Below are 52,131 nucleotides of genomic sequence, written 5' to 3' on the forward strand. Positions count from 1 at the left end.
ATGGTGGCGCGGAAGTTGGAGTGCAGCCGCGGCAGATCACGGATGATCAGGCCGGCGGCGAACACCGCACGCGACTCGGCATCTTCCGGGTTCACGCCGTAGTTGCCGATATGCGGATAGGTCAGCGTAACGAGCTGGCGGTTGTAGGAAGGATCGGTCAGGATTTCCTGATAACCGGTGAGCGAGGTGTTGAAGACCACCTCACCGATCGTTTCGCCATCGGCGCCGATCGAAATACCGTGAAACAGGGTGCCGTCGGCAAGCGCTAAAAGGGCGGGTTGGGACACTGGCGGCTCCTGGGCATTGCGCCCATCAATGCAAATTCCGGGGGGTACACGTAGAAAAACGGGACTGGTCTCCCCGGTCCCGTTCGCTGTGCAAAATTGCCGGGATGTTACCGCAAAACGCCTTTTCTTTCAACGCCAGCGGCAATGCATCGTGCCGCGCCGCGCCGGTCAGCCCAGCAGTTTTTCCACCGCGCCCACCAGCTCCTGCGGCTTGGTGGTCGGCGCGTAACGCTCGACCACGCTGCCTTCGCGGTCGACCAGGAACTTGGTGAAGTTCCATTTGATGCCTTCGGTGCCGAGAATGCCCGGCTCGGCCTTCTTCAGGTGCTGGTACAGCGGATCGGCAGCATCACCATTGACATCCACCTTGGAAAACAGCGGAAAGGTCACGTCATAATGGGTCGAGCAGAACGAGCGGATTTCCTCCTCGTTGCCCGGCTCCTGGCTGCCGAACTGGTTGCACGGGAAACCGAGCACCACCAAGCCACGATCCTTGTACTGACGATACAGCGACTCCAGGCCCTCGTACTGCGGCGTGAAGCCGCACTGGCTCGCCACATTGACAACAAGCAGCACCTGGCCGCGGTAGCGCGACAGCGGCACCTCGTCGCCGAAAATGTCTTTGGCCGAGAAATCGTAAACGGTGGTCATGGTGCATGCTCCTGTGCAATTGGTCAGGGCGGCTCGTAAGCGACGGCCGGCTGGGCGATAATTCGTGCACGATCATCCTCGCCCCATCCATGCTGTTCAACCCTACCCGCGACGAAGCCCGCCGCTTTTTCATCGATGCCTGGCAGAAGCACACGCAACAGGCACCGCTCACCGATCTGGAACGCATCACCGTCGGCGTGCTGTTGCGGCACCCGGAATACCAGCGCTTCCTCACGCCGGATTACCTGGATCGCGACTGGCCGCCCGAGATCGGCGAGACCAACCCTTTCCTGCATATCTCCATGCATCTGGCGATCGAGGAGCAGCTGTCGATCGACCAGCCGGCCGGCGTGCGAGCGCTCTATCAGCAGCTGTGCGCGCACTACGGCGATGAACACGCCGCGCTGCACCTGATGCTCGATGGCCTGGGCGAAATGATCTGGCACGCCCAGCGCCACGGCGTGCCGCCCGATCCGAATCTGTATCTGGATATCCTGCGCACGCGGCTCGGCCAGGCGACCAGCCGGGACTGAACCTCAGCGCGGCCGCGTCTGCCCAGCAACCAGCAGATGGCCGTGCAGTGGGCAATAGCATTCGTCGTGCCAACCGTAGTGCGGGTCGCTGCAGATCGCATGCTCGACCTGCGGTGGCAAAGTGCTACGGCAAGCTAGCTCCTGCTCCAGTGCAGCGAACACGCTGCCCGGCTGCGGCCAATCGGTCACGGCAGGCGGGCTTGCCAAACGGTTGCCGCGCGGCAGTTCACTATCCAGCACCCGCTGCAATTCCGCGCACAGCGCGCCTCGTTTACTACGGCGCGCCACGGCCTGCTCCGTGCCGCATACCGCCCCAAGCCGCAACGCTCATCGCTTGTCCGGCTTGGCGATGGCGTCCTGCAGCTCGCGCAGCCGCGCATCGATCGCGGACAGCAGATAGAAATCGTTGCCGGGCTGGCGCTGGGCGATCTGCAGTTGCTCGATGGCAGCACCGTATTCCAGCAGCAGGATGTAGTACTCGGCCTGCGCCTTGTGCTGGCGCTGCGCCTCGCCCTTGGCCTCGTAGATGCGTGCTTCGCGCTGGTAGAGCTCGGCATCGGACGGATACAGCTCTTGCGAACTCAACGTGAGCTTGAGCGCCGGATCGAGCTGGCGCGCCGCGATCAACGCGTCGATTTCGCCATAGACGAGGCCACGGCTGCCGGTGAAGCGCTGTGCCGCCGCGCGCAACTGGTTGGCGGCCTCCACCGGCTTGCCCTGCGCCAGCAGCAACTGGCCGTTCAGGTATTCGAGCGCTGCATGCGGCCGGCCCAGCGCAGTGCGGGCTTCCGCCAAGCTGCGGCCCGCGCTATCCAGCTCGTTCACCCTCAGCTGCGCCAGCGCGTAGCCATACAGGTGCGCTGCACGGTTGATGAAGCGCCCCTCGGTGAGCGCCTTGGCATAGTAATTGACCATGGCGCGGGCGTCGCCCTGCAGCACCCGTGCCTTCTCACGCATGAACAGGAATTCGGCGCTGTCCGGCACTTGGCGGTAAGGCATGTCCTTGAGGCGCGCCTGCGCGTCGGCGATCCGCTTGTAGGTCACCGGGTGGGTGCGCAGGAATTCAGGTGCGTTGTTCTCGATCAGCCGGTTGTGCTTTTGCAGCCGCTCGAAGAAGGCCGGCATCGCCGAGGGATCGAAGCCGGCACGCGTCAACGTCTGCATCCCGACCCGATCCGCCTCCTGCTCGAAGGCATAGGTGAAATCGAGCTGGCGCTGCACCGCGAGTGCCGGGCCGGCGGCGGCCGCAGCGGCAGCCGCATCGCCCGCACCGGCGTGGGCGGCGAGGATGGCGAGCCCGATCGCAGCCAACGTCATCCACGGCGTGATGCGCTGGCTCTCCACCAGCCGCGCCAGATGGTGCTGCGAAACGTGCGCCACTTCGTGTGCCAGCACGCTGGCGAGTTCGGATTCGTGTTGCGCGGTGACGATCAGCCCGCTGTGCACGCCGATCACGCCGCCGGGCACGGCAAAGGCGTTGACCGAAGCATCGCGCAGCGGCAGGAAGGTGAACGAGGTCTGGGTATAACCACTGGCGTCGACCAGCCGGCCACCGAGCTGATTCAGGTAGGCCACCAGCTCGGGATCGTCGAGCAAGGCGCCGCTGCGGCGCAACTCGCGCATCGCCGCGGCGCCGATCTGGCGCTCGTCGCTGGCGGACAACGACGCGCTGGAGGTATCGCCAAGGTCCGGCAGATCGTTGTCGAGCGCCAGCACCGGCTGCGCCAGGTGCATGGCCATCGTCGCGGCGATCAGGAAGCGGCGCAGCAGGCTGGGCAGCATGGTTGAGCGTTTTCTCGTGTTGGATGGGGCGTCAGCCCAGCGCCTCGACCGAGGCAATCACGGCAAGATAACGCAGCAGCTTGCCCCCCACCAGCGCTGGCCATACCCGGCGCCAGGGCCAGCGCAGCCAGCCGGCCGCCACGCAGAGCGCGTCGCCAAGCAGTGGCACCCAGGACAGGCACAATACCCAGGCACCATGGCGCTCCAGCCAGGCCGCGCGCGCCGGCATTTCCTTGCGTGGCAGCCGTCGGCCCAGCCAGACGCTGATCGCACCGCCCAGGCTGTTGCCCGCGGTGGCGAGCAGCAGACCAAGCCATGGCGAGCCGGCCGGGGTGAGCAGGTAGGCCACCAGCACCGCCTCGGAGTTCCCCGGCAGCAGCGTGGCCGAGAGCAGTGCCGAGCCGAACAGCGTCAGCGGCCAGCCCCAATCCGCCGCAATCAGAACGCGAACTCCTCGCCGGCATGCAGCGCAATCGCCTGTGCGAGATCGGTATAGAACTCGCCCTCGCCACGAGTATTGCGCCAGCCGCCATCGCCATGGCGATAGTGGTAGCCACCGCTCTTGGCAGCGATCCACAGCTCCTGGTTGGCGGCATGGCGATTGACGATGACCTTGGAGCCGTCGTCGAACTCGATCTCGAGCACATTGCCGGCGCGGAGCGTGTCGACGTCGAGGCCCGCAGCATCGAGCGCGGATTCAATGCGGGCGAATACGGCGTCGGTCAGCGTCAGGAATTCGGATTCGGTCATGGGAGCGACTAGGGTGCGTGATAACATCGCGATTTTGCCACCAACGGCCTGACTGATGCGCGCCACCCTGATGCTGTTCGCCGCCCTGACGCTCGCCGCCTGCGGTTTCAAGGGCAACCTCTACCTGCCCGATGGCGTGCAGTCCGGTCCCGCCATCCGCACCACGCCGGTCACCGTCACCCCGGTTGCCGGAGCCGTTACTCCGCCACCGGCACTGACCGCATCCAGCCTGTAGTCCTTCAGTGCCCGGCGCGCTGGCGTTGCCGGTACTGCCAGGGCGGTAGCGGCTGCCTGCCCTGCCATAAACCCAGTCCCTGGCTGCGCGCATTGCGCTCGGCAGCGGCGTAGTGATCAAAATCCTCGCCTGGCTGTTTGTCCTCGGCATAGCGCGTGTAGTGCCAAGCCAGCCCCCGCCGCAACAGCGCGAGATTCACATCCTCGGCTCCGCGCCAGACTCGCGCCACGCCGCGACCGTAGCGATCGACATCGACCACCTCGGCCCGCACCTCGCGGCCATAGACCTCGGCCGATAGCTGCCACTTGGCGGCACTGCCGTAGGCCTGTGCCTTCTCCGGAGCATCGACGAAAGCCAGCCGCAATCGGTGCTCGACGAGCTGCGCATCGAGCAACGTCAGCGTATCGCCATCGGCCACGCCGATCACCCGGCCCTGCAACAACTCGCCGCGGCTGGGTTCGCTGCGCGGGAAGTCGACATCGAGGCAGCCCGCCAGCAGCAAGCAGGTCAGGCACAACCAGCGCAGCATCAGCGCTTCCTGAGCGCACGCCATAGCAGGCGCGGCCAGTCACTGGCGCCCAGCGTGGGCCGGTGACGGAACATGTCGTACTGCGCCTGCTGCAGCTTGGTAAGGATGGCATCGCCGCCGAGCACCGTCAGCCGTAGCTCCAGCCCGATCCGCCCCGGCAGTTGCATGGCGAGCGGCGCACCAGCCTGCAGCATGCGGCGGGTACGGTCGACCTGGAAGGCCATCAGTTGGCGCCACGCGCCGTCGGCCTTGCCGGCAGCGATCTGTTGATCGGTCACCCCATAGCGCGCCATCTCATCCTGCGGCAGGTAGACCCTATCCTTTTGCCAGTCGATGGCGACGTCCTGCCAGAAATTGATCAACTGCAGCGCAGTACAGATGCCATCGGACATCGCCAGCTTACGTTCATCGCGCTCGCCGAAGAAATGCAACAGGATGCGCCCGACCGGATTGGCCGAGCGCCGACAGTACTGCACCAGCTCGCCAAAATCGGCATAGCGCGTCTTGACCACATCCTGCTCAAAGGCCGAAATCAGATCGTGGCACAGCGCCACCGGCACTTGATACTGCGTCAGCACGGGCGCCAAAGCTCGGTAACGCGCGGTCTGCGGCGCTTCGCCAGCCTCGATGCGCGTGAGTTCGGCATGGCATTCGGCCAGTGCCGCCAGCCGTTGCTCCGGCGCGGCGTCGCCTTCATCCGCCAGATCGTCGGCATGTCGCGCAAAGTGATAGACCGCTGCCACCGCCTTGCGGTAGCGCCTCGGCATCAGAATGGAGGCGACCGGGAAGTTCTCGTAATGCTCGACCGACGATTGCGCGCTGATTCCAGCCATAAGCAAACCTGACGAACGGCGATAGCAAATCACACTTTGACGGCTAAAGTCAGATAGCGAGACATGCTCTCGTCATTTAACAAAGGAGGGAGTAAAGATGAAGCAATGGCTGGCCGCGCTGCTGTGCAGCGCATTCCTGACCACCACCGCCTGGGGCGCGGTGGATATTAACACCGCAACCGCCGCCCAGCTTGAAGCGCTGCCGGGTATCGGCGCCTCCAAGGCCCAGGCCATCGTCGACTACCGCAGCAAGAACGGGCCGTTCAAGTCGACCGACGATCTCAAGAACGTACCCGGCATCAAGGAAGGCACCTACGCCAAGATCAAGGGCGAGGTGTCGGTCGGCAAGGGTGCCCCCGCCAAACCGGCGGCGGCCAAACCAACCGCCGCACCCAAACCCGCAAAATAAACGCTGCGATATCAGGGCGTGCCACTCGCGCCCTGATCAACCCTGCGGTGCAGTGATCTCGGCAAGCGGCACATCCTTCAGCAATGCAGCCAGTTCCACCGCCGAACGCACGCGCAGCTTGGTGTAGATGCGGGCGCGGTGCACTTCCACCGTCTTGATGCTGATGTCGAGCGCATCGGCGATCTGCTTGTTCAGTTTCCCCGCCAGCAACTCGCGCAGCACCTCACGCTCGCGCGGTGTCAGCTCGGACAGGCGCACATTCAGGTTCTGCCGGGCTTCCCAATCGCCGCGGTTGGCCGCGTCGTCCAACAAGGCTGCCTCGACCTTGGCAACCAAGGTGCGGTGATCGCACGGTTTTTCCAGGAAATCGGTCGCGCCCTCCTTCACCGCCGACACCGCCATCGGCACGTCACCATGGCCGGTGAGAAAGATCACCGGTGGCAGGTAGGGCTGGGCCTTGAGCCGGTCGAACAGCTCGAGCCCACTGATGCCGGTCATGCGCACATCGATCACCAGACAGCCATAGGCCGGCGGATGGGCGCGCGCCAGGAAGTCCTCCGCGCTCTCGAAGGCTTCAGCCTCCCAATCGCGTGTTTCGAACAGCAGGGTCAGCGCGTCCCGCACGGCGACATCGTCGTCGATGATGGCGATGGTTCTCATGTTTCCTCACTGGTAGCGAGCTCGCTTGCCAGCGGCAAGCGGCAGATGAAACGGGTGCCGCCGCCCGGATTGGGCTCGACACGCAAGTGGCCACGGTGCTGCTCCAGCACCGAGCGGCAGATATTGAGGCCCACGCCCAGCCCTTCGGCCTTGGTACTGAAAAAGGGCTGAAAGGTCTGGCTGGCCTGTGGCATGCCAGGCCCCGTGTCGGCAATGCTCACTTCGAGCGCATCGTCGAGCAATTCGGCCCCGATGTGGATGTCGCGCGGGTGGCCAGTCGGCATGGTCGCCATCGCCTCCAGCCCGTTCTTCAGCAGATTGAACAGCACCTGTTCCAGCATCACCGCGTCGCCGGGGAAGGGTGGCAAGGGTTTGGGCAACACGACCGAGATCCGGGCGCGGGTCTGGCGGGTGAGTGGTTCAAGCAATTGCAGCGGGACCGCCAGCACCGCGTCGAGTCGACACGGCTCGGTGCGCGGCGCCCGCTTGGCGACGAAATCGCGGATGCCGCGGATGATCTGGCCGGCACGGCGCGCCTGCTCGCCCATCTTCACCATCACCTCGCGGGCACGCTCGACGCGCGGTTTTTCCAGCGCCAGAAGCTCCTCACCGGCCGCGGCATAGCTACCGATGGCCGCCAAGGGCTGGTTGAGCTCGTGCGCGAGGCTCGACGCAAGCTCGCCCATGCTGACAAGCCGCGCGGTGTGTTGCAGCTTCTCGCTCTGCAGCCGCACCACCTCGGCAGCGCTGCGCTGCTCGGTGATGTCGGAGGCGATGTCCAGCCATACCCGGCGACCATCGACCCAGTCGATCGCACGACGCTGCACGTGATACCAACGTCCGGAGACGGTATCGACGCAATCGGCGCCAAGCGAACCGTTGGGCAACAGCGGCACCAGGCAATAGTCGCCTTCCTCGAACAGTGCGAAGGTATCGGCATGATGGCGGTTGCGGTAGAGGCCGCGGCCGGTGGCCGCATCGGTCACCGACACCGCCGCCTCCAGTCCTTCCAGCACGGTGAGCAGCTGGGTGCGCGATGCGGCCAGCGCTTCGCGCTCACGCTTGATCTCGGTCACGTCGTACAGCGAGGCCATCCAGCCGCGCGACTCGCCGCGGCCATCCACCAGCCGGCTGGAATACAACCGCACGTCGAAGCGCTCGCCATTGCGGCGCATGAAGCGCAGCTGAAAGCCATTGGCCGGTGCCTGCCCTTCGAGGATGCCGCGGTATGCCGCCGCGCACTCCTCCAGCGCTTCCGGCGCCCAGTACGGCATCGGCGGCACATGGCCGAGCAGCTCCTCGGCCTGCCAGCCCACCATGCGACAGAAACCGGGGTTCACGTAGATGATGCGGCCGTCCTTGTCCATGGCGCGCAAGCCGGTGACCAGCGAATCCTCCATTGCCGCACGAAAGCGCATCTCGTCCTGCAACGCGGCTTCAGCCTGCTGCCGTTCCTGCATGCGCTGGCGCAACAGCAGCAACATCCACCACAGCAGTGCCAGCAATACGATCACCGAAGCGAGCAGCCACACATGCCGCACCGAGGTGGGCGCCTCGCGAATGCCGGCCACCAGCTTGAGGCCATGGCCCGGAGGCTCGAAACCGACCTCCTGCGTGGTTGCTTCCGGCTTCAGCTCCACGCCGGTTGGCGCCAGCACGCCGCCACGCCCATCGATCAACTGCAGATCGTAGCGCTGCACCATCCACCAGGGAATGCGCTGCTGCAGCAGTTGCGACAGTGAATAGGTGGCCAGCACCGCACCGGTGTACACAGTGCCGGTGAAATAGGGCACTACCAGCACCACCATGGGCTCGTTACGCTGGATCACATTGGAATAGACCGCGTGCCCCAGCGCCGCCGCACCGTCGACCGCTTCCTGCAGCTGATCATCCTCCAGCGGCACCAGGCTGTTGGGCCGGCCGCTGTAGACCGGCAGGCCACCGACGCGGACGTTGCGCGCATCCAGATATTCGACCGACAACAGCTCGGGGTTCACCTTCATCAGCGCATCGGCCCGGGCATTGAAGTCGCGAATGCTCAGCGCCTCGGCGGCGAGGCCATAGGCCAGGTTCTCCAGCACGTTCTGGTTGGTCTGCAGATGCAGGCGGATGCCCTGTTGTTGCCACAGCAGATCCTGCGCCAGCGTGGACTCCTGCGCTTTGTGCGTCTGGCGGTAATCCATCCAGGCATAGCCCAGCAACACCAGCATCACGAGGCCGATGGCCGTGTGGGCCAGCAACCAGGGCAGTCGGCCCTGCCAGTGCAAGGGGGAGTGATGGGAAGGCATGCGGCTAGGATAGTCGCAGCCGCCCGGATACTGCCATGCGGACTAACCCATGGCTGCGGCGGATGCGACAACGCCGCCCGAAGGCGGCGTTGTCAGGACAAACCCAATTGCCAACCGATCAGTCGCGGCTGTTGCCCGAGAAGGCCGACAGCAGGCTGAGCAGGCTGGTGAACAAATTGTAGATGTCGAGGTAAAGCGCCAGCGTGGCGGTCACGTAGTTGGTCTCGCCACCGTTCACGATCTGGCTCACGTCATACAGGATGTAGGCCGAGAACAGCAGCACGCACACCGCCGAGATCGTCAGCGACAGTGCCGGGATCTGCAGGAACAGGTTGGCGACGACTGCCAGCAGCACCACGACAAGGCCGATGAACAGAAACTTGCCCATGAAGGAGAAATCCTTCTTGGTCACGGTCGCGATGGTCGCCAGCGTGAAGAAGATCGCGCCGGTACCCACAGCGGCCATGCCGATCAGCTCGGCGCCGTTGGCGAACGTCAGCACGCGCTGCAGCATCTGCGACAGCCACAAGCCCATGAAACCGGTCCAGGCCAGCAGAATGACCACGCCCAGCGGGCTGTTCTTGGTGCGCTCGATCGCGTAGAACGCGCCGAAGCTCACGCCCATGAACAGCAGCAGGCCCCACATCAGGCTCATGTGGAACTGCAGCGCGATACCGGCCATCGCGCCGATCGCAGTCGGGATCATCGTCAGCGACAGCAGGTAGTAGGTGTTGCGCAGAACCCGGTTGCGCTCAACAGCGAGCGAGGCGCCGCCCCACTGGTTGGCGGTATTGGATTGCATGGTCATCGTCTCCGATTGTTGGATCGCAGCATGTGCTGCTCAGGGCATAAGATGGCGGGAAAGTCTGAAAAGTTCAAGTCAGCGATGACAACGTCACTCGCCCAGCCATGCCGCGAGCTCCACCGGCGCGGTGCCATGCAAGGCTCGGGGCTGCCAATGCGGCAAGCCGTCGCGGTTGATCAGCTTGGCGCGAATGCCTTCTTGGAAGTCGCCGTAGCGCAGCGCATGGTGCGCGATGCGTGTCTCCAGCGCCCAGAGCGCATCGTCGTCCAGTTCCCGCGCAGCGTGCTCCAGCAGGTGGATCAACCAGGCCGAGCTGGGTGAACCGGCATAGAACCGGCCGGCGCCCTCGCCGAATTCGGGGGTATCGAGTACATCGCGCAAGCGGTCGGCGATCTCGGGCAGGCTGCCGTGGCACAGCGTATCGATCCGTGCTGCCAGCGGTGCCCAACGCGCCGCCGGCAATGGGCACGGGTGCGCCGCCGCCCATGCCGACAAGGCCTCGCGCAGCAGGATGGCATCGAGATCCGGCTGCCCTTGCCACGGCAGCGCCTGCAGCCAGGGCTTGAGCTGTGGCCGCAGTGCATCGGGCAACGCCACATGCGCCGCGCCGGACCACAGCGCGTCGGCCGCGTTCAGCTCGCTCGCGGTCAACGCCAGCCAGCGCCCCAGCCTTCCCGGCAATTCGTGCAGCCAGCGGCTGGCGCCGACGTCGGGGAACAATCCGATACTGATCTCGGGCATCGCCAGCCGCGTCGACTCGGTGACGATGCGGTGATGCGCGGCGGCGAAGAGCCCCCAGCCGCCGCCCATCACGATGCCCTGGCCCCAGGCCAGCACCGGTCGAGGGTAGGTGCGCAGGTCGCGGCACAGGCCGTACTCCTCGGCGAAGAAGGCATCGCCGTCCGCCAAAGCACCGGGCGCCGTCATTGCGTGATGCAGCGCCTTGAGATCGCCGCCGGCGCAGAAGCCGCGCGCACCGGTACCGACGAGCATGATGGCGACCACCGATGCGTCGTCCTGCCAGCGCAGCAACGCCTCATCCATGCTGCGCACCATGGCCAGCGTCTGCGCATTGAGCCGCGCCGCACTATCGAGTTGCAGCACGCCCAACTGGAAGCCGTTGTCGGTGGGAATCAGGTCACAGTGGATCATGAAGGGAAAGTCGGACGGTGAAACGACAACGGCAGCCTAGCGCCGCCGTTGTCGTTTGCGCATCGGGGATGTTCCGCAGCGCGCCGTTTGAATCAGCAGACGATTAGCCGGTGCCACCCACGGTGAGGCCACCATCGATGCGCATCGTCGGCTGGCCGACGCCCACCGGCACGCTCTGCCCTTCCTTGCCACAGGTCCCCACGCCCGGATCGAGCGCCAGATCGTTGCCGATCATGGTGACCCGGGTCAGCACGTCCGGGCCGTTGCCGATCAGCGTTGCGCCCTTCACCGGGTATTGCAGCTTGCCATCCTCGACCCACCACGCCTCAGCGGCGGAGAACACGAACTTGCCGCTGGTGATGTCGACCTGGCCACCACCAAAATTGACCGCATAGAGGCCCTTCTTCACCGAGCCGATGATCTCCTGCGGATCGGCATCGCCCGCCAGCATGATGGTGTTGGTCATGCGTGGCATCGGCAGATGAGCGTAGCTCTCGCGCCGGCCATTGCCGGTCAGCGGCATGTTCATCAGCCGCGCGTTCAGCGCATCCTGAATGTATCCCTTGAGGATGCCGTCCTCGATCAGCACGGTGCGCTGCGTGGGATTGCCTTCGTCGTCGATGTTGAGCGAGCCGCGGCGATCGGCGATGGTGCCGTCGTCGACCACGGTCACGCCCGGCGCAGCCACCCGCTGGCCGATCTTGCCGGAGAACGCACTGGACCCTTTGCGGTTGAAATCACCTTCCAGGCCATGGCCGATCGCCTCGTGCAACAGGATGCCGGGCCAGCCATTGCCAAGCACCACCGTCATTTCACCGGCGGGCGCCGGCCTTGCCGACAGGTTCAGCAACGCCTGGTCCACCGCCTGCTTGGCATAGCGCTCGACGATCTCATCATTGAAATAACCGTAGTCGAAGCGACCACCACCGCCGGCGCCGCCCTGCTCGCGCCGACCGGCCTCCTCGACGATGACCTGTACCGACAGGCGTACCAGCGGGCGTACGTCGGCCGCACGATGGCCGTCGTGGCGGGCAACGAACACCACCTCGTATTCCGAGGCCAGGCTGGCCATCACCTGCACCACACGGGGATCGAGTGCACGCGCTGCCCGCTCGAGCTTTTCCAGCAGCGCCACCTTGGCCGCTTCATCAAGGCTGGCAAGCGGATCGATAGGCCGATACAGCGTGTGGCCAGTGTCGGGCCGGGCGATCACCGCAGTACCATTGCCACCTTGGCGACCGATGGCGCGGGTGGCGCGGGCCGCCTCCAGCAAGGGATTGAGGCGGATGTCGTCGGAGTAGGCAAAGGCGGTCTTCTCGCCGGATACCGCGCGCACGCCCACGCCCTGGTCAATGTTGAAGCTGCCGGATTTGACGATGCCCTCGTCCAGGCTCCAGGCCTCGGAGCGGCTGTACTGGAAATACAGGTCGGCGTAGTCGAGATCATGCCGCGCCAACTCGCCGAACACGCGCTCGAGCGCGGCATCGTTCAGGTCGAACGGGGCAAGCAGGGTCTGATCGGCGATCGCGAGGGCGTTCATTGCATCTCTCTGGAAAAACGTTGGATGACCGACAGTGCCAGCGCCACGCGGCATTGGCAAGCACGCGTGGGCAGATGCGGCACCCGCCGGGGTGGTCTCACAATCGGCGGTGCTGCAGCGCCGGCAGCGTCTTGCGCACGCGCTCCAGCTGGCTGGCCTTGAGTTCGGCCTGGACCACGCCTTCGCCTTGCGGCAGCACATCGAGCAACTGACCCCAAGGGTCGGCGATCAGGCTATGGCCAAAGGTCTCACGCCCGGTTGGATGCACGCCGCCCTGGCCGGACGCGACCACGTAGCACTGGTTTTCGATGGCACGGGCGCGCAGCAGCACTTCCCAGTGCGCCCGGCCGGTGGTGGCAGTGAATGCGGCCGGCAGCGCCCAGATGTCGAGCTGCTCGCGGCGAAACAGCTCGGGAAAACGCAGGTCGTAGCACACTGCCAGCCCAACGCGACCGAACGGGGTATCAAAAGCCACCGGCTCGGCGCCCGGCACAATGGTGTCGGCCTCGGCATAGCGTTCGCTGCCGTTATCGAAGCCGAACAGATGAATCTTGTCGTAGCGCGCGACGCAAGCGCCAAACGGATCGAAAGCGAGGCAACTGTTCCTCACACGGCCCGCATCGTCACTCGCCAATGGGATTGTGCCGCCGACCAGCCAGATGCCATACCGTGCCGCTTCGCCCGCCAGGAAATCCTGCAGCCGGCCGTTGCCATAGGTCTCCTGCACGGCCAGCTTGTCGGTATCGCGCGCACCCATGATGGCAAAGTACTCCGGCAACACCACCAACTGCGCACCACGCCCGGCCGCCTCGGCAATCAGCCGGGCAGCGGTAGCCAGGTTGTCCGCCACCTCCGGCGTGGAAATCATCTGGATGGCGGCGGCGGTGCAGGTCAACATGCTAAGGGCTCCGTTCAGCGCGGTTTGCCGAAATCCGGCACCAGGTTATCGATACTGCGCACGCGCTTCACCTGTGGATCGCGCATGCTGCCGGTAATCTCGTACTCATAGGCAATGAGGTTGCCGATCGGGTCTTTCAAGGCCCGCTGCAGCAGGAAGGCGGCCACACCCGCCAGCGGATTGACCACACCGGCGGCGATCGCCACGGTATCGCCGACCACCGGCACGATGCGTACCCTGAGGTTCTGCGTGCCGGCCACGATATTGGCCTCGCCCTTGAACAGCACCTGCGCGCCAGGCCCGGCGATGGTCAGGTCCTGGGTGCGGGCAATGCCCTTCTCGATGGTGGCCTCGCCCTTGATCTGGTCGAACTCGAAGCCATCGGAGAACACATCGCGAAAATCCAGCTTCACCCGCCGCGCCAGCGACTGCAGGCTGAGCACCGACAACAGCCGCGCCGCGCCCGGATCGATCTTGGCGAACTGGCCCGCGGCGATGTCGAGCTTGAGCGAGCCCTGCATGGTGGCCAGGTCCGGCGGGAACGGCGCCCCCTCCCAGGCCACTTCGCCGGAGAACGAACCCGGCGCGCGCCGCACGGTATCCGGATAGCCTAGACGCCCCAGCAATCGGCCGAAATCGGGGCTCTTGATCTCGAAGCGGCCGGACACACGTGAGCGTGCATCGGCGCGACGCCACAAACCGTTCAACGATAGTTCGCCATCGTCGCTGGTCAACGTCACATCGTTCAACCGCCAGTTGCCGGCCTGCGGCATGGCGGCGATGCTGAGCTGGCCCAGTGGGCGGTTCTCGTATCGGAAATCCTCCACCGCCAGTCGCAGTGAAGGCCATTGTGGCTCGCCCGTGACTGGCGCCGCGCTGGATCCGGCACGCGCGTCGGCAGCACGCTCGCCCTCCTCCCGCGCCAGCGGCAACGACAGCCGGCTCAGCTTCAGATCCAGGAGCGGCGGCACGCCGGCATTGGCCGAGCGCCAGGTGAAGCGACCGTCCGCCTGGTCCGACGCCAGATTGCCCTGCCAGCCCGCATCCTGGCGCTGCAATGCGAAGCGCACATTGCTCAACAACCGCCCGCCTGCCTTCACCTTGTCAAAGACCAGCTGCGCGCCCGCCAGCGACACGCCGCCTTCGCCAGAACCGGCACCGGCACCGGCACTAGCCAGCGCCAACCACGGGTCGAGATCGAGTACGGGCCAGCCACCGACCAGCGCGATGCCCGTCCGGTCCGGTAGTTTGGGCACGATCGATCCCAACCCCACCGTGCCGCGCCAGTCGTTGCCCGCCTTGGCCACCACCAGTTGCAGCAGCTTGCCGTAGCCGAGCTCAAGCTCCTCGCGGCCGCCACTGCCACCGCCGTTGACAACGAGGCGCAGTGGCCGTGCCTCGCCGGGCGGCTTCGCCAGTGGCGACGGTAGATCGAAACGGGCGCCCGTCAGCGGCGTATCGATCTCGAAGCGATAACCCTGATTGCCGGCGACCAGCTTGCCGCGATAGTCGATGGCACCACTGACCCGCTCGGCCAGCGGCAGACCATAGCGCTGCCAGGTATCGCGTACCTTGGCCTGGCCAGCGAGCTGCAAGGTGAAGTCACCGCCCTGCACTGCCCCGGAGAAACGACTGGTGCCGCCCAGCGCCTGCGCCTGCCCATCCTGGATGGCGAGACCTTGTTCGGTGAACACGATCTCGCCGCTGGCGGCGGTCAGCGGCGGTACCGCACCGCCGAATTCCAGCGCGTTGTCGCGAAAGCGGTATTGCCCGGCCACCCGGGCCGCTACGGCGTCGTGCAGGGGAATATCGAGCTTGAGCGCCAACTCCCCCTGCCCCTGGGCTTTGAGCCCATCGACATAGGCCTGGGTGACTGCATGCAGCGGCGACGTGCGCAGGAAGCCGAGGAAGTCGCGCGTCCCCGCCGTACTATTGCCATCGGCCAGCAGGTGCGGCTCGTGTGCGCCCAGATCGGGAATCGCAACGCGGGTATCGTGCAACGGCACCGCACCGATCATGGCGCGGTCAGCGCGGATGTCCATGCGCTGGCCGTGGAAATCGAGCTCGCCAGCGATACCGCTCAGCATCGGCCAGCCCGGTGCGTAGTCGAGCGCCACATCGCGCGTCTTGGCCGTGATGCGGAACTGACCGCCAGCGTCGTTGGGGAAAGGGAACTGCGCCAGCGGGCCCAGCACGCGGATCCTGCCATCGTAGGCCTGGCCCGACTTCAGCGCGCCGGTGAGCCAGGCCAGCGTCTGCTCGCCGATCACCCGCGGCAGGTAGGCATGGACCCGTGCCGCGTCGAGCCGTGCGATGGTGCCGGTCAGGTCGAGCAAACCGGGCCCGTGGCCGTCGTAGCGATAGCGAGCACTGGCACCCAGCGAGACATCGTCGTTGGCGAGCGCCAGCCGCTTCATCTGCACGGTCCAGCCGCCGCTTTCGCGGCGCCAGTTGCCGTCGAGCTCGAACCGGTCCAGCGACAACGGACCGACGAACAGGCGCGGCAGATCGGCCAGCAACTGGCGACTCTGCAGACCGGCCGAGCCACCACGCTCGTCGAAGCGGGTTTCGACATCGACGCCCGCCAGGCGGGTCACAACGTCGCCCCAGCCAAGGCTGGCGCCGGCCAGCCTGATCTCGCCCTTGTAGCGCTTAAGATCATCCTGCCATCGCAACGAAGCCTGCGCCACGCGGCCGCTGGCCGACAACGGCGCCAGCCGCTGCTGCCATGCAGCGGGCAACCACGGCCGGTAACCGAGCATGGGCGCGATATGCCAGCCGGCCAGCTGCAGCTGCTGCTCATGCCCTCGCGCGCTGTAGTGGAGCGTGCATTGCTCGCAGGCCAGGCCACGCTCAGCCACGATGCGATCTGCTGAGAGGCTGAGTTGGCGGCCATCGGCGCTACCCTGCCAGGAAAGTCGGCCATCAAAACGCGGCAATGTCAGACGATGGTCACCCTGCGTCCAGCGCAGTCCTTGCAGCAATACATCGCTATCAGCGGCGTCGATCCGCCCTGCCGCCACATGCACCGACAGCCGCCCATCGAGCCGGCCCGATACGCGCGATACCGGCAACGGCTGACCCGGCCAGCGCGCGACCAATGCTCCAAGGTCCAGCTGCTTCAGCGTCAGCTGCGCATCGCCCTGCCATTCGGCCCAGCGGGCCAAGCCGTCGCCACGCCAGTTGGCGGAGAGCGCCAGTCGCCCTCCCAGCGTGGCGGGCGGTGTCACCCCCAGTTGCAGGCGGTGGCGGCCAAACAGGCGGCTCAGCCGTAATTCGACTTGGCGCAGCGCCAGCGGCTCATTGCCATGCAGCGCATCGATCCACAGCAATTCGCCACCGCGTATTTCCACCTCGCGCTGACTGAGCACCCAGTCGAGGAAACGATGGTCGCCGCCGCCACCCGGCGTCAGGCTGAAACCGGCGACATGCCAGACGCCCGAGGCGTCGCGGGCAACTGCCAGCCGCGGCGTGCTCAATGTCAGCCGGCGAAACTGCACATCTCCGATCACCAGTGCCCACCACGACAAATCTACCTCGACCCCCGGCAGCGTCAACGCTGGCGTGCCATTGGCGGCGTGTACCACTACGCCGTGGATGGCCAGATGCGGCCGGATGCCGCGCCAGCCGCCGGCAAGGCGGGCCAGGGTAATGCGGCTGCCGCTCGCCTCGCTCAGCTTGCGCTCGATCGTCGGCCGGAAGGTCTCCAGCCTGGGGATGAAGTAGAACTGCCAGGTAGCCGCCAGCAGCGCCAGTGCCACTGCGGCGAAGAGCAGCAGTCGGTAGAAGGCGCGCCAGTGCCAGTGCAGCAGTCCTTGCGCCTTGCGCAGCAGGCCCCGCACGGCGTCGCGCGATGGAATCAGGGAAACATGCGACATTGCGGGCCAACGCACGCGCCCTTGCGGCACGCGGCTGTGTTAGGGTTAGTCGGACCGGGCTCGCCACGGCGGGCCGTCGGCGCGAACCGCAATATTCTAACCGCTTTCGATTCCAGTCCCATGAGCGACGTTGTGACTCTTCCCACGCTGGCGCCTGCCCTCGCCCACAGCCGGTATCTGGAGCGCCTGTTCCAGCGTGCGCCTGCACTGGCCGATGCGACCGCCGCCCAGCTCGATACACCATTCCTCGCCGACGAGATGCATGCCTGGCTGGCCCCGCCGGCCGAGGACGAAGCGGGCTTCATGCGCCAGCTGCGCCAGCTGCGGCAGGCTGTGATGGCGCGGCTGATCGCCCGCGAGCTCTCCGGCCGCTCCGACCTGGCCGAAGCGGTCGCCAGCGTCAGCGATCTCGCCGAGGTTACCGTACAGGCGGCACTGGCGTGGTGCGAGGCGCGCGAGACACGCTACGGCCGTCCGATCGGCGCCGACAGCGGCGAGGTACAACAACTGATCGTGGTCGGCATGGGCAAGCTTGGTGGGCGCGAGCTCAATGTGTCGTCCGACATCGATTTGATCTTCGTCTACGACGAGGACGGCGAGACCGACGGCGCGCGCCGCATCAGCAATCAGGAATACTTCGCGCAGATCGGCAAGCGCCTGATCAAGCTCCTGGCCGATGTGACCGAGGACGGTTTCGTGTTTCGCGTCGATATGCGACTGCGGCCGTTCGGCGATGCCGGCGCGCTGGTCTCGAGCTTTGCTGCACTGGAAAACTATCTGCTGACGCAAGGGCGCGAGTGGGAACGCTATGCCTGGATCAAGGGCCGCGCGCTGACCGGCGATGCTGCAGGCTTGGCCGAGCTGATCACGCCCTTCGTCTATCGCAAATACCTCGACTACGGCGCCTACGCGTCGATGCGCGATCTGCACAGCCAGATCCGCCGCGAGGTCGCCCGTCGCGACATGGCCGACAACATCAAGCTCGGCCCGGGGGGCATCCGCGAGATCGAATTCATTGCCCAGGTGTTTCAGCTGATTCGTGGCGGCCGGGTGAAGTCGTTGCAGGAACGCAGCACCCGGACCACGCTCGACGAGCTGGCACGGCTCGGCCTGCTGCCACAGGATGCCGTCGCCGAGCTGCAGGCGGCCTACCAGTACCTGCGCGATCTGGAACACCGGCTGATGTACATCGACGATGCCCAGACACAGAACCTGCCAGGCAATGCCATCGACCAGGCCCGCATCGCCGCCAGCATGGGGCAGGCGGACTGGACCGCCTTCAGCAATGAGCTCGACGCGCACCGCACCGTGGTCACCCGGCATTTCGAACAGGTGTTCGTGCTACCTGAAGGGCAGGACCGCAATCACCCGCATGCCGCGCTGTGGCAGCAGGCCGACCAGTGTGATGGCACGACGCAGGGTCTGGCCGAACTCGGCTATACCGATGCCGCCGACCTGCAGCGCCGGCTCGCCGCCTTCCGCAACGGCAGCCGCTATCAGCAGATGAGCGCCCGCAGCAAGCAGCGGGTCGATGCCATCCTGCCGCCGCTGATCGAGGTCGCCGCCGGCTATCCGAATCCGGATGCCACCTTCACCCGCATTCTCGACCTGCTGGAAGCCATCGGCCGGCGCGAATCCTATCTCGCGCTGCTCGCCGAGCATCCACAGTCGCTGCAGCGGCTGGCCAGCCTCTACAGCGCCAGCCCGTGGGTATCGCAATACCTGACCCGCCACCCCATCCTGCTCGATGAGTTGCTCGATCCACGTCTACTCTATCTCTCGCCGGACTGGGCAGCACTCGGTCGCCAGCTGCGCGAGGAGCTGGCCACGCTGGGCGACGATGTCGAAGCCAAGATGGACGCACTGCGTCACTTCCAACATACGCAGGTGTTCCGCCTGGTGGCGCAGGACATCGCCGGGCACGTGACCCTGGAAACGCTATCCGATCACCTGTCGGACCTGGCGGACCTGATCCTGTCCTGCACTGTCGAGCACGCTTGGCTGGAACTTGCGCGCAAGCATCGGGACGGCGCGCATTTCGCGGTGATCGGCTACGGCAAGCTTGGTGGCAAGGAGCTGGGCTATGCCTCCGACCTCGACCTGGTGTTCGTCTACGACGACGATCACCCCGATGCGGCCGAGACCTACGCGCGGCTCGCCAAGAAGATCGTCAACTGGCTGAACGCGCCGACCTCGGCCGGCATGCTGTACGACATCGACCTGCGCCTGCGCCCCAACGGTACGTCCGGACTGCTGGTGTCGACACTCGATGCTTTCGAGTCCTACCAGTGCGAATCAGCCTGGGTGTGGGAACACCAGGCGCTGACGCGGGCCCGTTTCGTTGCCGGCGACGCCCGCATCGGCCAGAGCTTCGAGGCGGTGCGCTGTGCCATCCTGCGGCGCGAGCGCGACCTGGATGCGCTGCGCATCGAAGTGATCCAGATGCGCAACCGCATGCTGGAAACCCATCCCGCACGCGTTGCCGACGTGAAGTACTGCCGCGGTGGCATCGTCGACGTCGAGTTCATCGTGCAGTACCTCGTGCTCGGCCATGCCCATCGCCACGCCGACCTCACCGCCAATCGGGGCAATATTGCGCTGTTGGCCACCGCCGCCGGTCACGGCCTGATCGATGCGCAGCTCGCCGAGCGGGCTCGGCACGCCTATCGTGAACTGCGCCGCCTGCAGCACCGCAGCCGGCTCTCCGGTAGCGCGCTGCAGCCCGAAGCGCTGATCCCGCTTGCCGACGGGCTCGCCGCAGTCCGCGAACTGTGGCTGCAGCTGTTCGCTGAAACGCTGGAGGATTGAAGGAACACGCACATGTTTGCAGGACGCTCGTGGGACGACTGGATCGCTGAATACGCGCAGAGCCACCGCCATCCGGTGAACCGGCTCTGCCATAGTTTCGGCATTCCGATGATTGCCGCCTCGATCCCGTTGTTCTTGCTGGCGCTCTGGTTCGACGGTTTCTGGATCTGGCCCACCCTGTTGTTCGTGATCGGCTGGATCCTGCAATTCATCGGGCATGTCTTCGAGGGCAAGCCACCCGAATTCTTCAAGGACTGGCATTTCCTGTTCGTCGGCCTGCGCTGGTGGTGGGCCAAGATGCGCGGTCGCGCCTAGAGTCCGTGGCTCCGGAAACGACAAAGGCGCCCGCGGGCGCCTTTGTGTCGGCCAGAACGACGATCAGTTGGGGAACGAGCAGAAATCCACGCTGGCCGCACCACCCGGCAGGTATTCGCCAAGCCAGGACATCTCCATCTTGATGTGATCGACCAGCGACACCACGTGGCGCGGATCGGTGCTGGTGGCAAACCAGAATTCCTTGCGCCACACCTCATCGGCGTCGCCGCGCGCCGTCGCACCGGGGGTGAGCTCGTCGCGCGAGCGACCGCGCTTGGCATAACCCACCGCAGCCAGCAGATCACCCAGTTCATCGGAGCCCTGCGATACCTCGACCACGAATGCGGCCATGCCGGGCGAAAGTTGCTGGAGGTTGACGTAAGCATGGGTTTCCAGTGACTGCTTGCGTGCCATTTCCCGTAGACAGTGGGCGCAGGGGAAGGCTGCGCGGATCAGATACGCTTCGTCCTGTTCGAACAGCGGGCCGTTGCTCAATGGGTGCCCGCAGCGATGCGTCAGTTTGCTGCTGCCAAGTCTGTCCATCACGCATTACCTTCCGTCTGTCTGATGAAATGCATTTTACACAGCAAGACAGGAAAAAGAAAAGGCACCCGAAGGTGCCTTTTCCATTTTCTGCAACAAAATCCGGCGTTTGCTGGATACCGCCTGTCAGCTTGCGGCTTAAGCGGTCGGCTGCGGATTGCGCAGGCGGATGTGCAACTCGCGCAGTTGCTTCTCGTCCACCGCGTTTGGCGCGTTGGTCAGCAGACACTGCGCACGCTGGGTCTTGGGGAAGGCGATCACGTCGCGAATCGACTCGGCGCCAGTCATCAGCGTGACCAGACGGTCGAGGCCGAACGCCAGGCCGCCGTGCGGCGGCGCACCGTACTTCAGGTTGTCGAGCAGGAAGCCGAACTTGTTCTGCGCTTCTTCCTCGCCGATGCCGAGCGCTTCGAACACGGTCGACTGCACCTCGGCCGAGTGGATACGCACCGAGCCGCCGCCCATTTCCCAGCCGTTCAGCACCATGTCGTAGGCGCGCGCCTTGCAGGCACCCGGATTGGTCTGCAACAGTTCCAGATGCTCTGCCTTCGGCGAAGTGAACGGGTGATGGCAAGCATTCCAGCGCTTGCCATCCTCGTCGTACTCGAACATCGGGAAATCGACCACCCACAGCGGCTTCCATTCGCGCTTGAAGTAGCCGCCCGCCTCACCGCGCTCGTGGCCAATCTTGATGCGCAGCGCGCCAATGGCCTCGTCGACGATCTTGCGCTTGTCGGCACCGAAGAAGATCAGGTCGCCGTTCTGCGCGCCGGTGCGCTCGATGATGGCCTTGAGCGCCTCGTTCGACAGGAACTTGACGATCGGCGCCTGCAGGCCGGAGTTGTCCGGATCGTTGCTGATGTTGGCAACGTCGTTGACCTTGATGTAGGCGAGGCCCTTGGCACCATAGATGGCAACGAACTTGGTGTACTCGTCGATCACCGAGCGGCTGAAGTCCGCGCCGCCCGGAATGCGCAGGCCAACCACGCGGCCGCCGTCCATGTCGGCAGCGCCGCGGAACACCTTGAATTCCTCGGTCTTCATCACGTCGGTCAGTTCGGTGAACTTGAGGTCCACCCGCAGATCGGGCTTGTCCGAGCCGTAGTAGAACATCGCGTCGTCGTACTGCATGCGCGGGAATTCGCCGAGGTCGACGCCGATGGCCTCCTGGAACACGTGGCGCGCCATTTCCTCGGTGATGCTCATGATCTCGTCCTCGTTCAGGAACGAGGTCTCGATATCGATCTGGGTGAATTCGGGCTGGCGATCAGCACGCAGATCTTCGTCGCGGAAGCACTTGGTAATCTGGTAGTAGCGATCGAAGCCGGCCACCATCAACAGCTGCTTGAACAGCTGCGGCGACTGCGGCAATGCGAAGAACTGGCCGTCGTGCACGCGGCTTGGCACCAGGTAGTCGCGCGCGCCTTCGGGCGTCGAGCGAGTCAGCATCGGGGTTTCGATATCGATGAAGCCCTTGCTGTCGAGGAAGTTGCGCACCAGCAGCGCCACCTTGTAGCGCAGGCGCAGGTTCTTCTGCATGGCCGGGCGGCGCAGGTCGATCACCCGGTTCTGCAGCCGGGTCATTTCCGACAGGTTCTCATCGTCGATCTGGAACGGCGGCGTAACCGCGGTGTTGAGCACCACGATGTCCTTGGCCAGCAGCTCGATTTCGCCCGAGACCAGGTTCTTGTTGGCGGTGCCAGCGGGGCGGGCACGGACCAGGCCGGTGATCTGCAGCACGTATTCCGAACGCGAGGCGTCGGCGGTCTTGAAAGCGTCGGGGGTATCCGGATCGATCACCACCTGCAGCAGGCCTTCACGGTCGCGCAGGTCGATGAAGATCACGCCGCCATGATCACGGCGACGATGGGCCCAGCCCTGCACGGTCACGGTCTGGCCCAGGTAACGGGTGTCGATCAAACCACAGTAGTCGGTACGCATGTGAATGCTCTTTCGTTTCGGTTTTGAAGGCAGCGCAGGCGCTGCGGGCAAAGCGCTATGGAATGGATTTTGGGGCGGGTTGAACCGGAACTGGCTCAACCCGGCAGATTGGGTTCGGGTGCTTCGAGCAAGGCGGCCGGACGGGCCGCGGGCGTGACCACGCCCATCGAAATCACGTACTTCAGCGCCTCGTCGACACTCATGTCGAGCTCGCGGACATCCTCGGCACGCACCATGATGAAGTAACCCGAGGTGGGGTTGGGCGTGGTCGGCACGTAGACGCTAACGTACTCGCCCTCAAGCTGGGTCGCGACTTCGCCGCCGGGCACGCCGGTGAGGAAGGCGATGGTCCAGCTGCCCTGGTGCGGGAACTGCACCAGCAGCGCCTTGCGAAAGGCCTCGCCGGAATCGGAGAACAGCGTATCCGACACCTGCTTCACGCTGGAATAGATCGAGCGGACGATGGGAATGCGGTTGAGCAGGCGCTCGCCCATGATCAGCAGGCGCCGGCCCAACACGTTCGCCGCCACCACGCCGGTGAGCAGCACCACGAACACGGTCAGCACCACGCCGAATCCGGGGATGGCACGGCGCTGCGACAGCCAGGGCATCGACGGCTCGAGCATGCGCAGCAACCAGTAATCCGGCCGCCAGCTATCGGGCAGGATCGCGCCGATCTGGTCCATGGTGCCGACCACCAGCTGGATCACCCAGATGGTGATGGCGAGCGGCACCCAGATCAGCAGGCCGGTCAGCAGGTAGCGCTTGAACCGGTCCATTGCGGTTTCACGAGGTTCAATGGCAGGCACAGCCACCCGCCGCACATGCCCCGCCGGCAGCCGGCGCAGGAGCGGCTTCGGCCGCCTGGGTGGCAGGCGCGCTGGTACCGCCCGAACCGCCACGGAAATCGGTGGCATACCAGCCGGTGCCGGTCAGCTTGAAGCCCGCCGCGGTCACCTGTTTGGTATAGCTTGCGGCATGGCAGCTGGGGCATTCGGTCAGGGCGGTGTCGCTCATCTTTTGCAGATGCTCGTCCTTGTGGCCGCAACTCGTGCATTGATAGGCGTAGATCGGCATGGCGTAATCCGTGTGTTCCTTTGCAATCCGGCATGTGGCTGAACGTCTGCGCTAAGCCACGGAAAACACGCGATTATACCCGAAGCCCCGCCCGCTTGCGGCAACTGCCGCCCGCGCCGATGGCGCGGCAAAGCCGTTCAGTAGACGTCGCGTCGGTAACGCCCGGCAGCAGCGAGCTCAGCCAGGGTATCGTCGCCGAGCAGCTGCTTCAGCGAGTCGGCCACGCCGCCGGCCATGCCGGCAAGGCTGCCGCAGACCAGGATCGCCGCGCCTTGCGCGATCCAATCACGGACCAGTGCGCCCTGCTGCTGCAGGCGATGCTGCACGTATTCGTGCGCTTCGCCATCACGCGAATAGACAAGGTCCAGCCGCGCCAGCACGCCCGAATGCTGCCAGGCAGCGAGCTCGTCGGCGAACACGGCGTCGTGCGCGGCATTGCGCTCACCAAACAGCAGCCAGACCGGCGCGCCACGCTGCGCGGCACGGGCCTTGAGGTGGGCGCGCAGGCCGGCAATGCCGCTGCCGTTGCCGATCAGGATCAGCGGCACATCAGCGGCCGGGCCATGAAAACCACGGTTTTCACGTACGCGTACGGCAATGGCGCCGCCGATACGCGCATGCTCGGTCAGCCAGCCCGAGCCCATGCCAAGCCGGCCGCCGTTATCGCGTTGTTGGCGCACCACCAGTTCCAGCCTGCCGTCTTCGGGCAAGGATGCGATCGAATACTCGCGATGCGGCAATGGGGGCAAGGCGGCCAGCAAGGCCGCTACATCCATGCCCTGCAGGCCAGCCAGCGACTCAGGCCACTGCCGCCGGGCCAGCGCGCGACGTTGCACCGGGTCGGCCACCACCAGTCCGAGATCGGCCAGCCACGGCGTCAGCGCCGCATCATCATGCGCGGGGCCGATCTCGACCAGATCGCCGGCCTGCCAGCTTGCATCGACCGGCGTCTGCAACGCGACGAGGTAGAGTGGATCACCCGCGCTGCCTGGGTTGAGCAGTTGCCGTTCCAGCAACGGCCACTCCTGATAGTCGGGCGGCGCCCAATCGTCGATCTCGACGTGGCCGGCCACAGCAGCCAGCTGTTGTTGCCAGTGCCGCAGCGCGGCCGGATCGCCGTTGTCGACCTCCACAAGGTCGAACAGGGCATGCGCTCCAGCCTGCTGCAGCCAACGGTCGAGCACATAGCCGAACGCGCAATACTGGCGGTAGCTGCGGTCGCCCAGCGCCAGCACGCCATAGTGCAATTCATCCAGCCGGGGCTGCAGTTGCATGATGCGGGTAACGAAAGCTGCGGCGGTATCCGGTGCATCGCCCTCACCCGTGGTGCTGACGACGAACAACACGCGACGCAGCGCTAGCAGGCGGCCGGCGTCGAGCGTGGCCAGCGGCAACAGGCCACATTGCAGACCAGCGTGTTGCAGGGCTGCCTGGGTTTGTTGCGCCAGCAGTTCCGCATAACCGGTCTGGCTGGCGTGGACTACGGTCCAGTCACCCACCTCCTCGACTTCGGCCGGCCGTTGCCGGGCGCGGTGGCGCCAGGCGATGACGCCACAGAATCCGGCGTAGACCAGCAGCACCAGCAACATGGCCGGCGCGCGCACGGCGGGCGCCAGCGCCGCATGCGCCAACGCCGGCAGGCCGAACAGAACGACGGCGAGCGCACGCATCAGGCCAGCATCTCCATCCAGGCCACCGATTGCGTGACCGTGCCGTCGCGGCCGACCACGCGTGCGGCCAGCCGCTGCTGGTCCGCCAGCGCAATTGCCGTTGCCGGCGGCAGCACCGTCAGCGCAGTGGCCCAGGCATCGGCCAGCATGCACTCCCGGTGCAGTACGGTCACGGCGGCCGGCGCTTCAAGCAGCGGTGCGCCGGTTTTCGGGTCCAGCGTATGGGCGTAGTAGCGCCCCGCATGCTGAAAGCCGCGGTGATAATCCCCGGACGTCGCAACCGACAGGCCGTGCAGCGCCACCATGGCAGGGGCCAGCGCGATACCGTGCGGCGCCTCCAGCTCCACCCACCACGGCTGGCCATCAGGCTTGATGCCGAAGCCGCGCAACTCGCCGCCGACCTCGATCAGATGACTGGGGTAACCAAGCCGCGCCAGCGCTAGCGCCAGCCGGTCCACCGCGTACCCCTTGGCAATGCCGGAAAAATCCAGCGCGAGGCCACCGGGCTGCTGAGCGCGGTGCGTCGCCAGCTCGAGCTGCAGGTGCTGCCAGCCACTGCGTGCCCGGGCGGCGTCTACCTCCGCCTCGCTTGGCGGCGCAGCGCGCGGGCCGGGCGGGCCAAAGCCCCACAGGTCGATCAGCGCACCGAGCGTGGGATCGAACGCGCCATCACTGAGCCGCGCCAAGGCCAGCCCGGTGCTCAGCACCTGCCAGAACGGCTCGGGCAGCACATGCCAGCTCCCAGCAGCGGCATGGTTGAAACGGCACAACAGGCTGTCCGGTTGCCAGTGGCTCATCTGGGCGACGACGAGACCCAGCTCTGCCTGCAGCACCGCCTCGATGCTCGCGAGATCACAACGGGCCGGGCCGCAGAAGCGGACCGACCACGTCGTACCCATGGTCTGGCCGGCGAGCGCGTGCACCGTCCCGGCGAGCGGCTGCGGCACGAAGGCCGCCGGCTCGACCGGGATCAGCAACTGGCGCTCGACGGCGAGACTCACTGCGGCAGCACTTCCAGCGTGGCGGTGTAGGCGAGGCTACGCTGCTTGGCGGCCTTCACGCTGACCTTGTCGTCCTGCACATCCGCATCGAGCCAGTACATGCCGGCCTGCGGGAAGGCAACGGCGAACTTGCCATCCTTGTCAGTGGTGACCTTGATCTCGTCCTGCGCATTGCGATAGCGGCGCTCACCGCGCACCAGCGTGACTTCAACACCCGCAGCCGGCTTGCCATCGACCAGGAACTGGAAGCTGGCCTTTTCGGCGGCGATCAGGTCATTCGGATGGGTGATGGGCTGCAGCTCCAGGCCCTTGCCGCTGACCTTCAACGCCGACGGCGCACCGACCGACACGAAGCTTTCCAGGCGGCTGATGGTTTCCGACACCTGCAGGTCCGGCGCATCGGCCGGCACTTCCTTGGCAAAGGCCTCGGCAGTGCCCATCCAGCGCTTGGGCTTGTCGCCTTCCTTCCAGTTGGCACGGATGCCGGCGCGGACCAGCTCCAGGCGATAGGTACCCTTCTGTTCCAGCTTCACGTCGAAGGTCGAGCGCAGCTCTCCCTTGCTGACGTTCGCGGGCGCCACCTTGCTGCCATCCGGCGCAACGATGACCAGCGGCTCGATGGCGAGCGGGCGATGGTTGAAGTGGAACATGTCGTTCGATACGGCGGCATCGACGGTGATCCACTGCGGCGACGACAGCACGGTGCTGGACGGCACCATCCAGTAGCTGTGCGCCTGGGCTGCGGTGGAAACGGCAAGGGCGGCGGCCAGCGCCAACAGCTTGAATGTACGTTGCATCAGGATTTCCTCCAGGGGAACGATCAGGGCTTGAGTTGCAGCGAAACAGCGCCGAGCTCTTCCTTGCCCTCGGCCTTCAGGGACTGGGCGCCCTTGGGCGGCCAGGTGAACGGCACACGCACCAGCTCGCGGCCGCCCACTTCGCGTGCGGCTTCCACCACCAGCTGGTAGTCACCTGCCGGCAGCTTGGCGAACGGAGCCTTGCCTTCGGTGAAGGACAGGCCATGCTCGCCAGCCGGTTTGGTCGCGCCGGAAACGCCATCGAACGGCATGTTCAACTCACGCCCACCCTTGCGCCACCACTGGCGCAGATCCTTCAACCACTTGGTGCCCTTGCCTTCCGGGCCATCGCTTTGCTGATACCACACCGCCAGATGCGTCGCGGTACTTTGATCCGGGCGCTCCAGCCAGACCGCGACATAGGGGCGGTGGTACTCGGCCACGTTGAGGCGCGGGATCTCGACCTTGACGTCGATGCCGGCGGCGAACGCCTGGCCGCCCCAGGTGGCGCTGATCAGGGCCGGCAAAGTCGCCGGCAACCACTTCTGCATGGGTTAACTCCTCGAAGATCAATGAATGAATGCAATCGCCAGCAACAACGGCACGACCAACCCCAGGGCCACCAGCGGCCAAGTGGTGGGGCGGTTGCCGGCATGCAGGTGCAACAGGAACAAACCGGTAATACAGAACACCAGCGCGGTGCCGGCGAAGATGTCGATGAACCAGGCCCAGGCCCGGCCCGCATTGCGGCCCTTGTGCAGGTCATTGAAGTAGGCGATCCAGCCGCGATCAGTGAGCTCGTAGCTCACGTCGCCGCTGGCACGATCGATGGTCAGCCAAGCGTCGCCGCCAGGGCGCGGCAGCGAGACGTAGACTTCGTCCTCGGACCACTCGCCGATCTTGCCGGCCACATCATCTGCCAGCTGTGCCGACAACCATCCGGCGATCGCCGCCGGCAGCGGCTGCCTGGCCTCCTGCGGCCCCTTCGCCAACTGGGCCAGCAGCGGCGCCGGCAGGCTGGCCGTCCGGTTCACCACTTGGGGTTCGGTCTCGATATCGGCGGCGTGATTCAGCGTGATGCCGGTCGCAACGAACAGCAGCATGCCGATCAGGCAGATGGCCGAGCTGATCCAGTGCCAGCGGTGCAGGTGCTTGAGCCAGAACGAACGCGATTGCCGGTCGGAAACGGATTTCATTGCAGGATGGGATGAGAGCGCAGCGCGCATCAACGCGCGGGCGCTGCGTCAGGTTGACAATAACAAGAACGATTTTTACTTGGCTTTACGCCGGCGTGCCGTCTCACAGCTCCGCCCATTGCCGCAGCAGGTTGTGATAGTGGCTGGTCAGCGCCACCACCTCGGGGTTGTCGCCCAGCTGGCCGCGCAAGCGCTGGATGGTCTGATCGAGCTCGAACAGCATGCCGCGGCGGCCATCGTCACGCACCATGCTCTGCAGCCAGAAGAACGACGCGATGCGTGCGCCGCGGGTGACCGGCGATACGCAATGCAGGCTGGACGACGGATACAGCACCAGATCACCCGCGGGCAACTTCACCTCGTGCTGGCCGTAGGTATCGTTCACGATCAATTCGCCGCCGTCGTATTCGTCCGGCTCGGCGAGGAACAGCGTGCACGACAGGTCGGTGCGTAGCGTGCCACCGCCCGGCAGGCCGCGTACCGAGCCATCGACGTGAAAACCGTAGTGCTCGCCGCCTTCGTAGCGGTTGAACAGCGGCGGCACCGTACGCAAGGGCAGGGCCGCCGAGAAATAGAGCGGCTGCTGCGCCAGCGCCTGCAGGATGACTGTGCCCCAGTGCTGCGCCAGCGGCGAGCCTTCGGCCAGCTGGCGATTCTGCTTGACCCCCGCTCCTTGCGGCCCGACGGTCTGGCGCCCGTCGACCCAATCCGTGGCATCAAGATCGGCGCGAATGGCGCGCACCTGGTCGGCAGTCAGAACCTGGGGAATGTGCAGCAGCATGATGGCTTTCCTTGCCGGCGCCACCAATGCCAACGCCGCCTCGGCAAGAGGCGGCGTGGCAGCGGCGAGCCGAAGCGCTTAGAACGCGAAGTTGGCAGTCAGGCGAGCCGAACGCGGCGTGCCCGGGGTATAGCGATAACCGCTCTTGTTGATCGCAGCGACGTAGTCTTCGTCGAACAGGTTATACAGGTTCAGCTGCAGATCGACGTTCTTGGTTACGGCATACGATGCCATCGCATCCACCACCCAATAGGCTTCCGCGTACTTCGGCGTGCCCACGGCGCCATCCTTGCCGCGCTGCAGCTTACCGACGTAGCGCGCGCCACCGCCCACGGTCAGGCCATGGCCGAAGTTGTAGGAAGTCCAGGAGGTGAAGGCGTTCTTCGGGGTGTAGTTCAAGTCGCGGCTATCCGCATCGTTGCCGACGCTGGCGCCGCTCAACACCTTGGTATCCATCACCGTGAAACCCGCGCTGACGCCCCAGTTCTTGGTGATCTGGCCCACCACGCCCAGCTCGACACCCTGAACGCGCTTCTTGCCAGTCTGGTAGTACTGCAAGTCGACTGGATCCTGCTCGATCTCGTTGCGCACCACCGTGCGGTAGACCGCAGCGGTCAACGACAATTGCTGATCCAGCAGGTCCCACTTGGTGCCAAGTTCAGCGGTCTCCGCCTCTTGTGGCTCGTAGTTCGGGTTGCCAGCGTTGTTCGCGCTGCTCGACAGCGTGAAATTGGAGCCGCCCGGGGGCTGCTGCGAGGTAGCGAAGTTGACGTAGATCGAGCCATTGGGCGCCGGCTTGTACAGCGCGCCGAGCTTCCAGTTGAAGAGATTGTCCGAATCCTTGAGATCCGCAGCCGTCACCAGAGAGCCGGTCAGCGCGCCCCCGCAAGGGATCGCGCTGTTGCCGGTACCACCGCAAGCCGCGATATTCTGGTACGTGGTCTTGTAGTGCTCCAGACGCACGCCACCATTCACCTGCCACTGCTCGTTGATCTTGATGGTATCGAACAGGTAGGCCGCTACGGTGCGGGTTTCGCCGTCAGCATGCCCGCCATTCTTTTCCCAGCGAAGGCCACTGACATTAGGATCCGGGTCATACAGGTTGGCAGCCGGCCAAGCGCCGGTACGCACCACTGAATAATTGGTCTGCTGCTCGCTGGTAAGTTCCAGGCCCGCGCTGATGTCGTGCACCAAGGCGCCGGTTGCCACCGTGGCATTCAGGTTGGTCTGGTTGGTCAGGATCTCGTTGACCTGGTTCTTGTTGGTCGGAGTGCTACGTGCCAGCGTCCAGGTCGAGGGATCGACCGGATTAGGCGTCAACAGGTTGGCTGCCGTGCCCATGAAAGCGGTCAGCAGATAGTCCTGACGGGTCTTGCCCCAACGGGTGGTGTTGCGCACCGTCGCATTCGGCGACAGATCGTGCTCCAGCGTCAGCGTCAGCATGTCGGTACGCACATCGTCGAAATCGGACGTGGTGCCGTAGAAGTTTTCCGGGTTGACCTTGCCAGCGTTGGTGAGGAAAGGACGAGCCGGATCGGGGCTGGTGTAGCCCGGCAGACCGATCGTCGGTACGCCACCATCCGGCATATTGTTCTGTTGCACGTGCAATACGTCGAAATACGCGCGCGTCGACGAACCAAGGCCATAGGCCAGCGAAGCGGCCACGCCCCAGCGATCGTTCTCGACCTCGTCGCGGCCATCCACGCCAGCCTTCTGGCCCATCACATTCACACGCATCGCCGCGCCTTCCACCGCGGTGATGGCACGGTTCAGGTCGGCAGTGGCGCGCAGGTAGTCGTCACCCACAGCCAGCGAGCCGGAACTGGCATCATCCTTGCCCGCGCGCTTGGTCACCAGATTGATGGCGCCGGTCGGCGCGCTACGACCATAGTCGGTACCAGCCGGCCCCTTGGTGACTTCCACCGAGGTGATGTTGAACATATCGCGGGACACCGAGCCCAGATCGCGCACGCCATCCACATAAATGCTGCTCGAGCTGTCGAAGCCACGCATGTAGATTGCATCGCCGGTATTGGTGTTACCGTTCTCGCCGAGGAAGAAGGTGCTCACGCCCGGGCTGTTGCGCAGCGCTTCGGTCAGCGTGGTGGCACCTTGCTCCTTGATCAGTTCTTCCGTGATCACGGAGATGGTCTGGGTGGTATTGATCAGTGGCTCGGTAAACTTGGGCGACGATACGCGGTCCGCCTTGTATTCGGCCTGCTCGGTCGGCGCGCTCACCGTCACTGTGGGCAGCGTGGTTTCAGCGGCAACGACCGCGCCAGGAACGGCGAGTGCAAGCAGCGTGGCGGCAGTGGTGGATTTGAGAACGGGCGCGGCTTGCGCACCGTGTTTGCGGCTACGGATGTAGGCCATGGTGAAGCTCCCTGAACGTGTTATCTCTGAGCGATGACGTTGTAACCACGTCATTCGGAATGCGAATTTTTCGCAATTGTAACAAAGAAGATGAGAATTTTTCTCATTTATTTTTCGTTATGAACAGGAAAGCATTTAGAAAGCAAAAGGGCGCAACCTTGCGCCCTTTTGCTTTCCTTGTGGACTGCGCCGCGATCAGCTGTCGAGCTGGAACCGCACTGGCACGTTCACCGTCGCCTCTACCGCTTCCTTGCCTCGCATCGCCGGCTTGAAACGCCAGCGCTTCACCACATCAAGCGCCGCATTATCCAGCCGGCTAAAACCACTGCTCCTGGCAAGCTCAGTCGATACGGGCAGGCCTGCCTCACTGACGCGTACACGGACCACTACCGTGCCCTCTTCGCGCAACAGCTGGGACTGGCGTGGGTAGGAGGGCTTGGGGTTGTTGAGATAGGCCGCATTGAACACCGGCTCGCTGAGTGGCGTTTCCGCTGCGGGCGCTGGTGCCGGTGCCGGAGCGGGCGCTGGTGCGGGAACAGGGGCTGGCGCCGGGGCCGGCTCAGCGGGCGGCACCACCGGGGAATTCTCCGTCGGCGGCGCCTTGAGCGGTGCGGGTTGCTGCACCTTGGGCGGAGACTTCTTCGGCTGAGGGCGGGGCTGCGGCTTCGGCGGCTCGGGCTGCGCCTTAGGCGCAGGCGGCTCCGGGCGTGGAGGTGCCGGCAATTCGACATAGGTCAGTACCGGCATCACCACTGGTTCCGGCGGCTTCACCAGCCCAGCAGCGTGCAAGGCTGCATAGATCAGGACGACGTGAGCGGCAACGACGCCGCCCACGACCACATAGCGATTCGTAGACATCCCTGCATTCTAAATGATAAGAATTCTCAGCTTCAAATCATTTGCACAGCGCCCGGGTGACCGACCGGGCAAGCTTGGTTACAATGCGGCCCTGCCCCACCCTCGGGGCAGCTCAAGACGGAAGCGTGGCTGAGTGGTTTAAGGCAGCGGTCTTGAAAACCGTCGGGGATTCACGTCCCCCGTGAGTTCGAATCTCACCGCTTCCGCCAACTACCCGCCATCGCCACGGCCGGGTAGAGTGCCTCGGCCAGCTGAGTCAAAAAACTCCGTCCTTCCTCCGATTGTTCCTGCTCGATAGCGACAATTTTCGTTAGAAAATCATAGCTATAGCCGAGTTCTAGCCCGACCTTCACCGTTGCGGCAGGCGTCATTCTTCCGCGCTGCTTCCAGTTCGTAACCGTGTTGTCCTTCACACCGCATAGTTCAGCCACGCCTCTCTGACCGTATTTACTTGCGTATTCGGTAAGCAATTCGACGCTGGTTTTCATTTTTGGTCCTCTAGCGCACGTTGATTTCCCAGGCTGGGAAATGCTTTCATCCACCGCGTAACTTTCCCACTCTGGGAAATCCCGCTGTGTGAACTCATTCGCATCCTAAACCAGCGATTAAGTGGAAAGCCATCATGAGAGCTAGCCGGACTGTTGGTCGCGACGTGCGCACGCCCCCACCGCGCCCCCAATACCGCTGCAAACGCTTCGCCATCTACAAGCGTCACGGCTTCTACCTGACCCTCGCCACCGGCCCGCTCTCGGCCGCCTCCGGTATCTGCCACCAGTACGAAATTCCGTGCATGGGGCGCCGATGAAAACCCACGACCTCAAGATCCGGCCGGTGTGGTTCCGCCTCCAACGGGAAGGCCTCAAACCCTTCGAAGTGCGTCGCGATGACCGTGATTTCCAAGTCGGCGACCGCTTGTTGCTTCGCGAAATCACCGAAGGCCTGATGCCCGAGTACACCGGGCAAACGTTGCTTGTCGAAGTGACGTGCGCCCTCGACGACTCTGTTCCCGGCATCCAGCGCGGCTACGTCCTGCTCGGCACCCGTCATGTCGAGGGTCACCAATCATGAGCACCGAAGCGATGATGGTCGAGCTGTTGCAGCGCGTGCTGATGTGGCTTGTCGTGGGTGCAGCTTCCTCGGTTGCGGCCCTCGCACTCATCGGCCTGGCGTATGTCATCCCCGACCTGCTCTGCTGCCTGGCATCCCGAGTTTTCGGCCGGGGGCGCAAATGAGCCGCCCCATCTCCCTTTTCAACCTGGCATTGCAGCAGCAGCGTGACCACGCCGCTGCACGCGGCGCGTGCGCCGGCGCCGCAGGCGACGGCGGAGCGACGCCCAGCAGCGCGGTGTTGGCTCTCCTTGGCAAGAATGGGAAATCCGCTGACACGGAACCGGGTAAAGCGGCGATCCGGGAGCGCGAGGGCAAATCGGGGAATCTGCTGTCTTCCCGGGGTCGTCGGTACCGGATGCAACGCACCGCCCAGCAACTGCTGCCGGACGAATCCGTCTCGGGCTGCCATCGCTTCATCAGCAACGCCAACTGGTCCGGCGAAGTCCTGGTGGTGCAACGCCCGGAAGGCGGCACCAGCTACCGGGGCGTGCAGACCTGCGGCAGCGTCTGGCATTGCCCGGTGTGCGCCAACAAGATTGCCGAGCAACGCCGCGCCGAGCTGTTCGCCGGCATGGCGACCCACCGCGCCCAGGGTGGTCGCTGCTACATGCTGACCCTGACCTTCCCCCACCGCATCGACCAGGATCTGGCCGAATGCCTGGAAGGCCTGCGCAAGGCGCTCAAGACCTTCAAGGCCTCACGCCAGTGGCGCACGGTCCGCGAGCGCATCGGCTTCAAGGGCACGGTCCGCGCGCTGGAAGTGACCCACGGCGAGAACGGCTGGCATCCGCACACCCATGAGCTGGTCTTTGCCAATGGCGACGAAGAATCGGTGCTGGCCGAGCTGGAGTCACTGCGCGACTACTGGGCCAAGGCGGTGCACAAGGCCGGCCTCGGCCAGATCAGCATTCACGGCTTTCAGGTCGGCGGTGCCGACAAGGCCGCGTCCTACGTCACCAAGTACGGCGACACCGATCCGGCCGACGACAGCCGCTGGGACGCCTCGCGCGAGATGACGCGCCAGCATTCCAAGCTCGGTCGCCGCAAGGGCCGCACCCCGTTCGCCCTGCTGCACGACGCCATGATCGGCGACGGCGAAGCCAAGTTGCTGTTCCAGGAATACGCCCGCGAGTTCAAGGGCGCGCGACAGCTCTATTACACCCCCGGCCTGCGTGCCTATCTCGGCCTCGATGACATCAGCGACGAGCAACTGGCCGCCGCCGACCAGGACGACGCACCGGGCGATGAGCCGCAGCGCGTGCTGTGGCACTGCACCCGTGACGAGTGGAAGTTGCTGCTGCTCACCAACATGCGCGGCGAGTTCCTCGACATCGCCGCCAAGCACGGCACCGACGGGTGCTTCCTGTTCCTCAAGGCGCTCCGCCTTCGGCAAGCGGGGCGTGACGTCACGCCGACCTTTATCAATCCGGAGATTCAACCATGAGCATGGATGCTGTTTACAGCGCCAAGGTCGTCGGCGTCACGTCGGCCAAGGGCAGCTTCAAAGACGATAGCGGCAAGGTGATCGAGTACGACAACACCAAGGTGTTTGTCGAGATCGCCCTGCGCGGTGAAACCGCCCGTGGCATTGCCACCGAGGCGTTCAAGATCGGTCCGTCGAATGCCTACCTGGCGCACCGCTTCGCCACGGTGAAGCTGCCCTTCGACGCCAAGCTGACCGTGCGCAAGACCACCAACGGCCGCGAGACGCGCGAGGAAGTCATCGCCTTCGAAGTCGTTGGCCAAGCCCCGGCCAACCCGCTCGGCCCTGAGTCCAAGGCCGCTGCCTGATGCCCACCTGCGCCCTGGTCAAGCCCTGCGGCACCGGCCCTGCATCCTGCGGGCCGATGGATGCCCCCAGTACCGGCAATACGCTGGTGCTGCAGGACGTCCCACTTGACCAGTGCACCGGCATCGTCCTCATCACGCCGAGTGAATACAAGCTCATTTCGGCAAACCCATTTGCGGCGCTGACTCCCGAGTTTGCGGCGCAGATCGTGGCCCTTTGTGGGCTTATCTGGTTTCTCGCAGCGGGCATGCGAGACGTCATCCGTTTCATCAAATCAAAGGACTCTGACGATGAGTAACAAAATCCAACAAGCCATGTTGCTGCTGACTGCATTCATGGCGATGGCTGGCTCGGCCTATGCCGACATTACCCTCCCTACGGTCAGCACTGCTGATGCGGTTGAAGTCGGTACTTGGGTCATTGGCCTGATGGGCGCCTTCTTCGTGGTGAAGATGGGCCCCAGCCTCGCCGCCTGGGGCTTCAAGAAGCTCATGGGCTTCATTGGTCGCTGATAAGCCATGACGGCCGGTTGCCTTGTTTTGCTGTTCGGACTGCCTGCCTTGTGGTTGATCTGCTCGGCCTGATGGCCAGCGATACACCGGGGCCATGTGCCCCGGTTTTTCTTGGTGCTCTCTATGCGTCGTTTCTTTTTGCTCTTATTGCTGATGATTGCCCCGTCCTATGCATTGGCGGCGGTGCAAGCGTGTGTTGCTCAAATTACTGGGCAAAACAGTTACAACGTGAGCGTCGGCTATTGCGCATCGAAGACGTATGAAACCCAGCCTATGTGGACCGAGGGCTGTAAAGATATTTCTGCCGATATCGGTGCGCCGGTCGCCGATTGGGATGCAGCTGCATGTATTAGTCGAGCTGACCCTTGGGGCAATTATTATTCCGTCTACACGATTCGTTTTCAGGCTGTGACAACTGCCCCGACGCCGACGCCTGGACCAGATGTATGCCGCGACAAGTATGGTCAAAAAATGGATATGGCCGGCCGGTATTTCGAAGGTCGGCTTGGTGAAGTGACGTTGTGCAATAGCGGTTGTGAACTGTATTTGAATTCTGCCAAGTATCAAGCCGGCACAAAGAATGGCGTCTTTCACGGCACCATGATTATGGAAGGTACCGCCCAGTTCACTGGCCAGAAATGTCCAGCCGACTCGCCGAATAGTTCGCCTGGCACTAAGCCTTCTGACGTGAACGTCCCGCCCTCGGGTCCGGGTGACTGCGAGTCGGGTGAGCGCTTCATGCCGAACGCCGTCAACGGCCAGAACGTGTGCGTCAAAGGCGACGGCACGCCGGAAACCGAAAACGACTTCTGCAAGGCCAATCCCAGCGACGCCAAGTGCAAGCCCGGTGGTGATGAGTACTGCAAGGCCAACCCCACCTTGGCCACCTGCCAGAAAGGCTCCGACGAGTTCTGCAAGACCAACCCCGGTAGCGAATCGTGCGTGCCTGGTGGTGACGACTTCTGCAAAGCCAATCCCGGACACGGCTCCTGCACACCGGGTACGGATCAGTTTTGCAGCATGAAGCCCAATGATCCGTCGTGTGCGCAAAAGAACGACGACGCCTGCAAAGCCAATCCGAACTCCGAGCAATGCAAGAAAGCCAAGACCTGCGCCAATAACCCGAATGATCCGACTTGCAAACCGTCTCAAGAGGGCTTTTGCAAAAGCAATCCGAATGACGACAAATGCAAAAACGCCTTCACTGGCTCCTGCGAATCAACATTCACCTGCCAAGGTGATCCGGTGCAATGCGCGATTGCCAAAGAAATGCATAAGCGCAATTGCGAGATGAGTAAAGAGCCGGAGGGCTGGTCCGATCTCACCAAGAAATCCACGACTGAATCCGGCATTGCATGGGAAGGCGCCATCGAAGAAAACGACTTCCGCAGCAAGTTCACCCTGCAAAACCCTGAGCAATACGCCGGCAGCTGCCCCGTCCGAGATCAAAACGTCCGTGTGCCTGGCGTGATGGGCTTCGGTGGCGGCTCGGTCGAATTCAAGCTGTCCATGATCTGCGAACACGGCACCGCAATCCGCATGGTCGTGAACGCACTAACCACGCTCTCCTGCCTCTGGATCATCTGGATGTGGGTCGGCCGGAGATTCTGAGATGCCATTACCCGCCGTCCTGGGCGCCGCGATCTGGACCACGCTGGCCGCCGCACTCCCTACCATCATCGGCCGCATCCTGCTCGCCTTGGGTCTGACCGCTGTCTCCTACACCGGTATCGACGTGTTGTTCGACGACGGCCTGCAATGGGTGATGGGCCTGTTCGGCGATGTCGATCCCGAGGTGTGGGCCATCCTCAAGTTCCTCGGCGTCGAAGGCATGATCAAGGTGCACAGCGCGGTGTTCGTCTCCATCGCCACGCTGATCATGGGCGAGCGCTTCATTCGGATGCTGGCCAAATGAGCAACGCCGTCGCCACGCTCTTCACTGGCCTGCAGGGCAACGGCAAAACGCTCGCCGTTGTCACTCATATCGCCGAACTGGCCGCCAAGCTCACGGCTGATGATCCGCCGATCTACACCCACGGTATCAAGGCACTGAGCATCAACCGGTGCGCCTCGTTGCTCGACCCGAACAAGTGGTATGAGCTCGAAGTGGGCGTCACCGTGGTCATCGACGAAGCGCAAAAGGTCTTTCCCACACGGCCGAACGGCTCGGCCAGACCGGCCAAGGTCGCCGCCTTCGAAGATATGCGCCACAGCGGCAAGCAAGCCATTCTGATCACCCAACATCCCGGCCTGATCGATAGCGACCTGCGCAAGTTGATCAACCGGCACGTCCACCTTGAACGGATCATGGGCCGGCAGATGTCGCAGTGGCTTGAATGGCCGAAAGTGCACACGCCGGAGAACAAGGCCGACCGCAAAAAGGCCGCCTCGCACTTCTGGGCATTCCCGACGAAGAACTACGCGCTTTACAAGTCCGCTGAGGTACACAACCTCAAGCCGGCCATGCCCAAGGCGCTCAAGTACACCATCGGCATCATGCTCGCTGGCGTCCTGCTGGCGATCGCAGCCGGTGTCTTCATCATGATGCAGGCCAAAAACCCCGGCATCGCTTCGGCCGAAGCTTCCAGCCCAGCGTCTGCACCAGCTGGCCAAGCTGCACCGCAACCGGCTGGCCAATTTACCCGCGAAGAAAAGCTCGACTACTTCGCCGCACGTGTCCCGCGGCTGGCTGGGCTACCTCACACCGCCCCGGCCTACGACGACATCACCGCCCCACGCATCGCGCCAAAGCCGGTCGCCTGCGCCGTGATGGGCGACACCTGCAAGTGCTTCACCCAGCAAGCCACCCTGATCCCGCAAATGGATCAAGCCACCTGCAAACGCATCGTGGCCGAAGGCTGGTTCGATGAATCGGCCGACCAGGTCGCGGAATCGCCAGCACGTATCCCCAAGCTCCCCTCGTAAAGGAAACCAAGATGAAAGCCACACTCGCCATGCTCGCCCTGTTTGTTTGCACCTCGGCCTTGGCCGAAGAGCTCAACGCCAAGTACTGCGCTGATCTGCGTGCCGCCAAGGCCAACATCGAGTCACAACAGCGCCAGCGCTCCACGCAATCCCTGCGCGACCAGCACAAGTACGTCAGCGACCAGCTCTACAGCTACAAGTGCAAGTGGTAGTGTGACGGTCACCAAATAACAAAGCCCCCGATCGGGGGGCTTTGCTTTTAACCGTTGCCGACCTCGTTGCCGCCGTCTGCCATCAACTGGACTATCGTCCCGCCCTGGTCGAGCCAGTCGGATACCCACTGCGGTCGCTTCCCTTTCCCTGTCCAGGTCTGCGACGCGTCTTTGGGATTGATGAACAGTTGACCAGGTGTTTTTCTCGATGTCGAAACACCAAGTGTTTTTGCGGCAGTGGGCGTGCTCGATGCTTTTGCGCCTGGCGCTTTACCATCGAGCTTGGCCAGCTGCTCGCGTAGCTCGCAAGCGACGTCCTGCATACGCTGCGCCAGGCCTGCTTGTTCGGTGGCGCGAATCTCGGCCTTGTGGCGTGCCTCGCGCTCAAGCTCTAGTTTTCCGCCAAGGTCTTTGCGTACCTTCTCTATCTCCACGCTGCAATCCAGGGTGTATTGGGCTAGGGTGCGACCCATTGCGATGACTTCGCCCTTGGCTTGTGCGCGTTCCTCATTTGCCTCGTTAAGTGCCTCGGTCAATCGGTCCACCTCGGCTGCCAGGCTATCGCGATCGGCTTGCAGATCTGCGAGCTCGGTCTGCAGCTCCTCAATGGCTGCGGATCTCGCCGCCTCGATCTCGCCTAGGATGGCCTCCACGATCTTCTCTGGCAGCTCAAGTGCTGCGTCCACCTTGTTGGCTGTCTGACGCTTCCCGCTGCCCTGAAAATCAGCCAGGTGGCGCTGGATGGTTGTTAGCGACCCTTCCCCCAGCTCCGCCCTCACCGATCGTAGTGTGATGCGCTCCCCGCGCGCCTGGACACGCTTAGCTGCTGCCTCGACCTGCTCGAAACTCAATCCCGTCCGTGCCATCTCGATATCCCCGAATACGTATCACCCTGATACATACATATCATAGCAACGATACGATACGATATCAATGCGATACGTATTGATATGATATGATATCTGACGAACGGTATGATACGTAAATGCTACGATACGATATGATATTGCCCCGATACGGGCGCACCCCCACCCCGGCTGTTACTGCAAGCCGAGCGGCGTTGGCCCCGCAAAGGTGGATATAGAGCCCATGCTGCCCCCTGCCCTCGGTCTTGGGTTCCGAGGGTAGCCGGGTCAATCCCCGGCTAGGGCATGGGCGACACGCTGCCGCTTGAGTGCCACCCCGCCAAGCTGATAGCTTGCAAACGTTTGCCAGCTGGGGGTGTTATGGGATCGCTACTGTTCGTTGTGCTGTTAATTGTCGTTGTTGGTGTTGGCGTGACGGTTTTGAAGGGCAAGGTAGGCAAAGACGAGGGCGGTGGAACAATAGGTAGCGGCATCTCGCCCTCGAATCTGCAAGCTAAAGCGGTACTGACTGAGCGTGAACAACCCATGTACTGGCGCTTGGTTGAAGCCTTCCCTGAGCACGTCGTCTTGTCTCAGGTGTCGTTCTCACAGCTCGTTTCGGCCAAGGGCGGTAACCGCAGCCAGAACCTCCAGCTTTTCCGGCGTATCAGCCAGAAAACAGCCGATTTCGTCCTGTGCCGCAAAGACTTTTCCGTTATCGCGGTGATCGAATTGGACGACAGTTCGCACAAGGGAAAAGAAACCAAAGACGCTGAGCGCGATGGCTTCTTGAAGCAGGCAGGCATTAAGACGCTGAGGGTCAAGCAGCCCCCGCCAGTGGAGCTGTTGCGGCAAGCCTTCGCGTCTAAGGCATCAGCTGAGCAGGTTGTGAAGCATGAGGCCAAAGCGAGCCCCTAGGCCGTATTCCTTTAAGCTGGCTAAGCTTCGAACAGTTCGGCTTGGGCTGTAGCTTCTGCCCTGCTGATTGCGCGTTTGATGCTGCTGATGTGCACGCCGTAGCGCCTGGCCAACTCGCTCTTGTTGGTTACCATGCCACCGTGCCAAAGGCGTACCGCTTCTGCTTCGTCCTCTGCGGACATTCCCCGTGGCCGGCCGGGCTTAGAGCCTCTGGCTACTGCAGCTTGTATGCCCATGCGGGTGCGCTCTGATATCAACTCGCGCTCGAACTGGGCAAACGCACCGACGACGTGCGTCATCATCCGCCCCATCGGTGTCGAGGTGTCGATGCTCTCAGAGAGGGAACGGAAGTCGGCGCCGCTTTGCTTGATCATCTCGATGATGGTCAGCAGGTCTTTGAGTGATCGGGCCATGCGGTCTAGCTTGAGGATAACGAGCGTATCGCCGGGACCGATTCCAGAGAGGATGCTGTTGAGGACTGGCCGCTTGGAAAGCTCCTTGCCGGAGCGCTTCTCTTGGTGGATCACGTCGCACCCAGCGGCCGCCAGTGCGTCGAGTTGTAGGTGGGTTTCCTGCTCTTTGGTTGAGACTCGGGCGTAACCGATCAGCATGCCTTCTCAGTCGTCGTTGTATGGAATACCCATTGTAGAACCAATTCCGACGAACGGTAGTGTAAGCGACATAGACGTAAAACGATCGAAATCGACCGCTTCCGCCAAACCTATTTTGTAGTGCCCGAACTACAACTCCCAAAATGCGTATCAACGCTATCGCCACAAGCGACACACCAATTGGGCTAGCGCCTGCCTGAATGATTTCCGCGCAACACGAATCCATTGGTTTCTTATCCGCAACGGCAAATTCCTTTCCAGCGGAATCCTCCTAATACGGAATCGCATAGCCATTTGGCAGCGGGACGTAGGACCAGACCGACGCATGCTTCGGTCAATCACCGATCCCGCTAGCCACGCCGTTTCGCGATCATGGCTTCATTCGTTCAACGAAGCGCTAGCTCGCGCAGGAGGTAACCATGCCCTACTCCTCGTTGAAGCAGTTGCCAGATGGCGTACGCGACCATCTGCCCAAGCATGCTCAGGAAATCTACCGCGCGGCATTCAACAGCGCTTGGGATGAGTATCACCACGACGAATCGCGTGCCCATCGCGTTGCGTGGGCAGCGGTAAAGCAAAAGTACGAGAAGAACGAGAAAAGCGGAGCGTGGCACACCAAGTCGGACTGACGGGTGTGCAAACCCAGGAGACCGGTTCAACCGGCATCAACGCCATCGTGGCAATCATCGACACAGCAAAGGAGTTCATCATGCAAAACCAATCCGGCACCTACTCCAACCAGCAGCAAGGCGGCGCCCGTATCGTGGGCAGCCAGGACACCTTTGATACGGCAGCCGGCCCCGGCCCGAACCTGATGCTGGCCGATACGCTGGAAGGCAACGATGTGGTCAATCCGGCTGGCGACGACCTCGGGCACATTAAGGGCATCATGCTGGACGTTCAGCGCGGCCGTATCGCCTATGCTGTGCTGTCGTTCGGTGGCTTCCTCGGCATGGGCAACAAGCTGTTTGCCATTCCTTGGCAGGCGCTGACGCTCGATACCGACGAGAAGCAGTTCGTGCTGAACATCAGCGAAGACAAACTAAAGAATGCCCCTGGCTTCGACAAGGATCATTGGCCGAGCATGGCCGATCCGAGCTGGGCAGACGAAGTGCACCGCTACTACCAGACCGAGCCGTACTGGCACTAAGCAGCCACTGAACGAAAAAAACGGATCTCCGAGGAGATCCGTTTTTATCTTGGTGCCGGCGGCAGGAATCTTCGCATACACCTGCTTTCCCCTGCTCTCGCCGTAAACCCAACGCACACGCCACTTTCAAGCGCATTCTGCGATCGCTTCCCATCGCGTTTACCCCGTTATTGGCGTAAATTCCCGGCTGTCTCTACGCCAAATTTACGCCATGGCCACATACCGTAAGCGCTCGTCCGGCTGGCGCGCCGAAGTTGCCCGCAAGGGGGTTCGTGACTCAGGCACGTTCGATACCAAGGCCGAGGCGGTGGCCTGGGCGACGCAGCGCGAGGCCGAGATACTGGCCGGGGAAAACGGCATTGTCACTGATCGCACGTTAGCCGATGCCTTCGAACGCTATGGCAACGAGGTGAGCCCAGGCAAGCGCGGTGCTCGTTGGGAGCTCACTCGACTGCGCGCATTCCAGCGCCGCAAGCCGGAACCGTTCTTCCCTTTTTTGGACCAGCCGTTGCATTCGATTACCGCGGCCGACTGGGCTGCTTGGCGTGACCGACGCTTAACAGAAGTTGGCCCTGCGACGGTGAACCGCGAGATGAACCTTGTGCATTCGGTGTTGGAAATTGCTCGCCGTGAATGGCAGTGGATCGACTCGCACCAGCTATCTGATGTGCGCCGGCCAAGTAACCCCCCGCCTCGCGACCGACGTATCAGCGACGACGAGATCGAGCGCATGTGCCTAGCGCTCGGCTACATTCGCGGCGAGCGCCCCAAGTCCAAGAGCCAGTATGTTGCCGTGGCTTTCCTGCTAGCGCTTGAAACAGCCATGCGTGCCAGCGAGCTATGCGGGCTGACCTGGGACCGGATCAACCTGTCCGGACGCTACGTCACCTTGCAGCAGACCAAGAACGGGGACCGCCGCAACGTGCCTTTGTCACGGGCGGCAATCGCGCTTTTCCAGCTGCTGGACCGGATGCCCGAACCTGCGTTGCAAGTCACCCCCGCCACGCTTGATGTGTTGTGGCGCAGGGCACGTGAACAGGCTGTGATCGCTGATCTGCACTTTCACGACAGCCGCCACGAGGCGTTGACGCGGCTGGCGAAAAAGCTGGGCGTGCTCGAACTAGCGCGGATGGTCGGGCACCGTGACCTTAAAAGCTTGATGATCTACTACAACGCGACGGCGACCGAGATCGCGGCACAGCTGGATTGAAAAAAAGGGGCGAGAAAATCTCGCCCCTTTCTACTGGTGCTTACGTCTTGGCCCTGGCTTCTTTCTGCCGCTAACTGCTTGGGCTTCGTCATCGTTGCTGGCCACCGGCGAGATGCGCGTCGGGCGCTTGCGCTCGTCGTCGGCCCAGCGCTGAACTTCGCTGGCCAGCCAACGCGGATGCCCGGAACCATTTACCCGCAACGGCTTCGGAAACTCAGGCCGGCAAGCGATCGTTTCCAGCACCTGCCTGCCCGAATAGCAGAGCATCGCCCCTACCCCGTCCGCATCCAGCCAGCGCGATTCATAAGGGATGCTTGCGGCCTTGGTTGCGGCGATCAGTTGGTCGAGCTTTTGAAGCATTGCATCCGTCATGCCGCCTCCAAGAATGCGTCGATCACCTTCGCGGCGCCCTCGGGTGGGATCGCATTGCCCAGCATCTCCATGGCCAAGCGTCGTTGACTCGGCAGCTTGTAGTCCTGCCCAAAGGTCATTGCGTCGCGGGCCTCTGGTACAGATAGCATGCGCATCTGGTCGCCCTTCACGATGGCCCAGCGGTCGCGGGTGGTGATAGTGCCGATCGGTCGATCAATGCTCCGTCCGGTCAGACCAGAGCCGCTGCTGTAGTACGGCATCAGAAACGTGTCGCCGAACTCGGCACGGCCACGCGCTACTCGCCGCAGGGTAGCGTTCGAGCGCCCCGGCTTCTCGATGGGGCTCCATGCGCCTTCATCGAGCCGGAGGAACGACGAGGCTGGCACATGACTGTGCTGTGGCAACCGCAGCTTGATCGGGTGCTTACTGCGAGTCAGTGCGATGAACAGGCGGCGCCGGTGCTGCGGTACGCCCAAGTCGGCCAAGTCGACCACATGAGGCGAGACAGCCAAGCCCAGCGAGTTCATGGCGGCAACCCATGCTGGGTACAAGCGCCATTGCATGAACTCAGGCACGTTCTCGATCAGCGCCCCGAGGCGTGGCCGGCACACCTCAATGGCAGATACCGGTGCCCAAGCCGTCGACCGGCTGGCGTCATGCTGCGGGTTGCCGTTGGCCTTGCCTCTGGCCGGGCTGTGGCCTTGGCAGCAAGGCGCTGCCAAGCATAAGTCATGCGCCGGCACCTCGTGCCAGTTGGCCTGATGAATATCCTGGCATTCGTGCTGCGTTTCGGGATGGTTGGCTTTGTGCGTATCGACGCAGGCCTGTTTGTGGTTTGCTGCCCATACGACATGCACCGACGCACGCTTAGCGCGCCGTGCGCCTTCTGTGAATCCGCCGGCGCCGCACAACAGGTCTATCGCGGAAATGGCGATCATTGGTCCACCTCCAGCCGCTTAAACTCAACCACCCACACCCACGGGTTTGCGGCCCAGCTGTCGGGACCGTTGATGGATTCCCATAGCGAGTGATAACTGCCGATCGGATCGTCGGGGAATACGACGGCTTGCTCTTCGCCCTTCGTATAGCTTTTCCAGCATGGGCAATTGAAGAAGTCGTTAGCGCGCTCAATTCCCTCGGCGACCGCGTCCGCTTCGCTGATCGACTGCAGTCGCTCAACGCGCACTGCCGTGATCTCCAGCAGGAGTCGGCTGTACCGGCGTGGAAGGTGGATGCTCGGTACCGAACGCTCCGGCAGCAGTCCGTCATAGCTGTAGCCGGTCTGCGCGTCCTCGTCGTCAAATAGCGAGCAAAGGTAGACGGTCTGACCATGCTGGCCGCCGGCAGCGTAGAGGTGGCCGTACTCTGAGTCGTACTGCAGGCTCTCGCGTACCCATAACCGGTCGCCGGGCTGTCCATAGGGGCAGCGTTTCGCGAATCCCTCGGTCGTGGTCGTTGCGTGATAGTGCGTGCCCTTTGGCACCTTCACGCCATCCGTACCAACCCAAGGCGCTTTCAGCACATCGTCGTAATGCAGCAATGCCGGCTCGTACTCAGATTGGTAAGGCTGGGGCTTCACTGTCCGCCGTGTCTGCTTCTTGGTGCCGGCCAGGATGGCGAGCACCATCGGCGCGCTCATCAGAATGGGGCGCTCTTTCATGCCATCACCCCCGCCCGCTTGGTCTGGGTGTGCTGCAGCGCGATCAGGATGCGTCCGTGCAGCTCGGGCACGGTGCCGTCGTTGAGGATGATTCGCTCGATCAGGTGTTGCGGTATGGGCTGCTCGGTGATGTGGCTATCGCCCGTGGCCAAGCCTGGGCGGTGGATGTTCCAGACCTCGCCGCCCTGGTGCAGCACGAATTGCGGCTCGACCAACCGGTGCGGCTCGGGATTGCAACGGATATCGGTGATGACCACGTTCCGGCCGGGCATCACATCTAGCCGATCCTGCATGCGGTCGATGAAATAGTGCGGGTTCTGGCTGCGGCGCCAGTCGCCCCACAGCTGCAGGATGCGACGGGCGCTTTGTGGGTTGGCCAGCCATTGCTCGGAACGATCGCGCGAGCGATAGACGTCTGCGCTGGGCAAAGTGCGACTGACGGATTGCACAAAATCGGGAGCGCGGCAGCGGCCGAAAGCCAGCATGGCGTTCGGCTCTTCCTTGCTCGCCCGCGCGGTGAGCATCACGGGCTGGATGCCGAAGGCAAAGCACACTTCTTCGCGCAGTGCGTCGGCGAAGGCCAGCGCGATGAAGCCGTGGTCGAGCAGCGCCATGGCGGAGGTGTCCTTGCCTGCGCCCTTCTGGCCTGTAAGTCCGATCAGGATGCGGGGCATGATCAAGCCCCCATCCAGTAGTCGCGCGTGGCCACGAAGGCCGAAGCAAGGCGGGTGAAGCCCATGGCTCGTGCATGCCCGTAGCGGTAGCTCCATTTGATCCGGGCGGATAGCGGCGCTCGTGCGGCCAGTGAGGTAAGCCAGGCGATCTGAATGAGGTAAATGCATACCAGTACCACCAAGGTGGCAAGGTAGTAAGCCATCGTGGTTGCGAACGCTTCGTTGGCGATGCCGTATTTGATGGTGCCGACAAGCACCATCAGCTGCAGCAGCGTGGTCACGACGGCAATAGCCGCGACCTTGAGGTTGTGGGCGAGCACGTCACCCTTGAGCTTCGGCTTCATCTTGGGGTTGTTCCTGTTTGGTGCGAGGAGTCAGGTGGTAGTCGTCGTATTGCTGGTAGGGCGCAGTCGGCTCGGGTGGGTCCGTGCCGTTCGCGAGCACCTGGTCTGCGAAGTCGGCCACGTGGCGCAGCTGCCTGAGCGCGGCTGCTCGGCCCTCCGCAACTGCCAAGCCGTCTAGACCGAAAGCCAACGTGCGGAGGTATTCGCCGGGGCTGGTGGCCTTGGTCAGCTCGCCGAAGCTGCGCATGAGTCCCAGGCACGGGCGAGCAGCCGGACCCAAGCCGGCGAAAGCTGCTTTCAGCGCGGCTGCGTTAATTGGCTCTGGAGCGGTGGCCAATGCGGCGCAGGCCTGATCGAGCGGGCTCAGTTGCATGGCGCCACCTCGAACTCGGGATCGTTCACCGATGCCGCACGGGTGGCGCGGTACTGGTGGCCCATGCGGTCCAGTGACACGATGCGCCAGCCACGGTCGGCCCACTCGCCCAGGCACTTATCAAAGTCGGCGATGATGCCGTTGTTGGTAAGGACAACATTTAAGAGTTCAGTTGTCATATGAGGATGCCGCCGTGGCAAAAGCGAAGTCAGGACAAGCAATTGCCCCGACCTCCACTTGGAATCGAGCCCGCATGAAATTGGGGTTGTCGCCAAACGGGGATGCTTGATGGAGCGCGACGGGTTGCAATCGGTACGGAACCGGGCTATATCGAAGAATTTTTGGATTTGTGGGCTTGCAGGCAATGTCGCAACAAGTTGAACAAATGTGCTGCAATGTGAGTACATTGACGCTAAAGCAGCATCGCGCCAAGGCGACCCAATTGTCGTTTGGAATAATATTCATAGCTCTTCCTCAAAAATCGTCAAAAAGAAAGCGCTCACTTGGCCGGAGCGCTTCAAAGACAAAAAGCATTTACTAATTCAGTAGCAATCTAGCTTATCAATTTGAATAACAGCCCCCACCAATCACGCCACCCCAATAGGATTCCAGCAATGCGGCTAAATTTACTAGAGCCATTTAAATCATTAAAAACAATCAACACCTCCGACCTTCCCGACTTCATAGTACTGACTGGGAAAAACGGCACTGGCAAAAGTCAGCTTATCGATGCAATAACTAAAAACAAGATCCTGATAAACCAACAGCACATGGTCCATGCTTTGCATGCCAGAGCTTATTCAATACTGCCACCACACCAAGAGAACATTAACGGCAACATAAACAAAACCACCTTAGAGGGCCACTGGTCCAACTATCAATTTTGTGTAGATAACGCAACAAACCAATTGACTCAATTCAATAAGGAAATTTGCGATCTTGGAATCAACACAAAGGTTTACCTCAATTTACCCCAAGAGGATTTTGATTTAAGCATCAATAAACTCGACCTACCTTTAAAAACTAAATTGACGTCGTTACGCGAGGCTTTTTTCGCCCACTTCCGAGCGGGCCTTGCCCCAGACCAGAATATCCAGTTTCAACGCTTGGCAGGAGTTGCAAATCGCGCAGGCAAAGGCCTGTTCGAGCTTGAACTTGAAGACATAGTTAACTACTACCCCCTAGATACCAATCGAAAAACACTTCTTCACCACGACATTGCAACGCTATTTACCAATTATCGCGACGCATTAATTTCCAGAAATTTCTCCGATTTTCTTCATTCAACCCAAAACTATGGAAGGCGGCCTATAAGTTTAGCGGCATTTATAGATCGTCACGGACCATCACCATGGGAAGTGATAAACGACCACCTACGCGATTTTGGTTTGGGTTTCCGATTTTCTCCTCCCCACGAATATGATCGGCTTCCCTACACCACCGCACTTGTCGACATAGCGACAGAAAATACCGTACCGTTCTCTGAGCTTTCGTCAGGAGAATCTCTATTGGTGTCGCTAGCACTTTGTGACTATCATTTGAAATACAAAAAATCGGAAGTCACATTGCCAAGCGTACTATTGCTGGATGAAATTGATGCCCCGCTGCACCCGGCCATGGCGAAGAAGGTAGTCTTGTTCTTATACGAGCAGCTACATATTGAACATGGGCTGCCAATAATCCTCACCACGCACTCTCCAACAACTGTGGCCCTCTCGCCGGAGGATTCGATCTACGTCATGAAGAAAGAAGGTGAGCGGATATTTAAAGCCACCAAGGATGAGGCGCTGCAACTGTTGCTCGACGGTGTACCTACGCTAAGTGTAGATTACGAAAATCGACGTCAAGTCTTTGTTGAAGATGAATCAGACGTTGCCATTCTAGAGGGTCTGTATTCCCGATTACGCGGCAAACTCAACCCCAACATTTCGCTTTCATTCATGTCGGCGGGAAAGGGGGATGGAGGCAAAGACCGGATCAAGCACATCGTTTCCGAGCTAATTGACGGTGGCAATAAGAAAGTTCGAGCGCTCTTAGATAGAGATTCGGACCCTCCTGCCTCGCACCCTTATTATCAACTTGGTGGAAGCGAGCGTTACAACATTGAAAATTTCATTCTCGACCCCCTATTGGTGGGCTTACTGTGGTATCACGATCGAGAAAATGGCTGGGAAGTGCTTGGATTGCCCGAGACGCAGAGTATTTTCAATATTCAGGAAAATCGAGAAATATTGCAAAGTATTGCCAATAAGATTTTGACTATTCTTGCCGAGGATCACCCGCATCTAATAGCCGGAGAAACCTGTGATGTTATGTATGCAAACGGTGTTGTATTAAAGCTTCCGCTAGCATTTTGCAACACAAATGGGCACGACTATTGTTCGTGCGTACTCAATAAATTTCTATGGACGAACAGGTATAAGAATAAATCGGGCGGGGTACCAGTCGCGATTGTTACTCGAGTGCTCAATGATGTGCCCGGCCTAATACCTTCAGGATTCCTGAAAACATTCCAAGAGCTACAAGCTGGCTAGTCGGCTTTAATAAAGCCCGCCGTCTGTGAGCTCGTTTTTCACCGAAGCTGCCTTACGCGAACCAACTGTGAAGTGCTGCCGATCGTGACCGGCAGCGGGTCGCAGGCCTCGTTACGGTGGCCTGCCGACTCGGGGCGGATTGGCGCGCGCCCGCGCGCTGCCCGGCGGCGTGTATTTCCTCTGCGCATGTGGCCAGTGCCATCGCCGACGTTCCGCCCCTGTCGTTGAGCGCGGTCCGTCGGCGCGCATCCATGCAGGGTTCGCCGGGGTTAGTTGTGCTGGTTTGTTAAGGAGCGGTAGTGCGGTGTGAGATAAGATTAGCAACGAGCTACGATTTATACAATAGCACGTTGCTAATTTTATTGTGCAACAAAAAGCCCGCCGAGGTGGCGGGCTGTGTGCGAAGGGGGTATCAGCGGGAAGGCGCTTGTCCTCATCGGACAGTTTCTTCATGGCTGGGGCGAGGTCGGTTTCCCATTCGGCTTGGTCGCCAGGGATGACTGTGGACTGGAGATCGGGGCAGCTGATGAGGGTGCGTACGAGTAAGGCTGCAGCGTACGTTAAGCGATGCGCATAAAAATACCCCTGATGATGTAGTCATGCAGGGGTAAGAATAGCTGACAATCCAAATTCTGACAGTGGAGGCTCACATTGGGAACGAATCCGGGGCTTCTGCTTCGGACATATCCTTAATCCATAACTTTCCGCCAAAATGCGATACACCGCTCGATTCGGCGATCACTTCGAGTACTGTTTCCCCTTCAAGTACTAGATCGTGAATGAAAAAACCACCGGCTAGTTCTTGTGAGGTGTGCTCATCACGAATCACGGCATCAAAGCCTTGTTGGAGATTCGTGGCGTGTACCGTTGCCTTGTAAAGCTCCTCATTGCCCTTTCGAACAATGATTGAACTATCGTCGGTAAAGGGATTGGTGAGCGGTGTGCGAAAATAAAAATTTACGCAAAGTTGACCGATCTTGATCGGGAAGGCAGAAACGTACATGTACGCATTGTAAACACCGACTAACGTTGTTTTGCCGTTTTGCTCATGCCGAATGTCATCGCAAAAAATAGCGTGGAATTGACGATTAAGCTGCATTTTGCGCTCGTTTGTATGTGTTGCCAGCAATGGCGGCGATTACCTCGTATTGCACATTCAGCGAGTCTGCTAATTTGAACATAGTTTCGACAGTTAAATTGCCCTCGCACTTTTCCAGTTTGGCCAAGTACGGTTGTGAGGTGCCGAGGCGTGCCGCCAACTCGCGTTGAGACAGACCTGCCCTCATGCGTAGACGGGCGATTGAATCCGGCTGGCCGGAAAAAAAGCTTTTCTCCACCCATTTGGTGCCTTCGCTAACCGAGGCTGCGACACGTGGGTCAGCCCTGGAAGCCTCATCAAAATAGCTGTCCAGGTCGAGCTCGCCATGGGCATCAATTTTCACAGCCTCATAAACCTGAAGCTGTCGTGTGATCACGGTTGGGCGACTTTTCAACGAGAAGTCGCGCAGCTCGCAAGTATTAGAGCTGATTGTCATAGTCATTTTGAATGCGCTCAGAGAGAGGGTCGTCGAGCTGGTAGTCGTAACTACGCTCCTCGTCGATCTTGGAACGATAAGGTATCGCTAAAATCGCAACTTCCTGTTCTCTTCGGTGCTGTCCTGCAGGGAAAATGCCATAAATGAACCTGAATGGTTCAAGTCGTTCATTGCCGTTTGCATCCGTGGTCCATAATTTTAGCCTCCAGATATTCCTATTGCCATTGTCTCTAAAGACAATAAGCCTGGTGGTGTTGCCAAAAGTGAACTCGTTGATGTCCAAGTCTCCATGAATACAAAAATCTTCAAGGAGGCCCTTCGACAATTTCAGTTCGCGCAAAAGTGCAAACGCGCGGCCATGTGCGTTGATGTCCCGTTGCCGTAAGTTTTCAAGGCACTGTTGCACACTCTTACAGACGAACAGGACCGTCACATCGCACTCCACTTTAAGATAACTTCTAAGTTATCAAGCGTCAACGCGTAGTTTTGACGGAACTCTACCGGTCGGCTGCGATACATGGTTTCACAGCGCTCCACTCACCGCGATCACCCGGCCGATGATCTCCAGCTCGTCCAGGTGGTCGGGGGCGATGTCGATGTCGTCGCGGTTGCGGTTGGTGGAGTAGAGCTGCAGCCCGCCGCCAGAGAGCTTCTTGAGCTGCTTCACGTAGAACTCACCGCGCCAGCATAGCGCGTAAATCTTGTCATGCAGGATGGTCTTCTGGCTGCAGTCCACTACCAGGCTGTCACCTTCGTGGATGCGCTCT

General features: G+C 62.4%; 62 protein-coding genes and 1 tRNA gene (2 of these 63 cut by a window edge). 22 read left to right on the plus strand and 41 right to left on the minus strand.

What is annotated here, in order from left to right:
* Both carA and FLM21_RS17435 read right to left on the minus strand, forming a co-directional pair.
* Window positions 1-287, minus strand: partial view of a glutamine-hydrolyzing carbamoyl-phosphate synthase small subunit gene (gene carA, locus FLM21_RS17430; protein ID WP_148716786.1) — the beginning only. The gene continues 841 nt to the left of window position 1, outside the view; the window shows 287 of its 1,128 coding nt (coding positions 1-287); the start codon lies at window positions 285-287; the stop codon falls past the left edge of the window.
* Window positions 288-455: 168 nt separating this feature from the next.
* Window positions 456-938, minus strand: coding sequence for a glutathione peroxidase (locus FLM21_RS17435; RefSeq protein ID WP_148716787.1), 483 nt, complete (start codon window positions 936-938; stop codon window positions 456-458).
* An 89-nt stretch (window positions 939-1,027) separates the two neighbouring features.
* On the opposite strand from FLM21_RS17435, the gene FLM21_RS17440 reads away from it, so the two are divergent.
* Window positions 1,028-1,471, plus strand: coding sequence for a DUF1841 family protein (locus FLM21_RS17440; protein WP_187359966.1), 444 nt, complete (start codon window positions 1,028-1,030; stop codon window positions 1,469-1,471).
* Window positions 1,472-1,474: 3 nt separating this feature from the next.
* On the opposite strand, the gene FLM21_RS17445 is transcribed toward FLM21_RS17440, so the two are convergent.
* From FLM21_RS17445 to cyaY, 4 genes are all read right to left on the minus strand, one after another.
* Window positions 1,475-1,759 carry a hypothetical protein gene (locus FLM21_RS17445; RefSeq protein ID WP_148716788.1) on the minus strand — a complete coding sequence of 95 codons (285 nt, stop codon included), beginning with the start codon at window positions 1,757-1,759 and terminating at the stop codon, window positions 1,475-1,477.
* Between the two features lie 39 nt (window positions 1,760-1,798).
* Window positions 1,799-3,253, minus strand: a complete 1,455-nt coding sequence (locus FLM21_RS17450; protein ID WP_148716789.1) for a M48 family metalloprotease — start codon at window positions 3,251-3,253, stop codon at window positions 1,799-1,801.
* 31 nt (window positions 3,254-3,284) lie between these two features.
* Window positions 3,285-3,602: a YqaA family protein gene (locus FLM21_RS17455; RefSeq protein ID WP_281284955.1), complete on the minus strand. Its 318-nt coding sequence runs from the start codon at window positions 3,600-3,602 to the stop codon at window positions 3,285-3,287.
* An 89-nt stretch (window positions 3,603-3,691) separates the two neighbouring features.
* Window positions 3,692-4,003, minus strand: a complete 312-nt coding sequence (cyaY, locus tag FLM21_RS17460; RefSeq protein ID WP_148716790.1) for an iron donor protein CyaY — start codon at window positions 4,001-4,003, stop codon at window positions 3,692-3,694.
* 55 nt (window positions 4,004-4,058) lie between these two features.
* Here cyaY and lptM point away from each other — a divergent pair, with 55 nt between their 5' ends.
* Window positions 4,059-4,238: an LPS translocon maturation chaperone LptM gene (gene lptM, locus FLM21_RS17465; RefSeq protein ID WP_148716791.1), complete on the plus strand. Its 180-nt coding sequence runs from the start codon at window positions 4,059-4,061 to the stop codon at window positions 4,236-4,238.
* 4 nt (window positions 4,239-4,242) lie between these two features.
* Here the strand turns inward: lptM and FLM21_RS17470 are convergent, their stop codons facing one another.
* Window positions 4,243-4,767, minus strand: coding sequence for a thermonuclease family protein (locus FLM21_RS17470; protein ID WP_148716792.1), 525 nt, complete (start codon window positions 4,765-4,767; stop codon window positions 4,243-4,245).
* The gene (hpnC, locus tag FLM21_RS17475; protein WP_148716793.1) at window positions 4,767-5,600 is read right to left on the minus strand and encodes a squalene synthase HpnC; all 834 of its coding nucleotides are present in this window, start codon (window positions 5,598-5,600) and stop codon (window positions 4,767-4,769) included. Before hpnC ends, FLM21_RS17470 begins: the two co-directional genes overlap by 1 nt.
* Before the next feature lie 97 nt (window positions 5,601-5,697).
* On the opposite strand from hpnC, the gene FLM21_RS17480 reads away from it, so the two are divergent.
* A complete protein-coding gene (locus tag FLM21_RS17480; RefSeq protein ID WP_148716794.1) occupies window positions 5,698-6,009 on the plus strand; it encodes a ComEA family DNA-binding protein in 312 nt (103 codons plus the stop codon).
* Window positions 6,010-6,045: 36 nt separating this feature from the next.
* Here the strand turns inward: FLM21_RS17480 and FLM21_RS17485 are convergent, their stop codons facing one another.
* The 7 genes from FLM21_RS17485 to FLM21_RS17515 all read right to left on the minus strand — a co-directional run bounded on the left by FLM21_RS17485 (window position 6,046) and on the right by FLM21_RS17515 (window position 17,230).
* A complete protein-coding gene (locus FLM21_RS17485; RefSeq protein WP_148716795.1) occupies window positions 6,046-6,669 on the minus strand; it encodes a response regulator transcription factor in 624 nt (207 codons plus the stop codon).
* Window positions 6,666-8,957 (minus strand): PAS domain-containing sensor histidine kinase, encoded by a 2,292-nt coding sequence (locus tag FLM21_RS17490; protein WP_148716796.1) that lies wholly within the window; start codon window positions 8,955-8,957, stop codon window positions 6,666-6,668. Before FLM21_RS17490 ends, FLM21_RS17485 begins: the two co-directional genes overlap by 4 nt.
* A gap of 118 nt (window positions 8,958-9,075) precedes the next feature.
* Window positions 9,076-9,759, minus strand: coding sequence for a Bax inhibitor-1/YccA family protein (locus FLM21_RS17495; protein ID WP_148716798.1), 684 nt, complete (start codon window positions 9,757-9,759; stop codon window positions 9,076-9,078).
* Between the two features lie 93 nt (window positions 9,760-9,852).
* Window positions 9,853-10,914 carry an enoyl-CoA hydratase/isomerase family protein gene (locus FLM21_RS17500; protein ID WP_148716800.1) on the minus strand — a complete coding sequence of 354 codons (1,062 nt, stop codon included), beginning with the start codon at window positions 10,912-10,914 and terminating at the stop codon, window positions 9,853-9,855.
* Between the two features lie 103 nt (window positions 10,915-11,017).
* A complete protein-coding gene (tldD, locus tag FLM21_RS17505; RefSeq protein WP_148716802.1) occupies window positions 11,018-12,454 on the minus strand; it encodes a metalloprotease TldD in 1,437 nt (478 codons plus the stop codon).
* A gap of 97 nt (window positions 12,455-12,551) precedes the next feature.
* On the minus strand, window positions 12,552-13,352 hold the full coding sequence (locus tag FLM21_RS17510) for a carbon-nitrogen hydrolase family protein (protein ID WP_148716804.1): 801 nt from the start codon (window positions 13,350-13,352) through the stop codon (window positions 12,552-12,554).
* Between the two features lie 14 nt (window positions 13,353-13,366).
* Window positions 13,367-17,230 (minus strand): YhdP family protein, encoded by a 3,864-nt coding sequence (locus FLM21_RS17515; RefSeq protein ID WP_148716805.1) that lies wholly within the window; start codon window positions 17,228-17,230, stop codon window positions 13,367-13,369.
* 120 nt (window positions 17,231-17,350) lie between these two features.
* Between FLM21_RS17515 and glnE the strand changes: the two genes are divergently transcribed.
* Entirely contained in the window at window positions 17,351-20,038 is a 2,688-nt protein-coding gene (gene glnE / locus FLM21_RS17520; protein WP_148716806.1) for a bifunctional [glutamate--ammonia ligase]-adenylyl-L-tyrosine phosphorylase/[glutamate--ammonia-ligase] adenylyltransferase, read from the plus strand.
* Between the two features lie 12 nt (window positions 20,039-20,050).
* Window positions 20,051-20,353, plus strand: coding sequence for an Mpo1-like protein (locus tag FLM21_RS17525; protein ID WP_148716808.1), 303 nt, complete (start codon window positions 20,051-20,053; stop codon window positions 20,351-20,353).
* Window positions 20,354-20,416: 63 nt separating this feature from the next.
* Here FLM21_RS17525 and FLM21_RS17530 read toward each other — a convergent pair whose 3' ends face one another.
* The 12 genes from FLM21_RS17530 to FLM21_RS17585 form a co-directional block, all read right to left on the minus strand.
* Window positions 20,417-20,899, minus strand: a complete 483-nt coding sequence (locus tag FLM21_RS17530) for a hypothetical protein (protein WP_148716809.1) — start codon at window positions 20,897-20,899, stop codon at window positions 20,417-20,419.
* Between the two features lie 135 nt (window positions 20,900-21,034).
* Window positions 21,035-22,837: an aspartate--tRNA ligase gene (aspS, locus tag FLM21_RS17535; RefSeq protein WP_148716810.1), complete on the minus strand. Its 1,803-nt coding sequence runs from the start codon at window positions 22,835-22,837 to the stop codon at window positions 21,035-21,037.
* A 95-nt stretch (window positions 22,838-22,932) separates the two neighbouring features.
* Window positions 22,933-23,652: a DUF502 domain-containing protein gene (locus FLM21_RS17540; protein ID WP_373281777.1), complete on the minus strand. Its 720-nt coding sequence runs from the start codon at window positions 23,650-23,652 to the stop codon at window positions 22,933-22,935.
* Window positions 23,633-23,914 (minus strand): FmdB family zinc ribbon protein, encoded by a 282-nt coding sequence (locus tag FLM21_RS17545; RefSeq protein WP_148716812.1) that lies wholly within the window; start codon window positions 23,912-23,914, stop codon window positions 23,633-23,635. Before FLM21_RS17545 ends, FLM21_RS17540 begins: the two co-directional genes overlap by 20 nt.
* Before the next feature lie 137 nt (window positions 23,915-24,051).
* Window positions 24,052-25,584: a sulfite reductase subunit alpha gene (locus FLM21_RS17550; RefSeq protein WP_148716813.1), complete on the minus strand. Its 1,533-nt coding sequence runs from the start codon at window positions 25,582-25,584 to the stop codon at window positions 24,052-24,054.
* Complete coding sequence (locus FLM21_RS17555) at window positions 25,584-26,585, minus strand: FAD:protein FMN transferase (protein WP_222846721.1); 1,002 nt, start codon at window positions 26,583-26,585, stop codon at window positions 25,584-25,586. The genes FLM21_RS17550 and FLM21_RS17555 overlap by 1 nt, the downstream gene beginning before the upstream one ends.
* Window positions 26,582-27,382 carry a DUF4198 domain-containing protein gene (locus FLM21_RS17560; RefSeq protein WP_148716814.1) on the minus strand — a complete coding sequence of 267 codons (801 nt, stop codon included), beginning with the start codon at window positions 27,380-27,382 and terminating at the stop codon, window positions 26,582-26,584. The genes FLM21_RS17555 and FLM21_RS17560 overlap by 4 nt, the downstream gene beginning before the upstream one ends.
* 23 nt (window positions 27,383-27,405) lie before the next feature.
* Complete coding sequence (locus tag FLM21_RS17565; protein WP_148716816.1) at window positions 27,406-27,933, minus strand: DUF2271 domain-containing protein; 528 nt, start codon at window positions 27,931-27,933, stop codon at window positions 27,406-27,408.
* Window positions 27,934-27,951: 18 nt separating this feature from the next.
* A complete protein-coding gene (locus FLM21_RS17570; RefSeq protein ID WP_148716818.1) occupies window positions 27,952-28,578 on the minus strand; it encodes a PepSY-associated TM helix domain-containing protein in 627 nt (208 codons plus the stop codon).
* 103 nt (window positions 28,579-28,681) lie between these two features.
* On the minus strand, window positions 28,682-29,359 hold the full coding sequence (locus tag FLM21_RS17575) for a Fe2+-dependent dioxygenase (protein ID WP_148716820.1): 678 nt from the start codon (window positions 29,357-29,359) through the stop codon (window positions 28,682-28,684).
* A gap of 78 nt (window positions 29,360-29,437) precedes the next feature.
* Window positions 29,438-31,732 (minus strand): catecholate siderophore receptor Fiu, encoded by a 2,295-nt coding sequence (locus tag FLM21_RS17580; RefSeq protein ID WP_148716822.1) that lies wholly within the window; start codon window positions 31,730-31,732, stop codon window positions 29,438-29,440.
* Between the two features lie 195 nt (window positions 31,733-31,927).
* Window positions 31,928-32,590, minus strand: a complete 663-nt coding sequence (locus tag FLM21_RS17585) for an energy transducer TonB (protein WP_148716823.1) — start codon at window positions 32,588-32,590, stop codon at window positions 31,928-31,930.
* 119 nt (window positions 32,591-32,709) lie between these two features.
* Between FLM21_RS17585 and FLM21_RS17590 the strand changes: the two genes are divergently transcribed.
* A tRNA-Ser gene (locus tag FLM21_RS17590) sits at window positions 32,710-32,799 on the plus strand.
* Here FLM21_RS17590 and FLM21_RS17595 read toward each other — a convergent pair.
* Entirely contained in the window at window positions 32,785-33,078 is a 294-nt protein-coding gene (locus FLM21_RS17595) for a hypothetical protein (protein WP_148716825.1), read from the minus strand. The genes FLM21_RS17590 and FLM21_RS17595 overlap by 15 nt on opposite strands.
* Window positions 33,079-33,242: 164 nt before the next feature.
* On the opposite strand from FLM21_RS17595, the gene FLM21_RS20955 reads away from it, so the two are divergent.
* The 11 genes from FLM21_RS20955 (at window position 33,243) to FLM21_RS17640 (ending at window position 39,138) form a co-directional block, all read left to right on the plus strand.
* Entirely contained in the window at window positions 33,243-33,395 is a 153-nt protein-coding gene (locus tag FLM21_RS20955; RefSeq protein ID WP_187359967.1) for a hypothetical protein, read from the plus strand.
* Window positions 33,392-33,658 carry a DUF3850 domain-containing protein gene (locus tag FLM21_RS17600; RefSeq protein WP_148716827.1) on the plus strand — a complete coding sequence of 89 codons (267 nt, stop codon included), beginning with the start codon at window positions 33,392-33,394 and terminating at the stop codon, window positions 33,656-33,658. The genes FLM21_RS20955 and FLM21_RS17600 overlap by 4 nt, the downstream gene beginning before the upstream one ends.
* Entirely contained in the window at window positions 33,655-33,822 is a 168-nt protein-coding gene (locus FLM21_RS20960; protein ID WP_187359968.1) for a hypothetical protein, read from the plus strand. Before FLM21_RS17600 ends, FLM21_RS20960 begins: the two co-directional genes overlap by 4 nt.
* 233 nt (window positions 33,823-34,055) lie before the next feature.
* Window positions 34,056-35,144 carry a protein rep gene (locus tag FLM21_RS17605; protein ID WP_148716517.1) on the plus strand — a complete coding sequence of 363 codons (1,089 nt, stop codon included), beginning with the start codon at window positions 34,056-34,058 and terminating at the stop codon, window positions 35,142-35,144.
* Entirely contained in the window at window positions 35,141-35,491 is a 351-nt protein-coding gene (locus FLM21_RS17610; RefSeq protein WP_148716518.1) for a hypothetical protein, read from the plus strand. The genes FLM21_RS17605 and FLM21_RS17610 overlap by 4 nt, the downstream gene beginning before the upstream one ends.
* Complete coding sequence (locus FLM21_RS17615; protein WP_148716828.1) at window positions 35,491-35,787, plus strand: hypothetical protein; 297 nt, start codon at window positions 35,491-35,493, stop codon at window positions 35,785-35,787. Before FLM21_RS17610 ends, FLM21_RS17615 begins: the two co-directional genes overlap by 1 nt.
* Window positions 35,780-36,001 (plus strand): hypothetical protein, encoded by a 222-nt coding sequence (locus tag FLM21_RS17620; RefSeq protein ID WP_148716829.1) that lies wholly within the window; start codon window positions 35,780-35,782, stop codon window positions 35,999-36,001. The genes FLM21_RS17615 and FLM21_RS17620 overlap by 8 nt, the downstream gene beginning before the upstream one ends.
* A gap of 123 nt (window positions 36,002-36,124) precedes the next feature.
* Entirely contained in the window at window positions 36,125-37,612 is a 1,488-nt protein-coding gene (locus FLM21_RS17625; protein ID WP_148716830.1) for a hypothetical protein, read from the plus strand.
* A gap of 1 nt (window position 37,613) precedes the next feature.
* On the plus strand, window positions 37,614-37,916 hold the full coding sequence (locus tag FLM21_RS17630) for a DUF2523 family protein (protein WP_148716831.1): 303 nt from the start codon (window positions 37,614-37,616) through the stop codon (window positions 37,914-37,916).
* Window positions 37,913-38,926, plus strand: a complete 1,014-nt coding sequence (locus FLM21_RS17635; RefSeq protein WP_187359969.1) for a zonular occludens toxin domain-containing protein — start codon at window positions 37,913-37,915, stop codon at window positions 38,924-38,926. The genes FLM21_RS17630 and FLM21_RS17635 overlap by 4 nt, the downstream gene beginning before the upstream one ends.
* 11 nt (window positions 38,927-38,937) lie before the next feature.
* Window positions 38,938-39,138 (plus strand): hypothetical protein, encoded by a 201-nt coding sequence (locus tag FLM21_RS17640; protein ID WP_148716833.1) that lies wholly within the window; start codon window positions 38,938-38,940, stop codon window positions 39,136-39,138.
* A gap of 47 nt (window positions 39,139-39,185) precedes the next feature.
* Here FLM21_RS17640 and FLM21_RS17645 read toward each other — a convergent pair whose 3' ends face one another.
* On the minus strand, window positions 39,186-40,004 hold the full coding sequence (locus FLM21_RS17645; RefSeq protein ID WP_148716834.1) for a DNA-binding protein: 819 nt from the start codon (window positions 40,002-40,004) through the stop codon (window positions 39,186-39,188).
* Between the two features lie 285 nt (window positions 40,005-40,289).
* Between FLM21_RS17645 and FLM21_RS17650 the strand changes: the two genes are divergently transcribed.
* Window positions 40,290-40,901: a DUF2726 domain-containing protein gene (locus FLM21_RS17650; protein WP_148716835.1), complete on the plus strand. Its 612-nt coding sequence runs from the start codon at window positions 40,290-40,292 to the stop codon at window positions 40,899-40,901.
* A 20-nt stretch (window positions 40,902-40,921) separates the two neighbouring features.
* On the opposite strand, the gene FLM21_RS17655 is transcribed toward FLM21_RS17650, so the two are convergent.
* Window positions 40,922-41,512: a recombinase family protein gene (locus tag FLM21_RS17655; protein ID WP_148716836.1), complete on the minus strand. Its 591-nt coding sequence runs from the start codon at window positions 41,510-41,512 to the stop codon at window positions 40,922-40,924.
* A 419-nt stretch (window positions 41,513-41,931) separates the two neighbouring features.
* Between FLM21_RS17655 and FLM21_RS17660 the strand changes: the two genes are divergently transcribed.
* The 3 genes from FLM21_RS17660 (at window position 41,932) to FLM21_RS17670 (ending at window position 43,872) form a co-directional block, all read left to right on the plus strand.
* The gene (locus tag FLM21_RS17660) at window positions 41,932-42,141 is read left to right on the plus strand and encodes a ChaB family protein (protein WP_148716837.1); all 210 of its coding nucleotides are present in this window, start codon (window positions 41,932-41,934) and stop codon (window positions 42,139-42,141) included.
* A gap of 80 nt (window positions 42,142-42,221) precedes the next feature.
* Window positions 42,222-42,662 carry a PRC-barrel domain-containing protein gene (locus tag FLM21_RS17665; RefSeq protein ID WP_148716838.1) on the plus strand — a complete coding sequence of 147 codons (441 nt, stop codon included), beginning with the start codon at window positions 42,222-42,224 and terminating at the stop codon, window positions 42,660-42,662.
* Window positions 42,663-42,873: 211 nt separating this feature from the next.
* Window positions 42,874-43,872 carry a tyrosine-type recombinase/integrase gene (locus tag FLM21_RS17670; protein ID WP_148716839.1) on the plus strand — a complete coding sequence of 333 codons (999 nt, stop codon included), beginning with the start codon at window positions 42,874-42,876 and terminating at the stop codon, window positions 43,870-43,872.
* A 30-nt stretch (window positions 43,873-43,902) separates the two neighbouring features.
* Here the strand turns inward: FLM21_RS17670 and FLM21_RS17675 are convergent, their stop codons facing one another.
* Genes FLM21_RS17675 through FLM21_RS17705 form a run of 7 tightly spaced genes read right to left on the minus strand, consistent with a single transcriptional unit; the run spans window position 43,903 to window position 47,474 of the window.
* A complete protein-coding gene (locus tag FLM21_RS17675; RefSeq protein ID WP_148716840.1) occupies window positions 43,903-44,244 on the minus strand; it encodes a helix-turn-helix transcriptional regulator in 342 nt (113 codons plus the stop codon).
* The gene (locus FLM21_RS17680; RefSeq protein WP_148716841.1) at window positions 44,241-45,182 is read right to left on the minus strand and encodes a DNA cytosine methyltransferase; all 942 of its coding nucleotides are present in this window, start codon (window positions 45,180-45,182) and stop codon (window positions 44,241-44,243) included. The genes FLM21_RS17675 and FLM21_RS17680 overlap by 4 nt, the downstream gene beginning before the upstream one ends.
* Window positions 45,179-45,904 carry a hypothetical protein gene (locus FLM21_RS17685; RefSeq protein WP_148716842.1) on the minus strand — a complete coding sequence of 242 codons (726 nt, stop codon included), beginning with the start codon at window positions 45,902-45,904 and terminating at the stop codon, window positions 45,179-45,181. The genes FLM21_RS17680 and FLM21_RS17685 overlap by 4 nt, the downstream gene beginning before the upstream one ends.
* Window positions 45,901-46,578, minus strand: coding sequence for a nucleoside/nucleotide kinase family protein (locus FLM21_RS17690; protein WP_148716843.1), 678 nt, complete (start codon window positions 46,576-46,578; stop codon window positions 45,901-45,903). Before FLM21_RS17690 ends, FLM21_RS17685 begins: the two co-directional genes overlap by 4 nt.
* Window positions 46,579-46,580: 2 nt before the next feature.
* On the minus strand, window positions 46,581-46,922 hold the full coding sequence (locus FLM21_RS17695) for a hypothetical protein (protein ID WP_148716844.1): 342 nt from the start codon (window positions 46,920-46,922) through the stop codon (window positions 46,581-46,583).
* Window positions 46,900-47,295: a hypothetical protein gene (locus FLM21_RS17700; protein WP_148716845.1), complete on the minus strand. Its 396-nt coding sequence runs from the start codon at window positions 47,293-47,295 to the stop codon at window positions 46,900-46,902. Before FLM21_RS17700 ends, FLM21_RS17695 begins: the two co-directional genes overlap by 23 nt.
* Window positions 47,286-47,474: a hypothetical protein gene (locus FLM21_RS17705; protein ID WP_148716846.1), complete on the minus strand. Its 189-nt coding sequence runs from the start codon at window positions 47,472-47,474 to the stop codon at window positions 47,286-47,288. The genes FLM21_RS17700 and FLM21_RS17705 overlap by 10 nt, the downstream gene beginning before the upstream one ends.
* Before the next feature lie 435 nt (window positions 47,475-47,909).
* Between FLM21_RS17705 and FLM21_RS17710 the strand changes: the two genes are divergently transcribed.
* The gene (locus tag FLM21_RS17710; RefSeq protein ID WP_148716847.1) at window positions 47,910-49,829 is read left to right on the plus strand and encodes an AAA family ATPase; all 1,920 of its coding nucleotides are present in this window, start codon (window positions 47,910-47,912) and stop codon (window positions 49,827-49,829) included.
* A gap of 646 nt (window positions 49,830-50,475) precedes the next feature.
* Here the strand turns inward: FLM21_RS17710 and FLM21_RS17715 are convergent.
* The 4 genes from FLM21_RS17715 to FLM21_RS17730 form a co-directional block, all read right to left on the minus strand.
* Complete coding sequence (locus FLM21_RS17715) at window positions 50,476-50,928, minus strand: hypothetical protein (RefSeq protein ID WP_148716848.1); 453 nt, start codon at window positions 50,926-50,928, stop codon at window positions 50,476-50,478.
* Complete coding sequence (locus FLM21_RS17720; protein ID WP_187359970.1) at window positions 50,918-51,364, minus strand: helix-turn-helix domain-containing protein; 447 nt, start codon at window positions 51,362-51,364, stop codon at window positions 50,918-50,920. Before FLM21_RS17720 ends, FLM21_RS17715 begins: the two co-directional genes overlap by 11 nt.
* A complete protein-coding gene (locus FLM21_RS17725; protein WP_148716850.1) occupies window positions 51,348-51,797 on the minus strand; it encodes a hypothetical protein in 450 nt (149 codons plus the stop codon). Before FLM21_RS17725 ends, FLM21_RS17720 begins: the two co-directional genes overlap by 17 nt.
* A gap of 90 nt (window positions 51,798-51,887) precedes the next feature.
* Window positions 51,888-52,131, minus strand: the 3' portion of a protein-coding gene (locus tag FLM21_RS17730) for a S24 family peptidase (RefSeq protein ID WP_148716851.1). Its footprint extends 524 nt past the window's final position; only the last 244 of its 768 coding nucleotides appear in the window; its start codon lies off the right edge, out of view — the gene reads right to left on this strand; the stop codon is at window positions 51,888-51,890.

Source organism: Chitinolyticbacter meiyuanensis (assembly GCF_008033135.1).
GTDB lineage: Bacteria > Pseudomonadota > Gammaproteobacteria > Burkholderiales > Chitinibacteraceae > Chitinolyticbacter > Chitinolyticbacter meiyuanensis.

What these genes read in the sequence shown, in the direction of transcription:
- FLM21_RS17435 (WP_148716787.1), bottom strand. Translation starts at nt 938, where the DNA reads ATGACCACCGTTTACGATTTCTCGGCCAAAGACATTTTCGGCGACGAG.
- FLM21_RS17440 (WP_187359966.1), top strand. Translation starts at nt 1,028, where the DNA reads ATGCTGTTCAACCCTACCCGCGACGAAGCCCGCCGCTTTTTCATCGAT.
- FLM21_RS17450 (WP_148716789.1), bottom strand. Translation starts at nt 3,253, where the DNA reads ATGCTGCCCAGCCTGCTGCGCCGCTTCCTGATCGCCGCGACGATGGCC.
- cyaY (WP_148716790.1), bottom strand. Translation starts at nt 4,003, where the DNA reads ATGACCGAATCCGAATTCCTGACGCTGACCGACGCCGTATTCGCCCGC.
- lptM (WP_148716791.1), top strand. Translation starts at nt 4,059, where the DNA reads ATGCGCGCCACCCTGATGCTGTTCGCCGCCCTGACGCTCGCCGCCTGC.
- FLM21_RS17470 (WP_148716792.1), bottom strand. Translation starts at nt 4,767, where the DNA reads ATGCTGCGCTGGTTGTGCCTGACCTGCTTGCTGCTGGCGGGCTGCCTC.
- hpnC (WP_148716793.1), bottom strand. Translation starts at nt 5,600, where the DNA reads ATGGCTGGAATCAGCGCGCAATCGTCGGTCGAGCATTACGAGAACTTC.
- FLM21_RS17480 (WP_148716794.1), top strand. Translation starts at nt 5,698, where the DNA reads ATGAAGCAATGGCTGGCCGCGCTGCTGTGCAGCGCATTCCTGACCACC.
- FLM21_RS17485 (WP_148716795.1), bottom strand. Translation starts at nt 6,669, where the DNA reads ATGAGAACCATCGCCATCATCGACGACGATGTCGCCGTGCGGGACGCG.
- FLM21_RS17490 (WP_148716796.1), bottom strand. Translation starts at nt 8,957, where the DNA reads ATGCCTTCCCATCACTCCCCCTTGCACTGGCAGGGCCGACTGCCCTGG.
- FLM21_RS17495 (WP_148716798.1), bottom strand. Translation starts at nt 9,759, where the DNA reads ATGCAATCCAATACCGCCAACCAGTGGGGCGGCGCCTCGCTCGCTGTT.
- FLM21_RS17500 (WP_148716800.1), bottom strand. Translation starts at nt 10,914, where the DNA reads ATGATCCACTGTGACCTGATTCCCACCGACAACGGCTTCCAGTTGGGC.
- tldD (WP_148716802.1), bottom strand. Translation starts at nt 12,454, where the DNA reads ATGAACGCCCTCGCGATCGCCGATCAGACCCTGCTTGCCCCGTTCGAC.
- FLM21_RS17510 (WP_148716804.1), bottom strand. Translation starts at nt 13,352, where the DNA reads ATGTTGACCTGCACCGCCGCCGCCATCCAGATGATTTCCACGCCGGAG.
- FLM21_RS17515 (WP_148716805.1), bottom strand. Translation starts at nt 17,230, where the DNA reads ATGTCGCATGTTTCCCTGATTCCATCGCGCGACGCCGTGCGGGGCCTG.
- glnE (WP_148716806.1), top strand. Translation starts at nt 17,351, where the DNA reads ATGAGCGACGTTGTGACTCTTCCCACGCTGGCGCCTGCCCTCGCCCAC.
- FLM21_RS17525 (WP_148716808.1), top strand. Translation starts at nt 20,051, where the DNA reads ATGTTTGCAGGACGCTCGTGGGACGACTGGATCGCTGAATACGCGCAG.
- aspS (WP_148716810.1), bottom strand. Translation starts at nt 22,837, where the DNA reads ATGCGTACCGACTACTGTGGTTTGATCGACACCCGTTACCTGGGCCAG.
- FLM21_RS17545 (WP_148716812.1), bottom strand. Translation starts at nt 23,914, where the DNA reads ATGCCGATCTACGCCTATCAATGCACGAGTTGCGGCCACAAGGACGAG.
- FLM21_RS17550 (WP_148716813.1), bottom strand. Translation starts at nt 25,584, where the DNA reads ATGCGTGCGCTCGCCGTCGTTCTGTTCGGCCTGCCGGCGTTGGCGCAT.
- FLM21_RS17560 (WP_148716814.1), bottom strand. Translation starts at nt 27,382, where the DNA reads ATGCAACGTACATTCAAGCTGTTGGCGCTGGCCGCCGCCCTTGCCGTT.
- FLM21_RS17565 (WP_148716816.1), bottom strand. Translation starts at nt 27,933, where the DNA reads ATGCAGAAGTGGTTGCCGGCGACTTTGCCGGCCCTGATCAGCGCCACC.
- FLM21_RS17570 (WP_148716818.1), bottom strand. Translation starts at nt 28,578, where the DNA reads ATGAAATCCGTTTCCGACCGGCAATCGCGTTCGTTCTGGCTCAAGCAC.
- FLM21_RS17575 (WP_148716820.1), bottom strand. Translation starts at nt 29,359, where the DNA reads ATGCTGCTGCACATTCCCCAGGTTCTGACTGCCGACCAGGTGCGCGCC.
- FLM21_RS17580 (WP_148716822.1), bottom strand. Translation starts at nt 31,732, where the DNA reads ATGGCCTACATCCGTAGCCGCAAACACGGTGCGCAAGCCGCGCCCGTT.
- FLM21_RS17585 (WP_148716823.1), bottom strand. Translation starts at nt 32,590, where the DNA reads ATGTCTACGAATCGCTATGTGGTCGTGGGCGGCGTCGTTGCCGCTCAC.
- FLM21_RS17595 (WP_148716825.1), bottom strand. Translation starts at nt 33,078, where the DNA reads ATGAAAACCAGCGTCGAATTGCTTACCGAATACGCAAGTAAATACGGT.
- FLM21_RS17600 (WP_148716827.1), top strand. Translation starts at nt 33,392, where the DNA reads ATGAAAACCCACGACCTCAAGATCCGGCCGGTGTGGTTCCGCCTCCAA.
- FLM21_RS20960 (WP_187359968.1), top strand. Translation starts at nt 33,655, where the DNA reads ATGAGCACCGAAGCGATGATGGTCGAGCTGTTGCAGCGCGTGCTGATG.
- FLM21_RS17605 (WP_148716517.1), top strand. Translation starts at nt 34,056, where the DNA reads ATGCAACGCACCGCCCAGCAACTGCTGCCGGACGAATCCGTCTCGGGC.
- FLM21_RS17610 (WP_148716518.1), top strand. Translation starts at nt 35,141, where the DNA reads ATGAGCATGGATGCTGTTTACAGCGCCAAGGTCGTCGGCGTCACGTCG.
- FLM21_RS17615 (WP_148716828.1), top strand. Translation starts at nt 35,491, where the DNA reads ATGCCCACCTGCGCCCTGGTCAAGCCCTGCGGCACCGGCCCTGCATCC.
- FLM21_RS17620 (WP_148716829.1), top strand. Translation starts at nt 35,780, where the DNA reads ATGAGTAACAAAATCCAACAAGCCATGTTGCTGCTGACTGCATTCATG.
- FLM21_RS17625 (WP_148716830.1), top strand. Translation starts at nt 36,125, where the DNA reads ATGCGTCGTTTCTTTTTGCTCTTATTGCTGATGATTGCCCCGTCCTAT.
- FLM21_RS17630 (WP_148716831.1), top strand. Translation starts at nt 37,614, where the DNA reads ATGCCATTACCCGCCGTCCTGGGCGCCGCGATCTGGACCACGCTGGCC.
- FLM21_RS17635 (WP_187359969.1), top strand. Translation starts at nt 37,913, where the DNA reads ATGAGCAACGCCGTCGCCACGCTCTTCACTGGCCTGCAGGGCAACGGC.
- FLM21_RS17640 (WP_148716833.1), top strand. Translation starts at nt 38,938, where the DNA reads ATGAAAGCCACACTCGCCATGCTCGCCCTGTTTGTTTGCACCTCGGCC.
- FLM21_RS17645 (WP_148716834.1), bottom strand. Translation starts at nt 40,004, where the DNA reads ATGGCACGGACGGGATTGAGTTTCGAGCAGGTCGAGGCAGCAGCTAAG.
- FLM21_RS17650 (WP_148716835.1), top strand. Translation starts at nt 40,290, where the DNA reads ATGGGCGACACGCTGCCGCTTGAGTGCCACCCCGCCAAGCTGATAGCT.
- FLM21_RS17655 (WP_148716836.1), bottom strand. Translation starts at nt 41,512, where the DNA reads ATGCTGATCGGTTACGCCCGAGTCTCAACCAAAGAGCAGGAAACCCAC.
- FLM21_RS17660 (WP_148716837.1), top strand. Translation starts at nt 41,932, where the DNA reads ATGCCCTACTCCTCGTTGAAGCAGTTGCCAGATGGCGTACGCGACCAT.
- FLM21_RS17665 (WP_148716838.1), top strand. Translation starts at nt 42,222, where the DNA reads ATGCAAAACCAATCCGGCACCTACTCCAACCAGCAGCAAGGCGGCGCC.
- FLM21_RS17670 (WP_148716839.1), top strand. Translation starts at nt 42,874, where the DNA reads ATGGCCACATACCGTAAGCGCTCGTCCGGCTGGCGCGCCGAAGTTGCC.
- FLM21_RS17675 (WP_148716840.1), bottom strand. Translation starts at nt 44,244, where the DNA reads ATGACGGATGCAATGCTTCAAAAGCTCGACCAACTGATCGCCGCAACC.
- FLM21_RS17680 (WP_148716841.1), bottom strand. Translation starts at nt 45,182, where the DNA reads ATGATCGCCATTTCCGCGATAGACCTGTTGTGCGGCGCCGGCGGATTC.
- FLM21_RS17685 (WP_148716842.1), bottom strand. Translation starts at nt 45,904, where the DNA reads ATGAAAGAGCGCCCCATTCTGATGAGCGCGCCGATGGTGCTCGCCATC.
- FLM21_RS17690 (WP_148716843.1), bottom strand. Translation starts at nt 46,578, where the DNA reads ATGCCCCGCATCCTGATCGGACTTACAGGCCAGAAGGGCGCAGGCAAG.
- FLM21_RS17695 (WP_148716844.1), bottom strand. Translation starts at nt 46,922, where the DNA reads ATGAAGCCGAAGCTCAAGGGTGACGTGCTCGCCCACAACCTCAAGGTC.
- FLM21_RS17700 (WP_148716845.1), bottom strand. Translation starts at nt 47,295, where the DNA reads ATGCAACTGAGCCCGCTCGATCAGGCCTGCGCCGCATTGGCCACCGCT.
- FLM21_RS17705 (WP_148716846.1), bottom strand. Translation starts at nt 47,474, where the DNA reads ATGACAACTGAACTCTTAAATGTTGTCCTTACCAACAACGGCATCATC.
- FLM21_RS17710 (WP_148716847.1), top strand. Translation starts at nt 47,910, where the DNA reads ATGCGGCTAAATTTACTAGAGCCATTTAAATCATTAAAAACAATCAAC.
- FLM21_RS17715 (WP_148716848.1), bottom strand. Translation starts at nt 50,928, where the DNA reads ATGCAGCTTAATCGTCAATTCCACGCTATTTTTTGCGATGACATTCGG.
- FLM21_RS17720 (WP_187359970.1), bottom strand. Translation starts at nt 51,364, where the DNA reads ATGACAATCAGCTCTAATACTTGCGAGCTGCGCGACTTCTCGTTGAAA.